Origin of the sequence: Burkholderia savannae, assembly GCF_001524445.2 — a bacterium.
GTDB lineage: Bacteria > Pseudomonadota > Gammaproteobacteria > Burkholderiales > Burkholderiaceae > Burkholderia > Burkholderia savannae.
Genome location: NZ_CP013417.1, coordinates 1,661,605 through 1,716,806, shown reverse-complemented (window position 1 = coordinate 1,716,806; position 55,202 = coordinate 1,661,605). Strand labels below are relative to the sequence as shown.

Here is a 55,202-nt window from a genome sequence, read left to right as displayed (position 1 = left end):
CCGTTCGCGGCGCCGCCTCAACCTAGCAGGTGAATCATGGGTCTACTCGACATCGTTGGCGGTCTGATCGGCGGCCAAGGCGGCAATCAGAACGCACTCGTCAGCGCCGCGCTGGAGTTCATCAACAACCAGCCGGGCGGCCTGAACGGCCTCATCGAAAAGTTCAACGCGGGCGGCGCGGGCAACATCATCGGCTCGTGGATCGGCAACGGCGAAAACCAGCCGATCTCGCCCGAGACGCTGCAGAACGTGCTCGGCTCGGATGCGGTCGGCGCGATCGCGCAGAAGGTCGGCATCGATCCGCAGCAAGCGTCCGGCATCCTCGCGCAGGTGCTGCCGCACGTCGTCAACGGCGCGACGCCGAACGGCGAAGTGCCGGCGAACGGCCAGCTCGACACGTCGAACGTGCTCGGCACGCTGTCGCAGCTCGCGGGCCTGTTCGGCAACAAGCAGGCGTAAGCGCCGAAGCACCGCATCGCGCGCGCGGCGGACCGCCCGCGCGATGCATTCGGCCGAGGCGGCCGCCGGAAACCGGCACGAACGCGCCGCCGATAAAAAACACCCCGCTTGCGCGGGGTGTTTTCTTGGGCGAGCCGAACAGCGGCGAGCCGATCCAAGCGCCGGCACGCCGGGCCGCCGGGCCAAGACGCGGCGATCAATGCACGACGCGCTCGAACACGAACTTGCCGTCGTGCACGTCGACCGGAATCACGTCCTTCGGACCGAAACGGCCCGCGAGGATGAGCTTCGCAACCGGGTTCTCGATCTCCTGCTGGATCGCGCGCTTGAGCGGCCGCGCGCCGAACAGCGGATCGTAGCCGACCTTGCCGATCTGCTCGAGCGCCGCATCCGACACGTCGAGCGCCATGTCGAGCTTCGCGAGCCGGTCGTGCAGCCGCGCGAGCTGGATCTTCGCGATCGACTGGATATTGCTGCGGTCGAGCGCATGGAACACGACGACGTCGTCGATCCGGTTCAGGAACTCGGGGCGGAAATGCTGCTTGACCTCGCTCCACACCGCGTCCTTGATCTCTTCCTGCGACGAGCCCGACATCGACTGGATCAGCTGCGAGCCGAGGTTCGACGTCATCACGATCACCGTGTTCTTGAAGTCGACGGTGCGCCCCTGCCCGTCCGTCATCCGGCCGTCGTCGAGCACCTGCAGCAGCACGTTGAACACGTCCGGATGCGCCTTCTCGATCTCGTCGAGCAGGATCACGCTGTACGGCTTGCGGCGCACCGCCTCGGTCAGATAGCCGCCTTCCTCGTAACCGACGTAGCCGGGCGGCGCGCCGATCAGCCGAGCGACGCTGTGCTTCTCCATGAACTCGCTCATGTCGATGCGGATCAGATGCTCCTCGGTATCGAACAGGAAGCCGGCGAGCGCCTTGCACAGCTCGGTCTTGCCGACGCCCGTCGGGCCGAGGAACAGGAACGAGCCGTACGGACGGTTCGGATCGGCGAGGCCCGCGCGCGAGCGCCGGATCGCGTCGGCAACCGCGTCGATCGCCTCGTTCTGGCCGACCACGCGCTCGTGCAGCTTCTCCTCGATGTGCAAGAGCTTCTCGCGCTCGCCCTGCATCATCCGCGACACGGGAATGCCCGTCGCGCGCGACACGACTTCGGCGATTTCCTCCGCGCCGACCTGCGTGCGCAACAGGCGCGGGCGTGTCGGATTGTGCTGCTCGGTTTCCTCCGCCTGCGTGACCTGCTTGAGGCGCGCCTCGAGCTGCGGCAGCTTGCCGTACTGGAGCTCGGCGACCTTCTCGAGCTTGCCATCGCGCTGCAGCCGAGTGATGTCGGCGCGCACCTTGTCGATCTCTTCCTTCAACTGCGCGCTGCCCTGCACGGCCGCTTTCTCGGCCGTCCAGATCTCCTCGAGATCCGCGTACTCGCGCCCGAGCCGCTCGATCTCCTCTTCGATCAGCTGCAAACGCTTCTGCGACGCTTCGTCCTGCTCCTTCTTCACCGCTTCGCGCTCGATCTTCAGCTGGATCAGACGACGGTCGAGCTTGTCCATTTCTTCGGGCTTCGAATCGATTTCCATCTTGATCTTCGACGCGGCCTCGTCGATCAGGTCGATCGCCTTGTCGGGCAAGAAGCGGTCGGTGATGTAGCGATGCGACAGCTCCGCCGCCGCGACGATCGCAGGATCGGTGATCTCGACGCCGTGGTGCAGCTCGTACTTCTCCTGCAGGCCGCGCAGGATCGCGATCGTCGCCTCGACGCTCGGCTCGTCGACGAGCACCTTCTGGAAGCGGCGCTCGAGCGCGGCGTCCTTCTCGATGTACTTGCGATATTCGTCGAGCGTCGTCGCGCCGATGCAGTGCAGCTCGCCGCGCGACAGCGCCGGCTTCAGCATGTTGCCCGCGTCCATCGCGCCTTCGGCCTTGCCCGCGCCGACCATCGTGTGGATCTCGTCGATGAACACGATCGTGCGGCCCTCGTCCTTCGCGATGTCGTTGAGCACGGCCTTCAGGCGCTCCTCGAACTCGCCGCGGTACTTCGCGCCGGCGAGCAGCGCCGCCATGTCGAGCGACAGCACGCGCTTGTTCTTCAGCGTCTCGGGCACCTCGCCGTTGACGATGCGCTGCGCGAGCCCCTCGACGATCGCGGTCTTGCCGACGCCCGGCTCGCCGATCAGCACCGGGTTGTTCTTCGTGCGGCGCTGCAGGATCTGGATCGAGCGGCGAATCTCGTCGTCGCGGCCGATCACGGGATCGAGCTTGCCCGAACGCGCGCGCTCGGTCAGGTCGACCGTGTATTTCTTCAGCGCCTCGCGCTGGCTTTCCGCGTCCGCGCTGTGCACTTGCGAGCCGCCGCGCACCCCGGCGATCGCGGATTCGAGCGCGCGGCGCGTGAGCCCATGCTGGCGCGCGAGACGGCCCGCGTCGCCCTTGTCGTCGGCGACGGCGAGCAGGAACATCTCGCTCGCGATGAACGTGTCGTTGAGCTTCTGCGCTTCCTTGTCCGCCTGGTTCAACAGGCCCGCGAGCTCGCGCCCGACCTGGATGTCGCCGCCCGTGCCCGTCACTTGCGGCAGGCGCGAGATCGCTTCGCTGAGCGCGCCTTGCAGCGCCTGGATGTGCACGCCCGCGCGCGACAGCAGCGAGCGTGCGGAGCCGTCCTGCTGCGCGATCAGCGCGGCGAGCACGTGAACGGGTTCGATGTATTGGTTGTCACGCCCGGCGGCAAGACTTTGCGCGTCCGCGAGCGCCTCTTGGAATTTGGTGGTGAGCTTGTCGATTCTCATGAATGAGACCTCCAATATGCGAATGGCAACCAGATGAGGATGGTTATCCGCCTTTCAAGCCGGCTTTTCATTGAGGCACAGCAAAGGCTCGCGTCACGCATGCGCGTGGCGGCACTGGAGGACGGGCGCGGCGAATGGAGCAGCCGCGCACGCGAAAGAAGCGTCGGGAAAGCGCCCCTGCAGGGGGGCGTCGTGCGGGGGCCACCGTCAGCCGACGGCGGTCGCGCTCGCGCGAGCCTCGGCCGCGGGCACGATCCGCACCGGCGTCAGGCCGAGCAGCATCGCGAGCTGCGACGCCGGCTGCGACAGCTCGCCGATCGTGTGCTTGTCGAGCTCCGCGAAGAATGCGTCGCGGGCGGCCACGAACACGCCCTTCAGTCGGCACGCCGACTGGATCACGCAGCTGCGGTGCGATTCGGACTCGTCCGCGAAGCAGCCGACGAGCGCGAAATCGTTTTCGGTCTTGCGCACGACCTCGCCGACCGTGAGCGCGGCGGACTGGGCGTTCAAGCGCAAGCCGCCGTTGCGGCCGCGTACCGTTTCGATCCAACCGAGCTCGCCGAGCTGCTGCACCACTTTCATCAAATGGTTCTTGGAGATGCCGTAGGCATCCGAGATCTCTTGGATCGTCGACAAGCCCTCGCCTCGGACTGCGAGGAACAACATGACGCGCAAAGAGTAGTCGGTGTAATCGGTTAGTCTCATTACGAAATGGATGTTGTGTCAGTGCGACCGGCGCTCGCGCAGGCATCGCGCGTCTGCCATTGCCGATCAGACGGCCGCGTCATAAGATGCGTTCCGTCAGCACTTTTATTGAGAGGGTGGCCGTTTATTATTGTGCGACAAAATCGCACCCGCGTGCTGCCGTATTGCCCGGCCCTTTTTTTGATGACCCAAGCTTCCACCGCCTCGCCCGCCGCCGCGACGCCCGTTCGCGACGCCGAACCGACCCCGGAAAACATCCGCGCGCTCGTCGACGCGTTCTACGAGCGCGTGCGCGACGACGCGCTCCTCGGCCCCGTGTTCGAGAGCAGGCTCGCCGGCCGCTGGGACGAGCACCTGCCGAAAATGGGCGAATTCTGGTCGAGCCTCGTGATCGGAACGAAAAGCTACCGCGGCAACGTGCAAGCCGCGCACCAGCCGCTCGACGGCCTCGAACCCGCTCATTTCAGCCGCTGGCTCGCGCTTTTCCTGAAGACCGTCGAGGCGCGCTACGAGCCCGCCGCGGCCGTGCGCTTCATGGAGCCCGCGCTGCGGATCGCGCAGAGCCTGCAATTGAGCCGCTTCGGCTGGGATTACCGGATTCCTGCCGAGCAGCAGGCGATTCTCGACCTGATCGCGCCGAAGCGGCCGGGCAACGACGACGCGCATGCGCAGCGGCCGCGCGGCGAGCCGTTTCCGGCGAAGATCATCGGCCGAACGACGCGCGACGACGCGTGAGCGCGTGCCGGCAGCACGGCCCCGGCCGCGCCTGAAAGCGCCGCGCGGCACGCCGAACAACAACCGTGAAAATTCGTCGAGTGCGGACGTTTGGATATCGAAATCGACGCAATCGCGAATAATCTGTTTTAAACGCCCGTGACGTACGGCATCTCGCCGATGAAAATTGGCGATCGACCATTCTCGTTCGCCGAGCCGCCCCGAACCGGGCGCTGGAAAACGCGCGCTCCGGATCGCCGCGCCCGACATCGCGTGCGGCTGCCGCCGAAGTCGCTCCCGACGACGCCGCGCCTACGTCGACCGCTTCGCGTTCCCCGATTCGACGCCCCAGCGCGCGAGCGCCGCATCGTCGGCGCTGCGCGCATCGACCCAGCGCTCGCCCGCGGGCGTCGCCTCCTTCTTCCAGAACGGCGCCTGCGTCTTCAGGTAGTCCATCACGAACTCGCACGACTGGAACGCGTCGCCGCGATGCGCACAGGCGGTCGCGACGAATACGATCTGATCGAGCGGTTGAAGCCTGCCGACCCGGTGGACGATCGCGACGTCGATGCCGGGCCAGCGCGCGATCGCGTCGTCGGCGATCGCCGCGAGCGCCTTCTCGGTCATCCCCGGATAGTGCTCGAGCTCGAGCGTGTCGACCGGATCGCCGTCGTTCAGGTCGCGCACCGTGCCGACGAAGCACGCGACCGCGCCCACCTTCGGATTACGCGCGCGCAGCGCCGCGATTTCCGCGCTGACGTCGAAGTCGTCCGTCTGCACCCGTACCGTCGCCATCGCCGCCTCCTCAGCCGCCCGTGACGGGCGGAAAGAACGCGACCTCGCAGCCGTCGGTGATCCGTGTGCCGGCATCCGTCATCGTGTGGTTGCACGCCATGCGCAGCGCGCGGCCCTCGGCGAGCGTCTGCGCCCATGCGCCGCCGCGCGTGCGTAGCCAGGCGCGCACGTCGCCCACCGTCGCGACGCCGTCAGGCACCGTCACCGTCTCGCTCGCAACGCCGAGCGCTTCGCGCACGCTCGCAAAAAATTTCAGTTCGATCTTCATCGTCACTACGCCGCCCGGCTTCAGCCGAGCATTTCGGAAAAAGGAATGAAACGCACCGTCTCGCCCGCGCTGATCGCGTGATTCGGCGGATTGTCGATCAAGCCGTCGCCCCACACCGTCGACGTCAGCACGGCCGAGCTCTGGTTCGGGAACAGGTCGAGGCCGCCCGCCGCGTTCACGCGCGCGCGCAGGAATTCGTTGCGGCGGTCGGCCTTGTTCTGCGTGAAATCGGCGCGCAGCGACACCGCGCGCGGCGCGACCTGCGTCGCGCCCGCGACGCGCAGCAGGAACGGCCGCACGAACAGCAGGAACGTGACGAAGCTCGACACCGGGTTGCCAGGCAGGCCGATGAAATACGCTTCGTCGCCGCTCGCGCCGCTTGCATCGATTGCTCCGCTCGCGTCGTTCGCGTCGTTCGTGCCGCTCGCCGCCGCGCCGCCGCCGGCGCGATGTCGCCGGATCGCGCCGAACGCGAGCGGCTTGCCCGGCTTCATCGCGATCTGCCACAGCGCGAGCCGCCCCTCCGCCTCGACCGCGGGCTTCACGTGATCCTCGTCGCCCACGGACACGCCGCCGCTCGTCACGATCACGTCGTGCCCGCGCGCCGCTTCGCGCAGCGCCGCGCGCGTCGCGTCGAGCCGGTCCGGCACGATGCCGTAGTCGGTCACGTCGCAGCCGAGCCGCTCGAGGAGCCCGCGCAGCGTGAAGCGGTTCGAGTTGTAGATCGCGCCCGGCTTGAGCGGCTCGCCCGGCATCGTCAGCTCGTCGCCCGTGAAGAACACCGCGACCTTCACGCGGCGCGTGACCGCGAGCGACGCGCAACCGACCGACGCGGCAAGCCCCATCGCCTGCGGCGTCATCCGCGCGCCGGCGGGCAGGATCACCGAGCCGCGACGGATGTCCGCGCCCCGCGCGGTGACCCATTCGCCCGCAGTCGGCGTGTGCAGGATGTCGACCTGATCGCCCGCGGCCTCCGTCTGCTCCTGCATCACGACCGCGTCGGCGCCCGCCGGCACGGACGCGCCCGTGAAAATGCGCGCCGCCGTGCCCGGCGCGAGCGGCTCGGCCGGATGGCCCGCGGGGATGCGCTGCGACACGGCGAGCCGCCGCTCGCCGCGCGTCAAATCGGCGATGCGCACCGCGTAGCCGTCCATCGCGCTCGTGTTCATCGGCGGCACGTCGAGCGGCGACACGACGTCGGCCGCGAGCACGCGGTTGAGCGCATCGAGCGTCGCGACGGTCTCGGTTCCGGCGAGCGGACGCGCGGCCGCGAGAAGCGTCGCGAGCGCGTCGGCCGTGGACAGCATCGGCGCGCGCGGCGTCTGGGTGTTGGGCTGGGACATCGTCGATTGAAATATTGACCGGATGGCGACATTGTAGCGACGCCTCCGCGTGAATGTGGGCGCGCGATCGCAGCGATTCGATCGCGCGCAGCGAATCGCGCGCGGCTCGCCGGCCAGATCTTCGGAAACGGCGGGCGCGTGGAGTGGATAGCGCGGCGATCCGGTTGTCGCGCGATTACCGGGCAATGGCCGGTGCAATGGCCGGTGCGATCGCCCGTACGATCTTGCCGGCGCGAACGGCGAGGTCCGTCGCTCGTCGCCATCGCCCCTCCGCCTAATCGGCACGCCGTGCGGTGCGCGCCAGCGATGAGCGCCCGAAAAGGAAACAGCCCGACCGGGGTAATCCGGTCGGGCTGTTTCGGTCAGGCTGATCATGTCGCCCAAGCCGCAACGCAATGTCATCCGACATTGATCCGACGAATGTTGATCCGACGAATGCGTGTCGCGGTCTTGACGGCATGCGCCCAATGCCGATCGACCGGCTTCCGGCAAATGCCGTGCAGCGCAGCGTCGCGCGTCACGGCGTCGCGCCCGCAACCGTTGCGACGCGCATCCGGCTCGCCGCGCGCGCGCCGCCCGCATCGCGGCATCGCGGCCGGGCCGACGTGCGGCACCGCACCTCGCCCGGCGAGCGACGCCGGCATCGCACGAGCCGCGCGCCGCCGTGCCCGCAACCGCTAACGTTGCCCGAACGTCACGCGCCCGTGTGCGCGGCGATGAAGTCCTTCACCTGCTGCGCGTTCGCATCGACGACCTCGAAGCGCTGCGGCAGCGCCTCGAGCCCGTCGAACGCGGCCGGGCGCGACGGCTCCTGCCCGAGCGCCTCGCGAATCGTCTCGCCGAACTTGATCGGCTGCGCGGTCTCGAGCACGACCATCGGCACGCCCGGCTGCAGGTGCTCGCGCGCGACCTTCAGGCCGTCGGCCGTGTGCGTGTCGATCGTCGTGCCGTAGCGCTCGAACACGTCGCGGATCGTCGCGATCCGGTCCGCGTGCGTACTGCGGCCCGACACGAAGCCGAACTCCGCGACGCGCGCGAAATCGCCGCTCGCGACAAGATCGAAGCCGCCCTTTTGCTCGACGTCGCGAAACAGCTGAACGACGCGCGCCGGATCGCGGCCGAGCAGGTCGAACACGAAGCGCTCGAAGTTCGACGCCTTCGAGATGTCCATGCTCGGGCTGCTCGTGTGATACGTGTCCTGAGCGCTGCGCACGCGGTACGCGCCGGTGCGGAAGAACTCGTCGAGCACGTCGTTCTCGTTGGTCGCGACGACGAGCTTCTCGATCGGCAGCCCCATCATCCGCGCGATATGGCCCGCGCAGACGTTGCCGAAGTTGCCGGACGGCACCGTGAACGACACGCGCTCGTCGTTGGACTTCGTCGCCGCGAAGTAGCCCTTGAAGTAGTAGACGACCTGCGCGACGACGCGCGCCCAGTTGATCGAATTGACCGTGCCGATCTTGTGCCGCGCCTTGAACGCGTGATCGTTCGACACGGCCTTCACGATGTCCTGGCAGTCGTCGAACACGCCCTTCACCGCGAGGTTGAGGATGTTCGGGTCCTGCAGGCTGTACATCTGCGCGGTCTGGAACGCGCTCATCTTCCGGTGCGGCGACAGCATGAACACGCGCACGCCCGCTTTGCCGCGCATCGCGTATTCGGCCGCGCTGCCCGTGTCGCCCGACGTCGCGCCGAGGATATTGAGCGTCTCGCCGTGCCTGGCGAGCGTGTACTCGAACAGGTTGCCGAGCAACTGCATCGCCATGTCCTTGAACGCGAGCGTCGGGCCGTTCGACAGCTCGAGCAGCGCGAGCGGCGTGCCGTTCTCGGTGCCGAGCGTCGTGAGCGGCGTGATGTCGGCTGCGTTCTCGCCGTGGCGCGTGTGGCGGTAGACGTCGGCCGTGTACGTGCGGCGCGCGAGCGCGCGCAGATCGTCGGCGGGGATGTCGTCGCAGAATTTCGACAGGATCTCGAACGCGAGATCCGCATACGGCAGCGCGCGCCAGCGCGCGAGCTCGTCCGCGCTCACCCGCGGGTATTCGCTCGGCAGATAGAGCCCGCCGTCCTTCGCGAGGCCGCCGAGCAGGATGTCGGAGAACGTGTGGCGCTCGCCGATCCCGGCGCCGCGCGTGGAGATGTAATTCATGTCGTCCTCAGTTGAGCGCTTCCATGCGCAGCTTCGTCACCTTCGAGACGACCGTCGCGAGCGATTCGATGCGGGCGATCGCCGCGTTGACGTTCTTCTCGATCGTCTCGTGCGTGATCAGGATGATGTCGGTTTCGCCGTTCGCGTCGTCGACCTGCTCCGACTCCTTCTGCAAGAGCGCATCGATCGAGATGCCCGAATCGGCGAGGATGCGCGTGATGTCCGCGAGCACGCCCATCTGGTCGGCGACGCGCAGGCGCAGGTAGTAGCCGCTCGTCACTTCCTCGATCGGCAGGATCGGCGTGTTCGACAGGCTGTCCGGCTGGAACGCGAGATGCGGCACGCGATGCTCGGGGTCGGCCGTGTGCAGGCGCGTGACGTCGACGAGATCGGCGACGACGGCCGACGCCGTCGGCTCCGCGCCCGCGCCCTTGCCGTAGTAGAGCGTCGTGCCGACCGCGTCGCCGTGCACGACGACCGCGTTCATCGCGCCCTCGACGTTCGCGAGCAGGCGCTTCTCGGGAATCAGCGTCGGGTGCACGCGCAGCTCGATGCCGCGCTCGGTGCGGCGCGTGATGCCGAGCAGCTTGATCCGGTAGCCGAGCTCCTCGGCGTACTTGATATCGGTCGCGGCGAGCTTGCTGATCCCTTCGACGTACGCGCGGTCGAACTGCACCGGCACGCCGAACGCGATCGCGCTCATGATCGTCGCCTTGTGCGCGGCGTCGACGCCTTCGATGTCGAAGGTCGGATCGGCCTCCGCGTAGCCGAGCTCCTGCGCGGCCTTCAGCGCGGTCGCGAAATCGAGGCCGCGGTCGCGCATCTCCGACAGGATGTAGTTCGTCGTGCCGTTGATGATGCCGGCGATGTACTGGATGCGGTTCGCGGTCAGGCCCTCGCGCAGCGCCTTGATGATCGGGATGCCGCCCGCGACGGCCGCCTCGAACGCGACCATCACGCCCTTCTCGCGCGCGGCCTCGAAGATTTCGGTGCCGTGCACCGCGAGAAGCGCCTTGTTGGCCGTCACGACGTGCTTGCCGTTCGCGATCGCGCGCAGCACGAGCTCGCGCGCGAGGCCCGTGCCGCCGATCATCTCGGCGACGATCGCGATCGACGGATCGTCGACGACCGCGTTGAAATCATCGCCGATCGACACGCCGTTCGCGTCGCCGTCGAGCGCGGCGAGCGCCTTCGCGGGATTGCGCACCGCGACGCGCGCGATCTCGATGCCGCGCCCGGCGCGCCGCTTGATTTCCTCCTGGTTGCGGCGCAGCACCTTGAAGGTGCCGCCGCCCACCGTGCCGAAGCCCAACAGGCCTACTTTGATCGGTTCCATGCTGCGTGTGATCTATTGAGTGAAAAGGGGGGGAGCGCCCGGTCAGACCGAGTGGCGCTTCCGATAACCATCGAGGAAGCGCGCGATCCGCTCGATCGAATCGGTCAGATCGTCGATGTTCGGCAGGAACACGACGCGGAAGTGATCCGGCGTCGGCCAGTTGAAGCCCGTGCCCTGCACGAGCAGCACGCGTTCCTTCAGCAGCAGCTCGAGGATGAACTGCTGGTCGTTGTCGATCGGATAGAGCTTCGGATCGAGGCGCGGAAACATGTAGAGCGCCGCCTCCGGCTTCACGCACGACACGCCCGGGATCGACGTCAGCATGTCGTACGCGAGCTCGCGCTGCTTGTAGAGGCGCCCGCTCGGCACGATCAGCTCGTTGATGCTCTGATAGCCGCCGAGCGCGGTCTGGATCGCGTACTGGCCGGGCACGTTCGCGCACAGGCGCATCGACGACAGGATGCCGAGCCCTTCGAGATAGTCGTTCGCGCGGCGGCGGTTCTCGGCCGTGAGGCCCGCGACCGACATCCAGCCCGCGCGATAGCCGCACGACCGGTAGCTCTTCGAGAGGCTGTTGAACGTGACCGTGATCACGTCCTCGGCGAGCGACGCGAGCGCCGTGTGCGACTTGCCGTCGTAGACGATCTTGTCGTAGACCTCGTCGGCGAAGATGATGAGCCCGTGCTCGCGCGCGATCGCGATCAGCTCGAGCAGCAACTCGTCCGAATAGAGCGCGCCCGTCGGGTTGTTCGGGTTGATCACGACGAGCGCCTTCGTGTTCGGCGTGATCTTGCGGCGAATGTCGTCGGGATCGGGCATCCAGCGGTTCGACTCGTCGCAGACGTAGTGCACGGGCGTGCCGCCCGACAAGCTCACGGCGGCCGTCCACAGCGGATAATCGGGCGCGGGCAGCAGCACCTCGTCGCCGTCGTTCAGGAGCGCCTGCGTCGCCATCACGATCAGCTCGGACGCGCCGTTGCCGATGTAGATGTCGTCGAGCCCGACGCCCTTCACGCCCTTTTGCTGCGTGTAGTGCATGACCGCCTTGCGCGCGGCGAACACGCCCTTCGAGTCCGAATAGCCGGACGACGTCGGCAGGTTGCGGATCATGTCCTGGATGATCTCGTCCGGCGCGTCGAAGCCGAACGGGGCCAGATTGCCGATGTTCAGCTTGATGATGCGATGCCCCTCGTCCTCAAGGCGCTTCGCGTGCTCGAGGACGGGGCCGCGGATGTCGTAGCAGACGTTGAGCAGCTTGTTCGACTTTTGAATCGGTTTCACGGCGGACACGTTCCTGGGTAATGCCTGCGGGCCTGGGGGGCGGGGATCAAAACTGGAGAGCGGCCGGTAGCGCGCTGTCTAGGAATGGCTTGATGCGGCTGCCGGGCGCGGCTTGTGGCGGCGCGCGACATAATCGCCGCCCGGCGGCGGCTAAAAAGTTATAATTTAGCGGATTTTGGCCGACTTTCGCAATGCACCAACCCGGCCGCGGCCCCCGCGCGACAACGTCCGCCACGGCGGCCGCGCGCATCGCGGCAGACGGCCCGCCCCGTTCGGGGCCGGATCGCAGCGTCCGCGCAGCGTTTGTTCCGGCCCTTTTCGACACCGCGGAAGACCGATTTGAAATTACACCAGGACCCGAGCAACGCGCTCAACACCGTCACCGGCTATGGCCCCGATTACGTCGACATCAATCTGCAGCGCCACGAAACGAGCGTGATCGTGCTGCCGGGCGCGCCCGTCATCGAATGGCCCGTCGCGTCGTTCGACGCGCTCACGCCGGAGCTGTTCGCGGTGCTGCTCGAGCCGCAGCCCGAAGTCGTGATCTTCGGCAGCGGCGCGAAGCTGCGCTTCCCGCACCCGCGCCTGACCGCGCAGCTCACCGCGCAGCGGATCGGGGTCGAAACGATGGATTTCCAGGCCGCCTGCCGCACGTACAACATCCTGATGGCCGAAGGCCGGAAGGTTGCCGCGGCGCTGCTGATCGAACGTTAAGCGAGCGTTAAGCCGCATCGCGCTAAAACTTCCGGCGGCGCTTGGCCCCCCGCTTGCATCCGGTTTCGCGCCGCGCCCCGCCCGCCGCGGACGCTCAGCCGCAGTCCGCCCGATCGAATCTTACACACTCAATACGAAACCATGAACGATATGCCGACGAGGCTACCGCTCAATCGCGCCGCGCCCATGACGCTCAACCGCGCCGCGCTCCTCCTTCTCGTCGCGGCGCTCGCCGTGATCTGGTTCGCGCCGCTCGGCCTGCGCCATCTGATTCCGAGCGACGAAGGCCGCTATGCGGAAATGGCCCGCGAGATGTTCGCCACGGGCGACTGGATCACGCCGCGCTACAACGGCTACAAGTACTTCGAGAAGCCCCCGCTGCAAACGTGGCTCAACGCGCTCACGTTCGTGTGGTTCGGCGTCGGCGAATGGCAGGCGCGCTTCTACACGGCGCTCGCGAGCTTCGCCGGCGTGCTTTTCGTCGGCTTCACCGGCGCGCGCGTGTTCAACCCGCGCGCGGGCTTGTTCGCCGCGCTCGTGCTCGCGAGCTCGCCGTACTGGAACCTGATGGGCCACTTCAACGCGCTCGACATGGGGCTGTCGCTGTGGATGACGGTCACGCTGTGCTCGCTCCTCCTCGCGCAGCGGCCCGGCATCGGCAAGCGCGCCGAGCGCGGCTGGATGTGGCTCTGCTGGGCGTCGATGGCGCTCGCCGTGCTGTCGAAGGGCTTGATCGGCCTGATCCTGCCGGGCGCCGCGCTCGTCCTCTATACGCTCGCCTCGCGCGACTGGGCGCTCTGGAAGCGCCTCTACATCGTGAGCGGCCTCGTCATCTTCTTCGCGGTCGCGACGCCGTGGTTCGTGCTCGTGCAGTCGCGCAACCCGGAATTCCTCAACTTCTTCTTCATCGTCCAGCAGTTCCGCCGCTACCTGACGCCCGAGCAGAACCGCCCCGGCCCGCTCTACTACTTCGTGCCGGTGCTCATCGTCGGCTTCCTGCCGTGGCTGTCCGTCAGCGTGCAGAGCGTGCGCCACGCGCTGCGCATCCCGCGCCAGCCGAACGGCTTCGCGCCGATGCTCGTGCTCTGCGTCTGGAGCGCGTTCATCTTTCTGTTCTTCAGCGCGTCGCATTCGAAGCTGATCTCGTACGTGCTGCCTGTGGCGCCCGCGCTCGCGCTGATGATCGGCACGTATCTGCCGCTCGTGTCGGGCGAGCGGTTCCGCCGCCATCTGTTCGGATATCTGGTGTTCCTCGTCGCCGCCGCGTTCGGCGCGCTCTTCCTCGCGCGTCTCGGCGACGCGCGCACGCCGAACGCGCAATACCTCGAGTTCCAGAAATGGGTGTACGCGGCGCTCGGCGTCGCGTTCACGCTCACGCTCGTCGCCGTGTGGCTGAACCGCCGCAGCCGTGCGGGCATCGCCGCGGCGGCCGTCGCGTTCGGCGCCGGCTGGCTGCTCCTCGGCACGATCGGCGGCACGGGCCACGACGCGTTCGGCCGCTACAGCTCGGGCGCGCTCCTCGCGCCCGCGATCCGCGCGGAGCTCGCGAAGCTGCCGCCCGACACGCCGTTCTATTCGGTCGAGGCGCTCGACCACACGCTGCCGTTCTACGTCGGCCACACGACGATCATGGTCGAGCGCAAGGACGAGCTGGCGTTCGGCATCTCGGTCGAACCGAACAAGTGGGTGCCGACCGTCGCCGAATGGGAGCAGCGTTGGCGCGCCGATCGCTACGCGCTCGCGCTGATGTCGCCCGAGCGCTACAGGCAACTGTCGGAGGCGGGCCTGCCGATGCGCGTCGTCGCGCGCGACAACCGGCGCGTCGTCGTCGAAAAGCCGCAACCCTGATCTCGAGGACGCGAATCGATGAATCCCGTTTCCCTCTTTTGCATCGTCACGGGCGTGATGCTGAACGCCTGCGCGCAGCTGCTGCTGAAGGCCGGCGTGCGCGCCGTTGGACACTTCGAATTCACCCGTGCGAACATTGTGCCGATCGGCTTCAAGATCGCGACCCAATTGCCGATCGTCGGCGGCCTCGGCTGCTACGTGCTCTCCGTGGTGGTGTGGATCGTCGGGCTGTCGCGGGTCGACGTGTCGGTCGCGTATCCGATGCTCTCGCTCGGCTACGTCGTCAACGCGTTCGCCGCGTGGTATCTGTTCGGCGAGGTGCTGTCGGTGCAGCGCCTCGTGGGCATCGGCATCATCCTGATCGGCGTGTTCGTGCTCGCGCGCAGCTGACTCGCCCGCACGCGGCTGATGCGCATGATGCACATCGGGCGCACCGACAAAAAGTGACGCACCCGTTTCGCCAGCCGGTGTTAAATGCGCGTGTCGGGCGGCGCCCGAATCCTTTCACACGACAACGAGCGAAGCTTACATGAGCCAGACTTCCGTTCCTTTCCTGCCGTTCGTCAAACCCGAGATCGACGAGGAAACCATCCAGGGCGTTTCCGACGTGCTGCGCTCCGGCTGGATCACGACCGGCCCGCAGTGCCAGCGCTTCGAGGCCGCGCTGTCCGAATTCTGCGGCGGGCGCCCGGTGCGCGTGTTCAACTCGGGCACGGCGACGCTCGAGATCGGCCTGCGGATCGCGGGCGTAGGCCCCGGCGACGAAGTGATCACGACGCCCGCGTCATGGGTCGCGACGAGCAACGTGATCCTCGAGACGGGCGCGACGCCCGTGTTCGTCGACATCGATCCCGCGACGCGCAACCTCGATCTCGACCTCGTCGAAAAGGCGATCACGCCGCGCACGAAGGCGATCATCCCGGTGTATCTCGCGGGCCTGCCCGTCGACATGGACCGCCTCTACGCGATCGCGCGCGCGCACGCGCTGCGCGTGATCGAGGACGCCGCGCAGGCGCTCGGCTCGACCTGGCGCGGCCAGCGCATCGGCGCGATCGGCGACATCGTGTCGTTCAGCTTCCATCCGAACAAGAACATCACGTCGATCGAAGGCGGCGCGCTCGTGCTCAACGACGAAGCCGAGGCGACGCTCGCGCAGAAGTACCGGCTGCAGGGGATCACGCGCACGGGCCTGGACGGCATGGACTGCGACGTGCTCGGCGGCAAGTACAATCTGACCGACGTCGCCGCGCGCGTCGGCTGGGGCCAGCTCGCGCACCTCGAACGCTTCAACGCGACGCGGCGCACGCTCGCGCGCCGCTACTTCGACGCGTTCGCGGGGGGCGCTGCGCTCGCGCTCGGCGTCGGGCTGCCCGTCGCGGACTTCGAGAACGGCAACTGGCACATGTTCCAGATCACGCTGCCGCTCGAGAAGCTGTCGATCTCGCGCGGCGAGTTCATGGAGCAGTTGAAGCAGCGCGGCATCGGCTCGGGCGTCCACTACCCGGCCATTCATCTTTTCACGCTGTACCGCGCGCGCGGCTTTACGGAGGGCATGTTCCCCCACGCGGAGCGCTTCGGCGCGTCGACCGTCACGCTGCCGCTCTTCACGCAGATGAGCGCAGAGGACGTGCAACGGGTCGTCGACGCCGTCAACCAGATTTGCGAACAATACGGAAAATAAGCGGACATGAGTCACCCTGAAACACGCGCGACGAATCCTGAAGTTTCGATCGTCATCCCCGTGTACAACGAGGAAGCCGGGCTCGCTGCGCTCTTCGCGCGGCTCTACCCGGCGCTCGACGCGCTCGGCACGTCGTACGAAGTGATCCTCGTCAACGACGGCAGCCGCGACCGCTCGGCTGCCCTCCTCGCCGACCAGTTCCGCGTGCGTCCGGACACGACGCGCGTCGTGCTCCTGAACGGCAACTACGGCCAGCACATGGCGATCCTCGCCGGCTTCGAGCAGTCGCGCGGCGACATCGTCATCACGCTCGACGCCGACTTGCAGAACCCGCCCGAGGAAATCGGCAAGCTGATCGCGAAGATGCGCGAGGGCTACGACTACGTCGGCTCGATCCGGCTGCAGCGCCAGGACAGCCTGTTCCGCCGCAAGGCGTCGGCCGCGATGAACCGGCTGCGCGAGCGCATCACGCGCATCAAGATGACCGACCAGGGCTGCATGCTGCGCGCATACGGCCGCCACATCATCGACACGATCAACCGCTGCGGCGAGGTGAACACGTTCATCCCCGCGCTCGCGTACACGTTCGCGCAGAACCCGACCGAGATCGAGGTCGCGCATGAAGAGCGCTTCGCGGGCGAATCGAAATACTCGCTGTACAGCCTCATCCGCCTGAACTTCGATCTCGTAACGGGCTTCTCCGTCGTGCCGCTGCAATGGCTGTCGTTCATCGGCGTGATCCTGTCGCTCGGCTCGGCCGGGCTCTTCGTGCTGCTCGTCGTGCGGCGCTTCATCGTCGGCGCGGAAGTGCAAGGCGTGTTCACGCTCTTCGCGATTACGTTCTTCCTGCTCGGCGTGATCATTTTCGCGCTCGGCCTGCTCGGCGAATACATCGGACGAATCTATCAGCAGGTCCGCGCGCGGCCGCGCTACCTGATCCACACCGTGCTCGAGGCGCGCGACGGCAAGCCCGGCGTCACGCTCGCCGCCGAGCGCCGCGAGGCCGCGCGATGAAACCGCGCGCCGTCGTCTTCGCGTATCACAACGTCGGCGTGCGCTGCCTGCAGGTGCTGCTCGCGCGCGGCGTCGACGTCGCGCTCGTCGTCACGCACGAAGACAATCCGACCGAGAACATCTGGTTCGGCAGCGTCGCGTCGGTCGCGGCCGAGCACGGCATCGCGTGCATCACGCCCGCCGATCCGACGAGCGCCGACGTGCGCGCGGCGGTTGCGAGCGCGAAGCCCGAGTTCATCTTCTCGTTCTATTACCGGCACATGCTGCCCGTCGATCTGCTCGCGCTCGCCGCGCGCGGCGCGTACAACATGCACGGGTCGCTGCTGCCGAAGTACCGCGGCCGCGTGCCGACGAACTGGGCGGTGCTCAACGGCGAGACCGAAACCGGCGCGACGCTGCACGAGATGGCCGCGAAACCCGACGCGGGCGCGATCGTCGGCCAGACCGCCGTGCCGATCCTGCCCGACGACACCGCCGCGCAAGTGTTCGACAAGGTCACGGTCGCGGCCGAGCAGACGCTCTGGCGCGTGCTGCCCGCGCTGATCGCGGGCGAAGCGCCGCACCTGCCGAACGATCTGTCGCAAGGCAGCTACTACGGCGGACGCAAGCCCGAGGACGGCCGCATCGATTGGTCGCAGCCGGCCGCGAACGTGTACAACCTGATCCGCGCGGTCGCGCCGCCGTATCCGGGCGCGTTCACCGATCTCGACGGCGCGCGCTTCGTGATCGCGCGCGCGCGGCGCTCGGCGCCCGGCTCGGCCGCCGCGCGCGCGGCCGTCGATTTGCCGCCGGGCCTGCACGTAAGCGATAATGCGCTGTTCGGCGTTTGCGGCGACAGCCGCGCTGTCTCCATTCTCGAACTGCGCCGGCAGCACGACGGCGGCGAGACCGCGGTTTCCCCGGCGGAATTCGCGCAGTTCACTCATTCTTCCCGTCATTCATGAAAGCTAAAAAAGTCCTGATCCTGGGTGTAAACGGCTTCATCGGCCATCACCTGTCGAAGCGCATTCTTGAAACCACCGATTGGGAAGTGTTCGGCATGGACATGCAGACCGATCGGCTCGGCGATCTCGTCAAGCACGAGCGGATGCATTTCTTCGAAGGCGACATCACGATCAACAAGGAGTGGGTCGAGTATCACGTGAAGAAGTGCGACGTGATCCTGCCGCTCGTCGCGATCGCGACGCCCGCCACCTACGTGAAGCAGCCGCTGCGCGTGTTCGAGCTCGACTTCGAGGCGAACCTGCCGATCGTGCGTTCGGCCGTGAAGTACGGCAAGCACCTCGTGTTTCCGTCGACCTCCGAGGTGTACGGCATGTGCGCGGACGAGCAGTTCGACCCGGACGCGTCCGCCCTCACCTACGGCCCGATCAACAAGCCGCGCTGGATCTACGCATGCTCGAAGCAGCTGATGGACCGCGTGATCTGGGGCTACGGGATGGAAGGCCTGAACTTCACGCTGTTCCGCCCGTTCAACTGGATCGGCCCGGGCCTCGACTCGATCTACACGCCGAAGGAAGGCAGCTCGCGCGTCGTCACGCAGTTCCTCGGCCATATCGTGCGCGGCGAGAACATCAGCCTCGTCGACGGCGGCTCGCAGAAGCGCGCGTTCACGTATGTCGACGACGGCATCAGCGCGCTGATGAAGATCATCGAGAATCCGAACGGCGTCGCCACGGGCAAGATCTACAACATCGGGAATCCGAACAATAACTTCTCGGTGCGCGAACTGGCGAACAAGATGCTCGAGCTCGCGGCGGAATTCCCCGAGTACGCGGATTCGGCCAAGCGCGTGAAGCTCGTCGAGACGACGTCGGGCGCGTACTACGGCAACGGTTATCAAGATGTGCAGAATCGCGTGCCGAAGATCGAGAACACGATGCAGGAACTCGGCTGGGCGCCGCAGTTCACGTTCGACGACGCGCTGCGCCACATCTTCGAGGCGTACCGCGGCCACGTCGCCGACGCGCGCGCGCTCGTCGAGCAGCAGGGCTGAAGAGGGGCACCGCCGCTTGGCTCGCATCGTCCTCAAGATCGACGTCGACACGCTGCGCGGCACGCGCGAAGGCGTGCCGAATCTCGCGCGCATCTTCGATCGCTTCGCCGCGCGCGCGACGTTCCTCTTCAGTCTCGGCCCCGACCACACCGGCTGGGCGATGCGCCGCGTGCTGCGGCCGGGCTTTCTGAAGAAGGTGTCGCGCACGTCGGTCGTCGAGCATTACGGCGTCAAGCAGTTGCTGTACGGCGTGCTGCTGCCCGGCCCCGACATCGGCCGCCGCGCGACGGCCGACATGCGCGCGATCCACGAAGCCGGCTTCGAATGCGGAATCCACACGTGGGATCACGTGTACTGGCAGGACAACGTTCGCCAGCGTCCGCGCGACTGGACCGTACGCGAGATGAACAAGAGCCGCGAGCGCTTCGTCGAGATCTTCGGCGCGCCGCCCGTCACGCACGGCGCGGCGGGCTGGCAAATGAACGACGCGGCGTTCGAGCAGATCGACGCGTGGGGCATGCGCTACGCGTCGGACGGGCGCGGCCACTCGCCGTATCTGCCCGTCGTCGAAGGCAGGACGCTCGCGCACGTGCAGCTGCCGACGACGCTGCCGACGCTCGACGAGATCCTCGGCGTCGACGGCATCGACACCGGCAACGTCGCCGCGCACCTGCTCAAGCACACCGAGCGTAATCCGCACGACCAGGTATTCACGCTGCACGCGGAGCTCGAAGGGCAGAAGCTCGCGCCCGTGTTCGAGCAACTGCTCGCGGGCTGGCGCGCGCAAGGCCACACGTTCGCGACGATGGGCGATTACTACGCGACGCTGGACCGCGCCGCGCTGCCATCGTACCCTGTCGCGTGGGGCGAAATTCCCGGCCGCTCCGGCGAACTGATCGTCCAGCCCGACTGAACGAGACGCCGCTCGCCGGCTTCTCGTCTCGCCTCATCACGCGCGGCCCGCCGTCCGCGCTCGTTCATAACAACAGGAGAAACACGTGTCCGTCGAAGTCGACCGTCAAGTTCCCGATTTCACAGCGCCTGCCACGGGCGGCGAGTTTTCGCTGTCGGGCGTCAAGGGCAAGAAGCTCGTGCTGTACTTCTATCCGAAGGACAACACCCCCGGCTGCACCACCGAGGGCCTGCAGTTCCGCGACCTGTATCCGAAGTTCAAGAAGGCCGGTGCGGAAATCGTCGGCGTGTCGCGCGACAGCCTGCGCTCGCACGAGAACTTCAAGGCGAAGCTCGAACTGCCGTTCCCGCTGATTTCGGACCCCGACGAAACGCTCTGCACGCTGTTCGGCGTCATGAAATTGAAGAAAATGTATGGCAAGGAAGTACGTGGAATCGAGCGCTCGACGTTCGTCATTGACGGCGAAGGCGTGCTGCGTCACGCATGGCGCGGCGTGAAGGTGCCGGGCCACGTCGACGAGGTGCTGAGTGCTGTACAAGCGCTTTGAGGCGCGCTATATTGGGCCGCAATGAATGCCTGTCCGACCCATTTTTCTCGTAGCTGCGCCGGTGGTCGAAACGATGCGTCCACGCATCTGACGCGCAGCACGACGGTTAGAGCCGAGCCGCTTGCCCCTGTTCGGGGGAGCGGCTTTTTTTATGGTTTTCGGGTCGGCCGATCCGCGCCGGCCGTCCAACGCGTCAAGGAGACGATCGAAATCTAGGCGAACCGGCGATTCGAACCCCATGTGCGCCACTGCGCGCAAACTGCACGCGCGAAGCGTCGCAGGATGCGAACGGCGGCGCACGCCTGCGACACGATTCCTCCCGAGGGACACCATGCCTTTGCCTACTCCCCCCAGCAAGCTCGGCAGCCTGCTGCCGCCCGACGAATACAAGGCGAAAGCGCGGCCTGCGAAAGCCGCGAAGCAATCCGCCTCCGGGGGCCCCGCTCACGCGGTCGCGGCCGAATACGGCCCGGCGAACGTAGCCGATCCGATGGTCGTTGCCGCCAACACCGCTGCGCCGCTGCGCGCGGTCGCGCCGGCCGAAGCCGCGAGCGCCGCCGCGCCGCGCGCGCGCAAGACGAAGCAGACGGCCGCGCTGCTGCAGCCGGTGCCCGCGGCCCCCGCCGCGCCGGCGGCACGCTCGCCGAAGGCCGACGCGGCGAGGCCCGCGGCGACCGCGGCCGCCGCGCCGAGCGCGACGGCGAAAGCGCGCGGACGCAAGGCCGCCGAAACCGAGATGCAAAAGCTCTTCGTGCTCGACACGAACGTGCTGATGCACGATCCGAGCAGCCTCTTCCGCTTCGAGGAGCACGACGTCTATCTGCCGATGATGACGCTCGAGGAACTCGACAATCACAAGAAGGGCATGTCGGAAGTCGCGCGCAACGCACGCCAGGTGAGCCGCACGCTCGACGCGCTCGTCGCCGACGCGGGCCCGATCTCGGCCGGCATTGCGCTCGCGCGCCTCGGCAGCCGCGAGGCGCTCGGGCGCCTCTACTTCCAGACGACGCTCACGAGCATCGAGCCCGTCGAGGGCCTGCCGCAAGGCAAGGCCGACAACCAGATCCTCGGCGTCGTGCGAGCGCTGCAGCGCGAGCGGCCGGATCGTCAGGTCGTGCTGGTGTCGAAAGACATCAACATGCGCATCAAGGCGCACGCGCTCGGCCTGCCCGCCGAAGACTACTTCAACGACCAAGTCCTCGAAGACAAGGATCTCCTCTACACCGGCGTGCGCGAACTGGCGCAAGACTTCTGGACGAAGCACGCGAAGGGCATGGAGAGCTGGCAGGATACGAAGACGGGCACCACGTATTACCGCGTGACGGGCCCGCTCGTCGCGTCGATGCTCGTCAACGAGTTCGTCTATCTCGAGCCGCAGAACGGCGAGCCCGCGTTTCACGCGCTCGTGCGCGAACTGAACGGCAAGACGGCGCTCTTGCAGACGCTGCGCGACTACAGCCACCACAAGAACAACGTGTGGGGCATCACCGCGCGCAACCGCGAGCAGAATTTCGCGCTGAACCTGCTGATGAACCCCGAGATCGACTTCGTCACGCTGCTCGGCCAGGCCGGCACCGGCAAGACGCTCGTCGCGCTCGCGGCGGGCTTGGCGCAGGTGCTCGACGACAAGCGCTACAACGAGATCATCGTCACGCGGGCGACCGTGCCCGTCGGCGAGGACATCGGCTTTCTGCCCGGCACCGAGGAAGAGAAGATGCAGCCGTGGATGGGCGCATTCGACGACAACCTCGAGGTGCTGCAGAAGACCGACGACGCGGCCGGCGAATGGGGCCGCGCGGCGACGCAGGAGCTGATCCGTTCGCGCCTGAAGGTGAAGAGCATGAACTTCATGCGCGGCCGCACGTTCGTCGACAAGTACGTGATCATCGACGAGGCGCAGAACCTGACGCCGAAGCAGATGAAGACGCTCGTCACCCGCGCGGGCCCGGGCACGAAGATCATCTGCCTCGGCAACATCGCGCAGATCGACACGCCGTACCTGACGGAAGGCAGCTCGGGCCTCACGTACGTCGTCGACCGCTTCAAGGGCTGGGGGCACAGCGGCCACGTGACGCTCGCGCGCGGCGAGCGCTCGCGGCTTGCCGACTACGCGTCCGACATCCTGTAACCGCACGCCGACCACCGCGCCGAGCGGCGCTCGGCACGAAGCGGCGCCTGATTCGTCAGGCGCCGCTTTTTCATTTCGGGGGTCGAATCATCTGCGAGCGAACGTCCGTCTCGAACAACATTTACACGCGCAACTTCAAGTGATTTCTCAAGAATTCTTGCGAAAGCCCCGCCGGACGCACTACTATCGCGATTAACCGTTGTCATACGATTGGCGAGCGCAGCGCGCTCGCCCGCCTCTCATGTTGCGTCTTTCGCTGTCCGTTCTCGTGATCTCGCTGCTCGCGGCCTGCTCGAGCGCGCCGCAAAAATCGGCGCGCTCGTCGTCCGGCATGGCGATCACCACACCGCGCGCGTACGCGCCGCCGCGCGGCTTCCCGAATTTCGTCGACCACAGCGTCGGCCGCGAGGAAATCTCGATCCAGGCGATGAGCCTCGTCGGCGTCCCGTACCGCTGGGGCGGCAACACGCCCGACAGCGGCTTCGACTGCAGCGGCCTCGTGCGCTACGTCGTCGACCGCGCGGCGAGCGTCAACCTGCCCCGCACGACGGCCGACATGAGCTCGGCCGGCGAATCGATCGAGCCGGACGGCATCGCGCCCGGCGATCTGATCTTCTTCAACACGTCGGGCCGGCCGCATTCGCACGTCGGCATCTACGTCGGCAAGCTGCGCTTCGTGAACGCGCCGTCGACGGGCGGCACCGTGCGGCTCGATTACTTGACGAATCCGTATTGGGCGAAACGCTTCGACGGCATCCGGCGCGTCGCCGAGCCGAAAGCCAAGCCGGCGCCGTTCGATGCGCCGACCTACCAGGCGAGCCGGCAGCCGGACGCCGCGCCGCGTGCGGCAGCGGAGGCTCAGCCGGCCTATGCGGCCTACGCAGCCGCGCAACCGGCCGCGCGGGCAGCGGCGCCGAGCGCGTCGCCCGCTTACGCGGCGAACGCGGCCGCGCAGCCCTCGGCGCGCAACGCCTCTTCCGGCGCCGCGCCCATCTATGCGGCGACGGCGAATGCATCCTCGCAGAACGCCGCGCCCGCAACCGCAACCGCAACCGCAACCGCGCCCGCGCCCGCCGCATCGGGCTTCTTGCCGGCGCGCACAGCGCCTGCCGCAACCGCATCCGCCGATCCGTACGAGCCGCCGCCGCCCGCGATATCCGCCGCGCAGCGGCAGGCGCAGGCCGCGGGCGCGACATCGCCCGCGATCGCCTCGGCCGACGCGGGCGCAGCGCCGGTATCCGCCGCGCCGCCGCCCGCGGCCGGCGGCGCGGCGACCGTCGCCGGCACGCCGCCGCCCGATCCGATCGACGCCGCCGCGGACGCGTTCGAGCCGCCGCCGCCAACCGCGCGCGCGGCGGCCCGCCAGGCGCAGCTCGCCGCTCCCGGCAACGTGCAGATCCTGCGCGCGTCGACGGCGCCCGGCGCCGCAAGCGTCGCGCCGGCCGGCACGAGCGACGATCCGATCGCGCGCTTCGCGAACGGCGGCTACTGAGACAAGCCGCTCCTGGCCAACCGGGCGGCCGCGCCCGCCCGCCCATGCGAGCGTCCGAATCGAATTCGAAATCCCCCGCGCGCAGTCGATCACCGCGGGCGCGAGCCGCTGTTCGGCGTCGGCGAGCGTCGAGCGGCGCGACGATGTGCACCGACGCGACCGGCCGCCGCTCGCCGTCGAGCACGGGCGCCGCGATCGCGCCCACGTCGGTGATCGTGTATTGCGTGTGCGCGACCGCGCGCGCTCGCCTCGAGCAGCGCATGCGCGCCGCCCTCGGGCAACGCGCTCAGCGCGCGCTGCCGTTCGCCGCGACGCCCGTCAGGCCGATTCCGCTGCATGCGCTGCAGCGCCTGTACATCAGCGCGGGCGTCGCGCGGTACGCGCTGCTCGATGCGCTGTCGTAACGGCGTCGATCGCGCGGCCCGCTCGCGAAACGCGCGCCAAAGACAATGCGCCGCAGCCTTCCGGCATGCGGCGCATTGTCGTTCTCGGCGAATCTCGGGAAATCTCGACGAAGCTCGGCGAATTTCGTCGACAATCCGCGCGGCCGGCGGGGTCAGGACGTCAGAACACGCGGTGCCCGATCCACCACCCGGCCGCCGCGATCAGCGCCGACGCGGGAATGGTCAGCACCCACGCCCATACGATGTTGCCGGCGACGCCCCAGCGCACGGCCGACAGCTTGCGCGTCGCGCCGACGCCGACGATCGCGCCCGTGATCGTGTGCGTGGTCGATACCGGAATGCCCATCCACGACGCGACGAACAGCGTCACCGCGCCGCCCGTCTCCGCGCAGAAGCCGCCGACCGGCTTGAGCTTCGTGATCTTCTGGCCCATCGTGCGGACGATCCGCCAGCCGCCGAACAGCGTGCCGAGGCCCATCGACAGGTAGCACGCGCCGATCACCCACACGGGCGGCGCATCGGCCGCGACCGATGCGTAGCCGGACGCGATCAGCAGCATCCAGATGATGCCGATCGTCTTCTGCGCGTCGTTGCCGCCGTGGCCGAGGCTGTAGAGGCTCGCGGACAACAGCTGCAGCCGCCTGAAGCGCCGGTCGACCTTGCTCGGCGCGGTCCTGAAGTACAGCCACGACACGCCGAGCATGAACAGCGAGCCGAGGAGGAAGCCCAAGAGCGGCGAGATGAAGATGAACGCGACGGTTTTCATCAGCCCGTCGACGTTGAGCGATCCCCAGCCCGACTTCGACACCGCGGCGCCGACGAGCCCGCCGATCAGCGCGTGCGACGAGCTCGACGGAATCCCGTAGTACCACGTAATGACGTTCCAGCCGATCGCGCCGAAGAGCGCGCCGAACACGACGTAGTGATCGACGATGCTCGCGTCGATCGTGCCCTTGCCGACGGTCTGCGCGACCTTCAGATGAAAGATGAAATACGCGATGACGTTGAATGCCGCCGCGAACACCACGGCCTGCTGGGGCTTGAGCACCCCGGTCGACACGACGGTCGCGATCGAGTTCGCGGCGTCGTGGAAGCCGTTCATGAAATCGAACACGAGTGCGACGAGCACGAGCGCCGCGACGGCCCACAAGGCGAGTTGTATCGAATGCATCGTGGTCCGCTCAGGCGTTTTCCAGCACGATGCCTTCGATGATGTTCGCGACATCCTCGCACTTGTCGGTGATCTCCTCGAGCAGCTCGTAGATCGCCTTCAGCTTGATGAGCGTCTTGACATCGTCCTCCTCGCGGAAGAGCTTCGACATCGCCGCGCGCAGCACGCGGTCCGCCTCCGACTCCCAGCGGTCGATCTCCTCGCACGCCTTCAGGATCTGGTTCGATTGCTTCATGTCCGACAGCAGCGCGACGGCCGCCTGCACGTGCTGCGCCGACTGCGTGACGATGTGCGCGAGCTGGCTCGCCTCCGACGTGACCGAGCGCACGTCGTACAGCGACACGGCGGTCGCGACGTCCTCCATCAGGTCGAGGATGTCGTCCATCGTCGTGATCAGCTTGTGGATTTCGTCGCGGTCGAGCGGCGTGATGAACGTCTTGTGCAGCAGATCGATCGCTTCGTGCGTCAGCTTGTCGGCCGCCTTCTCGGCCGATTGCACGTTCTGCTTGTGAATCTCGGCGTCCGCGAGATTGTCGATCAGAAGTTCGAGCTCGCGTCCGCCAGAGACGATGTAATTCGCGTGCGCGTTGAAGATTTCGAAGAACTTGCCCTCGGTGGGCATGAATCGACCGAACATGGGATTCCTGAAAAATGGTCAAACGGCGGTCACAAAAACCGGCGACATTGTACTGTTTAACAGTTGCCAGCCAAGCGCCCGAATGCGACGGCGGCGACGAGATACAACGTTTTGCGAAATAGGGGTTTACATCCGGCGCTACTCGCCGTAGAAGTTTTGCGCCCCTGCAAAATTGTCGAATTTCGTGTATTGACCCAGGAACGTGAGCCGAACAGGGCCGATCGGGCCGTTACGCTGCTTACCGATGATGATCTCGGCGGTGCCCTTGTCGGGGCTGTCCGGGTTGTACACTTCGTCGCGGTAGATGAACAGGATCACGTCCGCGTCCTGCTCGATTGCGCCCGATTCCCGCAAGTCCGACATCACCGGCCGCTTGTTCGGCCGCTGCTCGAGGCCGCGATTGAGCTGCGACAGCGCGATCACCGGCACGTCGAGCTCTTTCGCGAGGCTCTTCAGCGAACGGGAGATTTCCGAGATTTCGGTCGCGCGGTTCTCGCCCTGCGACGAGCCCGTCATCAGCTGCAGGTAGTCGACGATGATGAGCCCGAGCTTGCCGCACTGGCGCGCGAGACGCCGCGCGCGCGAGCGCAGCTCCATCGGATTCAGGCCGCCCGACTCGTCGATGAAGAGCTGCGCCTCGCTCATCTTCTGCACCGCGTGCGTGAGCTTCGGCCAATCCTCGTCGGTCAGGCGCCCGGTCCGCATCCGGTGCTGGTCGAGCCGGCCGACCGAGCCGAGCATCCGCATCACGAGCTGCGTGCCCGGCATTTCCATCGAGAACACCGCGACGGGCAAACCGTACTCGACGGCGACGTATTCGCCGATGTTCATCGAAAACGCCGTCTTACCCATCGACGGGCGGCCGGCGACGATGATCAGCTCGCCGCCGTGCATGCCGGACGTCATCCGGTCCAGATCGACGAAGCCCGTCGGCGTGCCCGTCACGTCGCTCGGATTCGCCGTGTGATAAAGGGTGTCGATCCGCTCGACGACCTGCGTGAGAAGCGGCCCGATCTCGAGGAAGCCCTGCGTGCCGCGCGCGCCGTCCTCGGCGATCGAGAACACCTTCGATTCGGCCTCGTCGAGCAGCTGGCGGACTTCCTTGCCCTGCGGATTGAACGCGTCGGCCGAGATTTCGTCGGCGACCGACACGAGCCGGCGCAGCACCGCGCGATCGCGGACGATTTCGGCGTAGCGGCGGATGTTCGCGGCGCTCGGCGTGTTCTGCGCGAGCGCGTTCAGGTACGCGAGCCCGCCCACGTCCTCCGCCTTGCCCGACGTCGTGAGCGCCTCGTAGACGGTGACGACGTCGGCCGGGCGCGTCGCCGCGATGAGCCGGCCGATGTGCTCGAAGATGATGCGGTGGTCGTACCGGTAGAAATCGCCCTGCGACAGGAAGTCGGCGATCCGGTCCCAGGCGCCGTTGTCGAGCAGCAGGCCGCCCAGCACGGACTGCTCGGCCTCGATCGAGTGAGGCGGGACTTTCAGCGATTCGATTTGGGGGTCTTTCGGCGCATTCATGGCTTCGGATTATCGCGAAATGGGCGCGGCTTCGCCAGCCGGCGTCGAAGACGCCGAGAAACAGACGCCGAGAAACGAAAAAAGGCAGGAACCGGTTGCCCGGGCCCCTGCCCTTCATGTCGGGCGACGTGCGCCGCCCGCATAGACTGCATGTCGTGCTTACGCGTGGTCGCCGATCACGTTGATCGTGACGTCGACGACGACGTCGGTGTGCAGCGCGACTTGCACGCCGTGCTCGCCGATCATCTTCAGCGGGCCTTCCGGCATGCGCACTTGCGCCTTCTCGACGTCGTAGCCTGCCTTCTTCAGCAGTTCGGCGACGTCGCCGTTCGTCACCGAGCCGAACAGACGGCCGTCGACGCCCGACTTCTGCGTGATCTGGAACGACTGACCGCCCAGCTTTTCGCCGACCGCTTGCGCGGCGGCCAGCTTCTCGGCGGCGACCTTTTCGAGTTCCGCGCGGCGGACTTCGAATTCAGCGATCGCGTCCTTCGTCGCGCGGCGCGCCTTGCGGTTCGGGATCAGGAAGTTGCGAGCGTAACCGTCCTTGACCTTGACGATATCGCCGAGGTTGCCCAGATTGGCGACTTTTTCCAACAGAATGATTTGCATTCGAATTCTCCTTATTGCGTCGCCTGATTACGCCTTGTGCTGATCGGTGTACGGCAGCAGCGCGAGGAAACGCGCGCGCTTGATCGCCGTGTCGAGCTGGCGCTGATAGTGGGCCTTCGTGCCCGTCAGGCGCGCCGGCGTGATCTTGCCGTTCTCGCCGATGAAGTCCTTCAGCGTTTCCGTGTCCTTGTAGTCGATCTGCTCGACGCCGGCTGCCGTGAAGCGGCAGAACTTCTTACGCTTGAAGAGCGGGTTTTGCTGCTGACGACGCTTGTCGAATTTCTTACCAGTGGGGCGGGCCATGTTCAGTCCTTTCCAATGTCCTGCAATGCTGTGATGTGAAACACCAGGGTTCTCGCGTTGCGGCTCTTCTTCGCCAGGAAGCCGGTGAAGAGCGTCTCGACGCCCATCTCGCAGCCTTCCAGCTTGCCGCTCGCCTCGCCTGCCGCCACGGCCGGGATCGTCAATTCGACCTGCCGGGCGATGCCTGCTTCGACGACTTCGGCGCGATGCTGCAACGTGGCGCTTGCGATCGGAACGCCGGCGGGGGTGTACCGCACCGGTTCACGCTCGACGACGCTCGCCGTCAATTGCAGCCTGTTCACGAAAGCGCCGCGCTCCTTTCCCTGATGGCTTGATGCGTTAAGCCTGCGCTTCGGTCGGCTGAGCGGCAGCCGCCTTCTTGGCTTCTTCGCGCTGAACTTCCTTCATCATCGGCGACGGGCCGGTTTCGGCCTTCTTCATCTTGACGATGAGGTGGCGCAGCACGGCGTCGTTGAACTTGAACGCGTGTTCGAGTTCGTCGAGCGTCGTCTGGTCGCACTCGATGTTCATGCAGACGTAGTGAGCCTTCGCGAGTTTCTCGATCATGTAGGCCAGTTGGCGGCGGCCCCAGTCTTCGACGCGGTGGATCTGACCGCCGTGCGACGTGATCGTGGTCTTGTAACGCTCGATCATCGCGGGCACTTGCTCGCTCTGATCGGGGTGCACGATGAAGACGATTTCGTAATGACGCATACACACTCCTTGTGGATAGAAGCCACCCGGGCGTCTGAACCGGTGTGGCAAGTGAGAAGCCGGAGAGTTTAACCCGGATATGGGTCGCATGCAAGGTTCATGCATGCGCCGCCGCGCGATTCGGCCGTGTTTTCAACGACTTGAGCGGCCAAGCGGCTCGGCGCGCGCACAGCGTCGATGCGCCGACGCAACGGCCGGTGCGGGAGCAGCCGTCGCGGTGATGGGGTCGCATCTCCTCAGGCGCCGTCACTCGGTTCGCGGCGCGGCGACGCGCGCGCTCAGCGCCATCCTGAACGCCGCGAGCGCGGACGGCTCCGCGTCGCTCACCGCCCACCACGTCATGCCGGCCGCGTTCCAGCGGTCGAGCGCGTAACCCTGCGACTCGGTCGCGTACGGCGCCGCCCCGCCCTCGCCCGACGGCCGCACGTAGACGTCGATCACGTGCTGCCGGTAGCGGTAGACGAGCACCGCGACGCGGCGCTGCCCGACATAGTCGAGCCGGCCGCCCGCGAGCGCGAAACCGCTCGCGCTCAGGTCGACGACGGGCGGCGCGTAGTCGAGGCGGCCGTTGAACCACGGCTTGACCGTATGGCGGTCAGTCGAGATCACGTCGATGTCCCGCGACGACAGGCCGGCCCGCACGTGGCTCGCGACGATTTCGTCGACGGTGCGCTCCGTCGCCGCGCGACGCGCGTCGAGCGCGAGGCCGGCCGCCGCGGCAAGCGCGATCGCCAATGCGACGCCCCAGCCGAGGCCGGGCAGCGTCGCGGCGCGCGGCCGCGGCCGGCCGATCGCCGGGCCGGCGGGCATGCCGTGCGGGCCCGGTCGCGCGAACCAGCGATGCGCGCCCGGGCCGCGCGGGCTGCCGCCGGGCGTCGGCAGGTCCGCGACAGGCGCCTCCGCTGCCGGCGCGCGTGCAACGGGCGCCTGCGCCATCGGCAATCCCGCGACGATGCGCTCGCGCAGCGCGTCCGACGCGCGATGATATTGCGCCTGCCGCACGATCCGGCGAAGCGCGACGAGCCGATCGCGCTCGAGACGGCACGCCCCGCAGCCGCCCACGTGCTGCTCGAGCCGCCACGCATCGGATGCGCAAAGCTCGCGATCGACGTCCGCGCCGAGCAGCGCACGCGTTTCGTTACAGTCCATCGATGGCCTCCGATGCCGTTCCGGACGTCGGCGCACCGCCCTCGCCATTACCCTCGCCATTACCCTCGCCATTACCCTCGCCATTCGCCGCGCGATCGCCCGGGCGCGCCTGCGCGCCGACCGCGCGCGGCGCGGACGCATCGCCGCGCGCGCCGCCGCCGAGCGTCGCCGCCAGCCGCCGCCGCGCCCGCGCGAGCCGCGACATCACGGTGCCGATCGGCACGTCCGCGATCGCCGCGATCTCGCGATAGCTCAGATCCTCCATTTCGCGCAGCACGAGCACCTCGCGATACTCGGGCGGCAGTTTCGCGAGCGCGGCGTTCACGCGGTGCGCGTCCTCGCTGCGCACGAGGAGCGCGAGCGGATCTTCGGCCGCGGGATGCCAATCGTCCGGCGAACCGGCGGCGTCGAGCCCGTCGAGCGCGGCGACTTCGTGCGCGTTCACCCGCCGCCGCCATTCGGTGTACCAGGCGTGGCGCACGATCATCAGCAGCCACGGCCGCGCGTTGTCGCCGCGGCACGAATCGAGAAAGCGCAACGCGCGCATGCACGCCTCCTGCACGACGTCCTCCGCGTCGCTCGCGTTGCCGCACAGCCAGCGCGCGAGGTTGTACGCGGCGTCCAGATGCGGCAGCGCGAGCGCGCGAAACCGCTCGCTACGCGCCGCCGCGTCGCCCACATCGTCCGCGTCGCCCGCGTCGCGCTTGTCGCTCGCATCGCGCTCGTCGACCATCCGGCCGAATTGACCCACGTCGCCTCCCCGGGATGCGCGGCCCGCCCGCCGGCCGCTCGCGTCCGGCGCACGCCGCCGACGACGACGGCACGCACGCGGCTCTAGCATCGTTACCGCCCACCGATCCAGTTTATTCCCGCGATTCGCGCCCGGAGACGAAAAATAATCCGGGAATATTCGTGGCGCGGCCGCGGTATCGCATGCACCACACCCTCATCTGCGAAGGAGCCGCCATGCCGAATCCCACCCTGTCCCTGAAGCGGCGCGATTTCCTGCGCCTCGCCGCCTGCGGAGGCGGCGTCGCGTTCGCGTCCGCGCTGCCCGGCTGGAGCCTCGCCGCGAACGCCGGCGCCGATTTCTTCTTCGTCCAGCTCTCCGATGCGCACTGGGGCTTCACCGGCCCCGCGATCAACCCGGACGCGCGCGGCACGCTGCCGAAGGCGATCGAAGCCGTCAACGCGCTGCCCGTCGCGCCCGACTTCGTGATGTTCACGGGCGACCTCACTCACACGACCGACGACCCAGCCGAGCGCCGCGAGCGGATGCGGCAGTTCCAAGCGATCGTCGCGCAGCTCAAGGTGAAACCGCTCCACCTGATGCCGGGCGAGCACGACGCGAGCCTCGACGGCGGCGCCGCGTACCGCGAGATCTTCGGCGACACGCATTACGCGTTCGATCACAAGGGCGTGCATTTCGTCGTCGTCGACAACGTGTCGGACCCCGCCGGCCGCGTCGGCGACGCGCAGATCGAATGGCTCGCGCAGGATCTCGCGCGGCAGCCGAAAGACGCGCGCATCGTCGTGTTCACGCACCGGCCGCTCTTCGACCTCGCGCCGCAATGGGACTGGGCGACGCGCGACGGCGCGAAGGTCGTCGACGTGCTGATGCCCTATCCGAACGTCACCGTGTTCTACGGGCACATCCATCAGGAGCATCACGCGATGACGGGCCACATCGCGCACCACGCGGCGCGCTCGCTGATGTTCCCGCTGCCCGCGGCCGGCTCGCAGGACAAGCGCCTGCCGGTGCCGTGGGATGCCGCCGCGCCGTATCGCGGGCTCGGCTGGCGCGAAGTGCGCGTCGGCGACGCGACGCACACGCCCGTGCTGACCGAAATGCCCGTCGTCGCGCAACAACCGCAACCGACCGTCTGAGGAGACTGCGATGCGCCATTTTTTCTTCGATCCGCGTGCGCTTCGCGGCCGGGCACGGGCAACGGCGCCGGTCGCGGCGCGCCGCCGCTGGCTCGTCGCCGCGGGCGGCGCGGCGCTTGCCGCGCTCGCGGGCGTCGACGCGTCGCGCTTGCGCGCCGCCGAGCCGCGCGTGATCAAGGTTCACGCGCGGCGCTTCGTGTTCACGCCGGACCGGATCGCGCTTGCGCCGCACGAATCGGTCGTGTTCGAGCTGACCGCGCAGGACACCGTGATGGGCTTCTCGATTCCGCAATACGGCGTGCGTGCGGACGTGCCGCCGGGCGCGGTCGTGCATCTTGCCGCGCAGGCGGGCGGCCCGGGCACGGTCCAGTTCCTGTGCGACATCTTCTGCGGCTCCGGGCACGAGACGATGAACGGCGTGCTCGTCGTCGGGTAGCGCGAAGGTTGGCCGATTGATCGGCCGGCGGACTGGCGGACTGGCGGACTGGCGGACTGGCGGACTGGCGGACTGGCGGACTGGCGAACTGGCGGACTGGCGGACTGGCGGACTGGCGGACTGGCGGACTGGCGGACTGGCGGACTGGCGCCGCGCGCGAAAGAACGCGCGCGGCGCCGCGGCGCTCAGACGGCGCCTTCCCAGTACCCGGGTCGCGCATACGCGGCGCGCAGATAGTCGATGAAATAGCGGACCCGCGCCGGCACGTAGCGTTGCTGCGGATAGACGGCGAGGATGTCGTAGTCGGGCAGCGCGAATTCGTCGAGCACCGTTTCGAGCTCGCCGCGCGCGAGCTGCTGCGCGATCTCCCACGTCGAGCGCCAGCCGAGCCCGAGCCCTTCCGACACCCAGCGGTGCAGCAGCTCGCCGTCGTTGCAGTCGAGCGCGCCCGACACGCGCATCGTCACGAGCTTGCCGTTGCGCCGGAAGTACCAGCCGCGGTTCTGCCCGCCCTGCAGATTGAACGCGAGACAGTTGTGGCCCGCGAGATCGTCGAGCGTTTTCGGCCGGCCGTGCCGGCGCAGGTACTCGGGCGTCCCGCACACGACGCGCCGGTTCGACGCGAGCTTCACCGCGACGAAGTTCGGATCGACCGCGCCGCCGATCCGGATCGACAGGTCGTAGCCCTCGCGCACGAGATCGACGACGCGATCGGTCAGATTGAACGACATCTGCAAGTCGGGCTTGTCCGCGATGAACCCGGGCGCGAGCGGCGCGACGTGCTTGCGCCCGAACGCAGCGGGCGCCGACACGATCAGGTGCCCGCTCACCGCGCGGCGCCCGGCCGCCATCTCGTTTTCCGCCTGCGCCCATTCGGTGAGGAGCCCGCGGCAACGCTCGAGGAACGCGGCGCCGTCCTCGCTGACGACGAGCCGCCGCGTCGACCGGTACATCAGCTTCACGCCGAGGCGCTTCTCGAGCGCGTCGATGCGCCGCCCGAGCACGACGGGCGACACCCCTTCCTCGAGCGCGGCCGCCGCGAGGCTGCCCGCGTCGGCGACCCGCACGAAGGTCTCGATCTGCTTGAACCGGTCCATCCGCCGTCTCCTCACCGCCCCGCGCGGCCGCCCGCGCCCGGCATTCGATACTTTTAGTTTCGAAATAAGCGACTCGAGCGAATCTTATCAAACCTTTCCGGTGTCCCTAAAGTGTCTTCGACACCAGCGATACCCGCGATTCGCATCGAACTAGGAGACATTTCATGGCCAGGATGAGAGCCGTCGACGCCGCCGTGCTCGTGCTCGAGAAGGAAGGCGTGCAGACCGCGTTCGGCGTGCCGGGCGCCGCGATCAACCCGCTGTATTCGGCGCTGCGCCGCTCGGGCGCGATCGGGCACGTGCTCGCGCGGCACGTCGAAGGCGCGTCGCACATGGCGGAAGGCTACACGCGCGCCGCCCCCGGCAACATCGGCGTGTGCATCGGCACGTCGGGCCCCGCCGGCACCGACATGATCACGGGCCTCTATTGCGCATCGGCCGATTCGATCCCGATCCTCGCGATCACCGGCCAGGCGCCGCGCGCGCGGCTCTACAAGGAAGACTTCCAGGCGGTCGACATCGAATCGATCGCGAAGCCCGTCACGAAATGGGCGGTCACGGTGCGCGAGCCGGCGCTCGTGCCGCGCGTGTTCCAGCAGGCGTTCCATCTGATGCGCTCGGGCCGCCCGGGCCCCGTGCTGATCGATCTGCCGATCGACGTGCAGCTCGCCGAGATCGAGTTCGACATCGCCACCTACGAGCCCTTGCCCATCTACAAGCCGCGCGCGACGCGCGCGCAGATCGAGGCCGCGCTCGCGATGCTCGACGAAGCCGAGCGCCCGCTCATCGTGTCGGGCGGCGGCGTGATCAACGCGGCGGCCGAGCATCTGCTCGTCGAATTCGCGGAAACGCTCGGTGTGCCGGTGATCCCGACGCTGATGTCGTGGGGCGCGATCGCCGACGACCATCCGCTGATGGCGGGCATGGTCGGCCTGCAGACCTCGCACCGCTACGGCAACGCGACGCTGCTCGCGTCCGACTTCGTGCTCGGCATCGGCAACCGCTGGGCGAACCGCCACACGGGCAGCATCGACGTCTACACGAAGGGCCGCAAGTTCGTGCACGTCGACATCGAGCCGACGCAGATCGGCCGCGTGTTCGGCCCCGATCTCGGCATCGTGTCGGATGCGAAGGCGGCGCTCGAGCTGTTCGTCGACGTGGCGCGCGAATGGAAGGCCGCGGGCAAGCTGAAGGATCGCGGCGCGTGGGCCGCCGACTGCCGGCAACGCAAGCGCACGCTGCAGCGCAAGACGCATTTCGACGACGTGCCCGTGAAGCCGCAGCGCGTGTACGAAGAGATGAACAAGGCGTTCGGCCGCGACACGTGCTACGTGAGCACGATCGGGCTGTCGCAGATCGCGGCCGCGCAGTTCCTGCACGTGTACAAGGCGCGCAACTGGATCAACTGCGGCCAGGCGGGCCCGCTCGGCTGGACGATTCCCGCCGCGCTCGGCGTGCGCGCGGCCGATCCGCAGCGCCCGATCGTCGCGCTGTCGGGCGACTACGACTTCCAGTTCATGATCGAGGAGCTCGCGGTCGGCGCGCAGTTCAAGCTGCCGTACGTGCACGTCGTCGTGAACAACTCGTATCTCGGCCTCATTCGCCAGGCGCAGCGCGCGTTCGACATGGACTACTGCGTGCAGCTCGCGTTCGACAACATCAACGCGCCCGAGGTGAACGGCTATGGCGTCGATCACGTCGCCGTGGCCGAGGGGCTCGGCTGCAAGGCGCTGCGCGTGTTCAAGCCCGAGGAGATCGCGCCCGCGCTCGAGCGCGCGCGGCAGTTGACGGCCGAGTTCAGCGTGCCCGTCGTCGTCGAGGTGATGCTCGAGCGCGTGACGAACATTTCGATGGGCGCCGAGATCGACGCGATCAACGAGTTCGAGGATCTCGCGGAGAAGGCCGAGCATGCGCCGACCGCGATCTCGCTGCTCGACTGATGCGCATCGCGCTCGCCGCTTTACTTGTATGCCTGCTCGATTGGATTGGTCAGCATCGCTGATCAGTTCAGCTCGACCGATTCGACTTGCTCAACTGACCGACCAGCGAGACCACGAACATGCCGAAATTCGCAGCCAATCTGACGATGCTGTTCAACGAGGTGCCGTTTCTCGACCGTTTCGAGGCGGCGGCCGACGCGGGCTTTTCCGCCGTCGAGTTCCTGTTTCCTTATCCGTACGCAAAGGAGGAGCTTGCCGAGCGGCTCGAAGCGAACCGCCTGCGCCTCGTGCTGCACAACCTGCCCGCGGGCGACTGGGATCGGGGCGAGCGCGGAATCGCGTGCCTGCCCGATCGCGTCGGCGAATTCCAGGACGGCGTCGGCCGCGCGATCGACTATGCGCGCGCGCTGAAGGTGCCGCAGCTCAATTGCCTCGTCGGCATCGCGCCGGCGAGCGCAAAGCGCGACGCGACGCTCGCGACGATCGTCGAGAACCTGCGCTTCGCCGCCACCGAACTGAAGAAGGCCGGCATGCGCCTGCTCGTCGAGCCCTGCAATTCGTACGACCTCCCGGGCTTCGCGCTCAACCGCTGCGCCGAAACGCTCGACGTGATCCGCGCGGCCGGCGCCGACAACCTCTTCCTGCAATACGACATCTATCACATGCAGCGGATGGAGGGCGAGCTCGCGGCGACGATCGAAAAGCATCTCGGATCGATCGCGCACATCCAGCTCGCGGACAACCCGGGCCGTCACGAGCCCGGCACGGGCGAAATCAACTATTCGTTTCTGTTCGATCGGCTCGACGCGCTCGGCTACGACGGCTACGTCGGCTGCGAATACAAGCCGCGCACGACGACGGCGGAGGGCCTCGGCTGGCTGCAGCAGATCGCGCGCGTCGATGCGAAGCGCGCCGGCACCGGCATGTGATCCGGTGCGCACGCGAACGCATCCGCTCATCCGCTCATTAGGCATCCACATTAGGCATCCACGATTCACAGGACTCACGGGAGACATCGCAATGGCAACGATCGGCTTCATCGGCCTCGGCATCATGGGCGCGCACATGGCGCGCAACCTGCTCAAGGGCGGCCACCGCCTCGTCGTGAACGGCACGTATCCGGTGCCCGCCGATCTGCGCGAGCACGCGCAGGTCGCAGCGAATTCGACGGCCGTCGCGCAAGCGTCCGAGATCGTGATCTCGATGGTGCCCGACACGCCCGACGTGCGAAACGCGCTGTTCGCCGACGACGGCGTCGCGAAGGGGCTCGCGGCCGGCAAGCTCGTGATCGACATGAGCTCGATCTCGCCGCTCGACACGCGCGAGTTCGCCAAGGAGATCAACGCGCTCGGCTGCGACTATCTCGACGCGCCCGTGTCGGGCGGAGAAGTCGGCGCGCGCGACGCGACGCTCACGATCATGGTGGGCGGCCCGCAGCGCGCGTTCGAGCGCGCGAAGCCCCTCTTCGACCTGATGGGCAGGAACGTCTCGCTCATCGGCGACAACGGCGCGGGCCAGACCTGCAAGGTCGCGAATCAGATCATCGTCGCGCTGAACCTCGAGGCGGTCGCCGAGGCGCTCCTCTTCGCCGCGCGCTCGGGCGCCGATCCGGAGCGCGTGCGGCGCGCGCTGATGGGCGGTTTCGCGTCGTCGCGGATTCTCGAGCTGCACGGCGAGCGGATGACGAAGCGCACGTTCGAGCCGGGCTTCCGCATCGACCTGCATCGCAAGGACCTGAATCTCGCGCTCGACGGCGCGCGCCGGATGAACATCGCGCTGCCGCACACGGCGAGCGCGCAGCAGCTCTTCAGCGTATGCGCGGCCAACGGCGGCGGCGCATGGGATCACTCGGCGATCGTGCGCGCGCTCGAGATCATGTCGAACTTCGAGATCGGCGAGCCGCAAAGCGACAAGAAAGTCGCGTGAACGAATGCGACGGCGCGGCGCGGCGAATCGCGTCGGTGCGATGAAGCGGCTGCAAATCGGCGGCGCATCGGCGCATCGGCGAAGAGGAAAAGCGCAGCGCCGATGCGCGACGGCGCGAGCGCCGTAAGCGCAGATGCCCGCCGTTCGGCTCGCACGCGCGCCGCTCGAATCGGGCATCGGTCAACACACCGTTCGCGCGAGCGAACGCAGCGCCGCGATGTCGCCCGTGTCCTGCGCGACGGCGTCGCTTAACACGACAACGAGTCGTCCGCGTGACGCTCGATGCAATCGAACGCGATGCGCGCGCGGCGCATCGTCGATGGGGCGCCTCGCCGCGTGCGCGTTGCACGCGGCGAGGCAAACAAAGCCGCTTTCGGCTGAGAGCGGCAGGTGGGTCCGCAGCGGCACCCGGCGCCGACGGGGAAGCCTTGGTCGGTCAGACGTCGTCGTCGGGTGTCCGTCTGTCGGATTCGTCACAGCACGTATTACATTTCTTTACGTTCGCCGAAGCGATTTTTCATGCAATTTGCAACGCGAACGCCTACACTTTCGCGACGCCTTTCGAGAAGCGCCGCACCGCTTTCGCGCTTCTCGCGACTTCACGGCGCATCTTTTTTCAATCACCTGAAGGAGTGTTGCGATGGGTCTTCTTTCGTTCATCAAGGAAGCGGGTGAAAAGCTGCTCGGCAAGAGCGACGAGCAAGCCGCGAGCGATCCGGCCGCAGCCAATCAGACGGCCGGCGATGCGATCAAGAACTACATCTCCGCACAGGGCCTCGACACGTCGAACCTGACGGTCGCGTTCGACGGCGCGTCGCGCACCGTCACGCTGTCGGGCAGCGTCGCGGACCTCGATACGAAGGCGAAGGTCAAGGTGGCGGCGGGCAACGTGCAAGGCGTCGCGGGCGTGAACGACGACGACCTGCAACCGGACGATCCGCAAGTGCAGTACCACGACGTCGTCTCCGGCGACAATCTCTGGAAGATCGCCGAGAAGTACTACGGCGACGGCTCGAAGAACGACGCGATCTTCCAGGCGAACCGCCCGATGCTCTCGAGCCCCGACAGGATCTATCCGGGCCAGAAGCTCGTGATTCCGCCGCAGTCCTGAACGACGCGCGCAGCGGCGCATCATGTGAAAAAAGCGGACCCACGGGTCCGCTTTTCTTTTATGCGCCGACGCCGCCTGCGGCTCGATTCGACGCGATGCATTCGGACGCGAAGCGGCCCGCGCGCCGCGCCGCACGCGAGATGCGCGCCGGCCCGCCTATCCGCCTATCAATACGTATCGAACACCCGCTGCAATTCGCGCACGTCGGCGACGCCCGCCGCGAGCGCGAGCATCAACAGCACGCGCGCCTTGTACGGATTGAGCGAGCCCGCGCTCACGAAGCCGAGCGCGTCGTCGTTCGCCGCGCCGTTGCGCATCACGTGCCCCGAGCCGACGCGCGACGCGCGCACGATCGCAACGCCCTTCGCCGCCGCGTCGGCCAGCGCCGTCTGCAGCGTCGCGTGGATCGAGCCGTTGCCCGTGCCCGCGACGACGAGCCCACGCGCGCCCGCGGCAACGCACGCGTCGACCATCGCGCGCGACGCGCCCGCGTAGCTCGCGACGACGTCGACCTGCGGCCACGCGGCGCCGATCGCGAAGCGCGAGTCGAGCGTATGCGGGCGCGTCGCGCGCCGCGCGAATTCGATGCGGCCGTCCTGCACCCAGCCGAGCGCGCCGAGCTCCGGCGAATGGAACGCGTCGACCGCGTAGGTGCTCGTCTTCACGACGTCGCGCGCGCCGTGTATCCGGTTGTTGAACGCGACGAGCACGCCCTGCCCGCACGCCGCCTCGCTGCCTGCGACGGCCACCGCGTTCAGCAGGTTGAGCGGGCCGTCCGACGACAGCGCGGTCGCGGGCCGCATCGCCGCTGTCATCACGACGGGCTTCGCGGTCTTCACGGTCAGATGCAGCAGGTAGGCGGTTTCTTCGAGCGTGTCGGTGCCGTGCGTGATCACGATGCCGTCGATCGCGTCGCTCGCGGCGAGCGCGTCGATCCGCTCGACGAGCGTCGTCCACAGCGCGGGCGACAGATCCTTGCTGTCGATGCTCGCGACCTGCTCGGCTGCGATCGTCGCGATCTGCGCGAGCGCGGGCACGGCGGCGAGGAGCCGGTCGACGCCGAGCGCGCCCGCCTGATAGCCGGCCGTCTGCGCGGCGTCGGGCGCGGCGCCCGCGATCGTGCCGCCCGTCGCGAGAACGGCGATGCGTGGCAGCGCGCGCGGCGTCGCGCTCGAAACGTTGGGGGGGCTGGAAGATGTCGGTGCGTTCATGGCCGCGATTGTAACGGCAGCCGGCCTCCGCCCGGCAAGCGCGGAGTTTTCCCGAGTGCGCGCACGCGCGGCGCGAACCGGACGCGCCGGCCTCGCGCCGCCCGACGCGCGCCGTTCGCACTCCCGCACGATGCGCGCGCGACGCGCGAGATCGCGCGCGCCGCGCCTTCTCGCGTTATCTCGAAATAGACAAAATCGCCGGCGCCGCCCGACTGCGCCGCCCGGAAAAAGCGCGCGGCGCACGCACGCGAAGGCCGTCCGAAACGCTTGCGGCACCGGCGTTTGCAGCCTTGCGAAAGCATTTCGGCCACGGCCGGCGAGCGCGCTGCGCGCCCGATCCGTTGCGCGGCCGTCACGCGAAAATTAACGCACCGCTCGTTTTCCCCGAGTATTTTGTCGTTTCGGCGCCAATTTGCCATAATGCAAACCGCGATCCGCGCAGCCGCGCGATTCATCGCTTATCGAACAAGATGCAACTCACCCACCGGGAGTGTCCAATGAAGATCCGATCGCTGATGGCCGCGCTGCTCGTCGGCGGCGTGCTGGCAACGCCTGCATTCGCCGCAAACAGCCAGCAGGACAAGATGAAGGCATGCAATGCGCAGGCCGCCGGCAAGACGGGCGACGAGCGCAAGGCGTTCATGAAGGACTGTCTGTCGGCGAAGCCGGCGAAGAAGATGTCGCAGCAGGAAAAGATGAAGGCCTGCAACACGCAAGCCGCCGGCAAGACGGGCGACGATCGCAAGGCGTTCATGAAGGGCTGCCTGTCGGCGAAGCCCGCCGCCTGACGCTTCCGGCGAATCGGCACGATGCCGCGCACCGTTTCGACGGGCGCGGCATTTTCTTTTGCGACGCACGCATTCGCGCGCGGCCGACTGCGGCGTTTCGCCGCGTTTTCTTCTATGATGGCTGCAGCGCGGCCCTCCCCACCAAAACGAAGCGCCATCGGGCCGCCCTCATGACAGATGCGCGCCGCGCATCAAACGGAGGCACGGGATGGCATGGAGACAAAGCCGCTGGTTTCGGCGCTGGCTGATCGTGATCGTGTTCTGGGCGGTGCCTGTCGCGATCGTCGCCGTGCGCGAGATCCGCGAGGAAATGGCGTACAACCACGCCGACCTCGAGCTGGCGCTCACGACCTGGGAGCTCACCGGCGCGCAACGCGCGGCGGGCGCGGCGGCGGTCTGCCGCGGCGAGCCGGACGAGGCGCGCGCGGCAGGCTGCCCCGCCGACGTGCTCGCGGCGAACGCGCGCCGTCAGCAGGAGGCGCGCGACGAATTCGCGGTGCGCAAGCGCACGCTCGCGGGCTATCTGTGGCATGCGTTCGTCGGTTACTGGATCGTTCCCGCCGCGTTCCTGTTTGCATGCGGCGTCGTGATCGGGCTCGTGCGCCGCGCGCTGCGGCGCCCGCCGATCAAGCCGCCCGTTTCGCATCACTGACGTTCGCGCGCCGCGCGGCATCGGCATCGCCCGCCGAAGCAAACCTTGGCCCACGACAACCCGCGCACGCACGCGCCGCCGCACAATGAAACGCGTCGATTTGACGGTCTTTCACCTTACAGCGGTAAGGCAAAGCATTTCGCTGTGTTATAAAGTCCGGCGTGAACCCGTTCGCGGGAATCACGCTGATCTACACTTGATGGAGAAAAACGATGCAGAAACGCAATCTCGTGTTGAAAGCCGCCGCCGCGCTCGTCGTGGGCAGCCTGGCGCTCGCCGGTTGCACGACGACGCCGGACAAGCCCGCCAACGCAGCGACCAACGCGTCGAAGCGTCAAGCCATCGATGCGAGCACGGACGCCACGCTGTCGCGTCTATACTCGACGGTGCCCGGCTCGCGTGAGCTCGTCGCGAAGTCGCGCGGCGTGCTCGTGTTCCCGGACGTGATCCAGGCCGGCCTCATCATCGGCGGCCAGACGGGCAACGGCTCGCTGCGCGTGGGCGGCGCGACGGTCGGCTACTACAACACCTCGTCGCTGTCGGTCGGCCTGCAGGCGGGCGCGCAATCGAAGGCGATCGTGTTCCTGTTCATGACGCAGGACGCGCTCGACAAATTCCGCAACTCCGACGGCTGGGCGGCCGGCGCCGACGCGTCGGTCGCGCTCGTGAAGATGGGCGCGAACGGCGCGATCGACACGACCACGGCGACCGCGCCCGTCGAAGTGATCGTGCTGACGAACGCCGGGCTGATGGGCGACGTGTCGATCAGCGGCACGAAGGTCACGAAGCTGAAGATCTGACGCCCGCGCACGCGGCCGCCGCATCGATGGCAAGCGGCGGCCGACACGGAAACGGCGATGCGCTTTTACCGCGCATCGCCGTTTTTTCATGCGTCGCCGCAACGCGCGGCGCGGCGCCGGGGCACACGGGGCGACGGCGGGCCGAGACGCACCCTGCCGCGCCGCCCGCCTCGTTCGTTCAAGACGCCGAATCGATCACCTTGAAGCGCGAGCGCTTCTGCGCGCGAATCAGCGATTGATAGACGTCGACGTATTGCTGCGCCATCCGGCGCGACGTGAAGCGCTCCTCGAAGCGCGCGCGCACCCGGTTGCGCGGCAGCGTGTACAGCCGGTTCACGGCCGCGACGGCGCTGATCTCGTCCTCGACGATGAAGCCCGACACGCCCTCGTCGATCACCTCCGGCACCGCGCCGCGGTTGAACGCGATGACGGGCGTGCCGCACGCCATCGCCTCGATCATCACGAGGCCGAACGGCTCGGGCCAGTCGATCGGAAACAGCAGCGCATGCGCGCCCGACAGGAACGCCGCCTTCTCGTGATCGGCGATCTCGCCGATGAACTCGACGTGCGGCAGCGCGAAGAGCGGCTTGATCTCGCGCTCGAAATACTCTTCGTCCGCCGCGTCGATCTTCGCCGCGATGCGAATGCGCATCCCGCAGCGCTGCGCGATCCGGATCGCCGTGTCGACGCGCTTTTCCGGCGAGATCCGGCCGAGGAACGCGAGATACGACTGCTCGACGGGCTGCGGCGTGTAGAGCGTCTCGGGCAACCCGTGATGGACCGTCGTCAGCCACTTCGCCTGCGGCATCGGCTGGCGCTGCGCGTTCGAGATCGAGATCACGGGCGCGGTGTCGAACGTGTCGAACACCGGCTGCTGCTCCGGCAGATCGAGGCGGCCGTGCAGCGTCGTCACGAACGGCGTCTCCTGCCGCTTGAAGACCGAGAACGAGTAGTAATCCATGTGGAAATGGAGCACGTCGAAATCCCGCGCGCGGCGCGCGACGGTCTCCATCAGCAGCATGTGCGGCGCGATCCGGTCGCGGATCGACGAATCGAGCCGCAGCGCGCGCGGCCACACCGCGTCGAGCTTCGCGCGCGTGATCGAATCGCCGCTCGCGAACAGCGTCACGTCATGCCCCAGGTCGACGAGCGCCTCGGTGATGTACGACACGACGCGCTCGGTTCCGCCGTACAGCTTCGGCGGCACCGATTCGGTCAACGGAGCGATCTGCGCAATTCTCATGGGTACGATCTCCAGTGGCGGCCGGCCCGCGAGCCGGCGTCGGGCGACGCCCGCAGACCGCCATTATTAGCGATCGGCGCGCATCCCAGCGGGCCGATTGCATTTTTTGGGGCTTGTTACAGGCGAGATACATTCAGCCCAGCCGCATCTTTGCAGCCGCGGCGGACGTTGTCCAGAAACCTGGCCCTCTTTGTCCGATTCCGATGCGCCGTGCCGCCGCAGCGGCGTTCCGCGGCGCTCGCCGCCCCGCCGCCGCTGCCTGCCGCCCTCACCGCGCCGCCTTCATCGCGCCGGCCATTTCCATGCCGGCAAGTCGAGCGCGTCCGAATCGACGATCCGCGTCGCGCCCAGCGCCTTCTCGAGCACGATCGAATGGCTGCCCGGCTCGCGTTCGAGCGATGCGACGAGGCGCGCCGCATGCGACACGACGATCACCTGCGAGCGCCCCGCCGCCTGCGCGATCAGCCGGCCGAGCGCGGGCAGCAGGTCGGGATGCAGGCTCGTCTCCGGCTCGTTCAGCACGAGCAGCGCGGGCGGGCGCGGCGTGAGGAGCGCCGCGACGAGCAGCAGGTAGCGCAGCGTGCCGTCCGACAACTCGGCCGCGCGCAGCGGCCGCAGCAGCCCCGGCTGCCGCATCAGCACCTCGAAGCGGCCGCGCCTGCCCGGATTGTCGATCTCGAGCCGCGCGCCGGGAAACGCGTCGTCGAGCGCCGCGTCGAGCGCGGCGGCGTCGCCGATCTCGTAGATCGTCTGCAGCGCGGCCGCGAGATCGCCGCCGTCGTCGGACAGCACCGGCGTATGCGTGCCGACCTGCGCGAGCCGCGCGGGCGCGAGCGCGTCGGTGCGGAAATGATCGTAGAAGCGCCACGAGCGAATCCGCTCGCGCATCGCGATCATCTCGGGCGCGCCGCGCGGGTCGGCGAACTCGGTCATCATGCTGTCGAAACTCGCGACGGGCTGCGCAACGGTCCGCCAATCGCCCGCTTCATCGCGCGTGCGCAACTGCGCGCCGCGCCGATCGACGAGCAGCGTCGACGGCCGCGGCATCGGCCCGCTCCAGATGCACTCGCGCTTGATGACCGGATCGAGCCCGAACTCGGTTTCGCCGTTGAGCGGCGGCAGCCCGAGATCGATCGCGTAGCCGAAGTCTTCGCACGCGAAGCCGAGTTTCAGGCTCACCGGCTCGCTGCGCACCGTGCCCGTCACCGGCACCTCGCCCGCGAGCATGCCGCGCGAGAAGCGCTCGGGGCCCGCCCATAGCGTCGACGGCAGCCCGCCCTCGCGCGCGAGCGACGGAATCACCCGGCCCTGCGCGGTATCCGCGAGCAGGCGCAGCGCGCGATAGAGGCTCGATTTGCCGCTGCCGTTCGGCCCGGTGATCACGTTGAGCGCCGTGAGCGGCACGATGAGATCGCGCAACGACCGGTAATTGGCGATGGCGAGGGCGGTGAGCGGCGGCATCGAAAAATCGGCGGATCGCATCGGCGAATTGTTGAACCGTTGAATCGTTGATGGAGGAGGCGAACGGCGATCGATGCGCGCGGCGGCCTCATGTCGGCCTCATGTCGGCCTCATGTCTGCCTTATGTCGGCCCCACGTCGGCCCCACTTGGCCAGCGCGCCGCGCGGACCGCTCGCGCGATGTCCGCGTCGTGCGCCCGCGCATCCCGCGCGGCGCATGCCCGCAACGCGGCGTGCCGCACCGCCCGGCGCGCTCAATGCGGCGCGCGCGGCACGCCGGTCTCGGCCGTCGTCGGGTCCGCCGCGGTGAACGCCGCCGTGCTCGCGGCCGGCTCCTGCACGCGCCCGCCCGGATGCGGCTCGCGCGCGCCGGCGTCGGGCGCCGTCCATTCGTTGCGCTCGCGCGGCAGGCAGTGCGGATAGTGCGCGTTGATGAACGCGATGAGCCCCTCGCGCACGCGGCAGCGCAAATCCCACGCAAGCGACGAATCGCGCGCGCTGACGAGCGCGCGCAACTGCATCGAGCGCTCGGTCGCGTCGGTCACCTGCAGCACCTGCACGCGGCCGTCCCATTCGGGCGCGGCGGCGACGATCCGCGCGAGCTCCGCGCGCAGCGGCTCGAGCGGCAGCCGATAGTCGACGTACAGGAACACCGTGCCGATCAGCTCGGCGCTGCTGCGCGTCCAGTTCTGAAAGGGATTTTCGATGAACCACTGCAGCGGCACGACGAGCCGCCGCTGATCCCACAGGCGCACCGACACATAGGTGCCCGTGATCTCCTCGATGCGCCCCCACTCGCCCTGAATGATGACGACGTCGTCGAGCCGGATCGGCTGCGACAGCGCGATCTGCAGCCCGGCGATCAGGTTGCCGAGCACCGGGCGCGCGGCGATGCCGGCGACGAGGCCCGCGACGCCCGCCGACGCGAGAAGACTCGCGCCGACCTGCCGCACGTTCGGAAACGTCATCAGCGCGGCGCCCGCCCCGACGATCACGATCAGCACCATCACGGTTCGCGCGAGCACGCGGGTCTGCGTGTGGATGCGGCGCGCCTCGAGGTTGTCGGGCGTGTCGATCGGATGCGCGCGGATGATCGCGTCGCCGACCGCGGCGGCGAGCCGCATCAGCAGCCAAGTCAGCGCCACGATCGTGCCGACCGCCGCGATCGTGCGCAGCCCGCCCGCATGCGGCAGCGATTCGTCGACCTGCAGCCACAGGAACTCGAGCGCGAGGAACGACAGCAGGACGAGCGACGGCCGGTCGGCGTACGACACGATCTCGCTCATGACCGGATAAGGCCGGGCGATCGGCACGACGATGCGCGCGCCGATCCGGTGAATGCCCGCGATCGCGAGCACGACGAGCGCCGACACGGCCAGCGTGCCGAGCCAGCTATGAAGCGGCGCATCGGCGATGCGCCACAGGTCGTCGATCGTCAACATGCGCGCCGTGTCTCCGTCAGGTTCGCGGGGAACGCGTCCCCGCGCCGGGGCGGCGGCCGGCCCGGATCAATAGCCGCGGCAGGGAAACGCCTTGCCGAGCCCGAGCGACACCGCCGTGCTCGCGTTGTAGTCGGCGAGCTTGGGGTTCTCCGCGATGTACTTGCGCACCGCGTCGGTCATCTGCTGCGACTTGATGTCGGGCGGCAGACAGAAGTACTGGCCGACGCGCGGCCCCGTGGTGCCGCCGATCGCGTCGATCGTGTTGTAGACGCCGTCCGCCGCGCCCTCGATGTACGCCGCGCACGACGCCCGCGACTTGACGTCGGTCTTCGCGCACAGCTTGTCGAGGTCGCCGGCCGTGAAGGCGGCCGCCGTCAGCGGCACGGCGAACGCGGCGGCGCAAAACATAGCCCGCAACATGAATCTTCCTTATGTCAGGAGGCGAAACCGCCGATACTTCGAAAGGCGCGGCAGCCCGCCGCGCCGAAAGTCACTATTTTGCACTCTTTTGCGCATTCGGCGCTGGCGCGTCGCCGATGCGCACCGTGCGCTTCGACAGAATCCCGGTTGCGTCCGGCGCGTTGTAGTGCTTCGCGAAGTCGAGCGCGGTGACGCCGAGCTGGTTCTTCAGCGCGGGATCGGCGCCCTGGTCGAGCAGCAGCGTGACGGTCGAGCCGTGGTTGCCGCGCGCCGCCATCATCAGCGGCGTCGTGCCGTTCGGCGACGCGGCGTCGATGTACGCGGACTTGTCGAGCAGATACTTGACGACCTCGTCGTTGCCGTTCGTCGCCGCGTAGTGCAGCGGCGACCAGCCCTTCTTGCTCACTTCGGCGCCCTTGTCGACGAGCAGCTTGACGAGCGGCAGATCGCCGTTCAGCGCGGCGAGCATCAGCGCGTTCTCGCCCGCCTTGTCTTCCTTGTCGAGCTCGACGTTCGGCGCGGCGGCGAGCGCCGCCGCGACCTGATCGGACTTCTCGCGCGCGGCGATCACGAGGAGCGGATCGCCGTTCGGCGCGATCGTGTTCGGGTCGAGGCCGTTCTTCAGCTGCTTCGAGATGTCCTTGATGTCGTCGAACTTGACGGCCTTCACGATCCCGTCGAGCGACTCCGCGTGCGCGGGCGCCGCCGCGAACACGCCGAGCCCGCCCGCGACCGCGAGCGTGCGCAGCACGGCGCTCATCGTGCGTTGTTTCGACAAGTGTTTGATCGACTTCATTTTTTTCAGCTCCTACCCCTGGTTGACTGGGCTGGCGTCGCCCGCGCGGGCGATCTTGAACAGCCGGAAAAAGTTCTGCGACGTCGCGACGCCGAGCGCCTCGTCGGTCATCCCGCGTTGCGCCGCGATAAAGCGTCCGACATGGCTGACGTACGCAGGTTCATTCGGCTTGCCGCGATACGGCACCGGCGCAAGATACGGCGAATCGGTCTCGATCAGCAGCCGGTCGAGCGGCACGCGCCGCGCGACGTCCTGCACGTCGGTCGCGTTCTTGAACGTGACGATGCCGGAAAGCGAGATGTGGAAGTTCTGCGCGAGCGCGGCCTCGGCGACGGGCCACGGCTCGGTGAAGCAGTGCATCACGCCGCCCGGCACGCTCGCGCGCTCCTCGGCCATGACCCGCAGCGTATCCTCCGACGACGCACGCGTGTGGACGATGAGCGGCTTGCCCGTCGCGTGCGCCGCGCGAATGTGCGTGCGAAAGCGCGCGCGCTGCCACTCCATGTCGGCGATCGAGCGGCCTTCGAGGCGGTAATAGTCGAGGCCCGTCTCGCCGATCGCCACCACCTTCGGATGCGCGGCGAGCTCGACGAGCTCGGCCACCGTCGGCTCCTTCGCGTCCTCGTGGTCGGGATGCACGCCGACCGACGCGAAAACGTTGTCGTGATCGCGCGCGATCGAGAGCACGGACGGCAGCGTCTCGAGATCGACCGATACGCAAAGCGCGTGCGTGACGCCGTGCTCGCGCATGTTGTCCAGCACTTGCGGCAGACGGTCGGCGAGACCTTCGAAATTGATGTGACAGTGTGAATCGACGAACATGTTGAATTCTTCCTTGCTGCGCGACGCGCAGCGCGCGACGGCGCCGGCGAAGCGGGCGCGCCGGCTGCGCCGCGCGCTTACGCTTCGACGAGCCGCTTGCCGACGATCACGAGATCGCGCTCGACGCCGTCGAGCACCGCGACGCGCGGCAGCGTGCCCCAGGTCGCGAAGCCGTAGCGCGCGAAGAGCCGCAGGCTCGGCTCGTTGTGGCCGAAGATGAAGCCGAGCGCCGTGTGGATGCCGAGCGCCGGCGCCTTCGCGAGCGCCGCCTCGAGCAGCCGGCTGCCGAGCCGGTTGCCGCGCGCGGCCTCGTCGAGATAGATGCTGATCTCCGCCGTATGGCCGTATGCCGGACGCCCGTAGAAATCGGAGAAACTCAGCCACGCGATCACCTGCCCCGCGCCCTCGACGACCCACAGCGGCCGCACGTGCGGATTGTGCGCGTCGAACCACGCGCGGCGGCTTTCGATCGTCACGGGCTCGGTGTCGGCCGTCACCCGGCGCGACGCGATCGTCGAATTGTAGATCGCGACGATCGCGGGCAGGTCGTCCGGCGTGGCGTCGCGATAGGCAAGCTCGGTCATGGAAGGCAATCCGATAGATGAAACGGTTGGCAGGCTACGCGAACAGCTCGCGGTAGCCGAGAAACAGCTCTTCGAACACGAGGCGCGCGCTGAGCGGATGGTTCTCCACCGCGCGCTGCCGCGTAACCGTCTTCAGGAAGCGCGCGAACGCGTTCGAATCGACGGCGGCCGCGCAGCGCGCGAGCGCCGCGCGCTGCGCGGGAAAATAGCGCGGCGCGCCCGCCGCGCGCTCGGCGAGCAAGTCGTACAGCCAGCGCTGCAGCCAGCCGAGCACGACGGGCACGGGCAGCTTCTGCAGCGTCTCGCCGCACGCGAACGGATCGCACGCGGCGCCCGCCGCGAGCTGCGCGAGCGTCCAGTCGCGCAGCGGCCGGTTCTCGTCGTTCGCGAGCGCGAGCGCGGCGAGCGGCGCGCCGCCCGCTTCGGCGAGCAGCGCGCCCGCGTCGGCGACGTCCTGCGCCGCGAGCCAGGCCGCCGCCGAGTCGAGCGCGGGCACCGCCATCGGCCACTGGCGGCAACGGCTCACGATCGTCGGCAAAAGCCGGTCGATGCGCGCGGACGCGAGCAGGAACACGACGCCCGGCGGCGGCTCCTCGAGCGTCTTCAACAGCGCGTTCGCGGCCGCGACGTTGAGCGCCTCGGCCGGATACAGCACGACGACGCGCGCGCCGCCGCGATGCGACGCGATTGCGCAAAAGTCGACGAGCGCGCGCACCTGCTCGATCTTGATTTCCTTGCTCGGCGTCTTGGTCTTCTTGCCGCCTTCGTCGGCGTCGGCGGCCTTCGGCTCGTCGGCCGCGCCCGGCAGCTCGGCCGCGAGCGCCTCCGGCACGACGATCCGGTAATCGGGGTGGTTGCCCTGCTCGAACCACGAACACGCGGCGCACGCGCCGCACGGCTCGCCGTTCTCATGCGGCGCCTCGCACAGGAAGCCCTTCGCGAGATGCCGCGTGAACGCGAGCTTGCCGATCCCCGCCTGGCCGTACAGCAAAAGTGCGTGCGGCCAATGCGCGCGCAGCGCCTGCAGGCGGTTCCAGTCGTCGGTCTGCCACGGATAGATCATCGTTCGCGTCGTCCTTTCGTCACAGCGCGGCGAGCACGCCGTCGAGCTTCTTGCGGATCTGCGGGATCGGCTCGCTCGAATCGACGATCACGAAGCGATGCGGCGCCTCCTGCGCGCGGCGCAGATACTCGGCGCGCGTGCGCGCGAAGAACGCGTCCGATTCGCTTTCGAACTTGTCCGGCATCCGCACCGCGCCGCGGCGCGCGCTCGCGACTTGCGGCGGCACGTCGAACAGCACCGTCAGATCCGGCTGGAAACCGCCCTGCACCCAGCGCTCGAGCGCCTCGAGCTTGTCGCGCGGCAGCCCGCGCCCGCCGCCCTGATACGCGAACGTCGCGTCGGTGAAGCGGTCCGACACGACCCAGTCGCCGCGCGCGAGCGCGGGCTCGATCACGAGCGCGAGATGCTCGCGCCGGCCGGCGAACATCAGCAGCGCCTCGGTCTCGAGATCCATCGGCTGGTTCAGGAGAATCTCCCGCAGCGTCTCGCCGAGCTGCGTGCCGCCCGGCTCGCGCGTGACGACCACGTGCCGGCCGGCCGGCCCGAGCCTTTCCTGAAGCCGGTCGCAGAACCACTGCAGATGCGTGGTCTTGCCCGCGCCGTCGATCCCTTCGAACGTGATGAATTTGCCACGCGCCATTCATTGACCTCGTATGTATTTGTCCACGGCCTTGTTGTGATCCCCTAGCGTGTCCGAAAAAACGCTCGTGCCGTCGCCCTTCGCGACGAAATAGAGCGCGGACGTCGCCGCCGGGTTCACCGCGGCATAGAGCGCCGCCTCGCCCGGCAGCGCGATCGGCGTCGGGGGCAGCCCGCGGCGCGTGTAGGTATTGTACGGAGTGTCCGTCTGCAGATCGCGCTTGCGCAGCCGCCCGGCGTACGCATCGCCCATTCCGTAGATCACCGACGGATCGGTCTGCAGCGGCATCCCGGCCCGCAGGCGGTTCGCGAACACGCCCGAGACGAACGCGCGATCGGCCGCGCGCCCCGTCTCCTTCTCGACGAGCGACGCGATCGTCAGCGCTTCGTAAGGCGTCTGGAACGGCAGGCCGGGCCGGCGCGCCGTCCACGCGTCGGCCAGGCGCGTCTGCATCAGCTTGTACGCGCGGCGATAGACGTTCAGGTCGCTCGCGCCCCTGTCGAACAGGTAGGTGTCCGGAAAGAACAGGCCCTCGCCGCTGCCGCGCGCCACGGCCTCGTCGGACGCGCCGATCGCGCGCAACAGTTCCGCGTCGCTCATCCCGGCGCTCGCGTGCGCGAGCGCCGCGTTCGCGTCGAGCTCCGCGCGCATCCGCCGGAACGTCCAGCCCTCGATCACCGTGACGACGTACTCGTTGACGTCGCCGCGCGCAACCTTCTGCAGCACCTCGTAAGGGGTCACGCCCGTCTTGAATTCGTAGTTGCCCGACTTGAGCCGGCTCGACAGGAACAGCGCGCGCGTCATCGCGACGAAGAGCCTCGGCTCGACGGGCACGCCGCCGTGCGCAAGCTGCTGCGCGACGCTGCGCACGCTGCTGCGGGGATTGATCGTGACGTCGAGGGTCGGCGTGGCGAGCGCGAGCGGCCGAGTGGCCCAGTAATAGGCGCCGCCCGCGCAAGCGGCGCCCAGCAATACGACGGCGAGCGCCGCGAACGCGGCGCACTTCTTCAGTAGGGACATGCGGAACGTGAATCAGGTAAGACCCATATAATACTTGCTCGCCTCTGCCAAAGTCAGGATTGACTGTTCCCTCATTCCATGAGCACACCGATCGCCTCCCCGGCCGCGCAGGCCGCCGTCCCCGCCGCGCTGCCGGCGCCGCCCCGTCCGCGCCCCGACGATTTCGCCGCCGTGCTCGAGCGCGGCGCGTTCACGGTGCTCGAACAGTTCGGCATCGTCGATGTGACGGGCGCCGACGCCGCGACGTTCCTGCACGGCCAGCTGACCAACGACATCGAGCATCTCGATGCGGCGAGCGCGCGCCTGGCCGGCTACTGCTCGCCGAAGGGGCGCCTGCTCGCGTCGCTCCTCGCATGGCGCGCGGGTCACGACGTGCGCCTTCTCGTGTCGAAGGACGTGCAGCCCGCCGTGCAGAAGCGCCTGTCGATGTTCGTGCTGCGCGCGAAGGCGAAGCTCGCCGACGCGAGCGGCGCGCTCGTCGCGGTCGGCTTCGCGGGCGACGTGCGCGCCGCGCTGTCGGGCGTCTTCGACGCGCTGCCGGACGGCGTCCACACGAAGGTCGACGCGCCCGCCGGCGCGCTGATCCGCCTGCCCGACGCGGCCGGCCGCGCGCGCTATCTGTGGATCGCCGCGCGCGCCGAGCTCGACGCGCGCCTGCCCACGCTCGAAGCCGCGCTGCCGCGCGTGTCGGCCGCCGTCTGGGACTGGCTCGACGTACGCGCGGGCGAGCCGCGCATCACGCAGCCCGCCGCCGAGCAGTTCGTCCCGCAGATGGTCAACTTCGACGTGATCGGCGGCGTGAACTTCCGCAAGGGCTGCTATCCGGGCCAGGAAGTCGTCGCCCGCAGCCAGTATCGCGGCACGATCAAGCGCCGCACCGCGCTCGCGCACCTCGCCGTGGGCACCGACGCCGCGCATGCGGGCGTCGAGCTCTATCATTCGGACGACCCCGGCCAGCCGTGCGGGATGATCGTGAACGCGGCGGCGGCGCCCGAGGGCGGCGTCGACGCGCTCGTCGAGATCAAGCTCGCCGCGCTCGAGAGCGGCTCGGTCCACCTGGCATCCGCGAGCGGTCCGACGCTCGCGTTCCTGCCGCTTCCCTACGCGCTGCCCGCCGAAGCCTGACGGCCGCGCGCCGCCGGACGGCATGCGCCGCGGCGCGCCGCCCGGCCTCACCCAGCGAGGATATCGCCCGATGTGCCTGATCGTATTCGATTGGCAGCCCGACGCCGCGCAAGGCCCGGTGCTGACGCTCGCCGCGAACCGCGACGAATTCTTCCGCCGCACGAGCGCGCCGCTCAGCTGGTGGAGCGACGCGCCGCACGTGCTCGCGGGCCGCGATCTCGAGGGCGGCGGCACATGGCTCGGCGTCGCGCGCGACGGCCGCTTCGCCGCGCTCACCAATTACCGCGCGCCGTTCGACATCCGCGCCGGCGCGCCGACGCGCGGCAAGCTCGTGTCCGAGTTCCTGACGGGCAAGAACATGGCGCCGCTCGACTATCTCGCGAACGTCGCCGAGAAGGCCGTGTTCTACAACGGCTTCACGCTGCTCGCGGGCGACGTCAAGCGCGGCGAGCTCGCATGGTACTGCAATCGTCCGGCCGACGCGCAGCCGGCCCCCGGCGCACCCGCGCTCGTCGCGCCCGGCGTGCACGGGCTGTCGAACGCGCGGCTCGATACGCCCTGGCCGAAGCTCGTCAACAAGCGCAGCGAGCTCGGCGCACTGCTGACCCGGGACGGGGCGGCGCCGCTCGACGCGCTGATCGAGATGATGCGCGACGCGCGCGAAGCGGCCGACGACGCGCTGCCGCACACCGGCATTCCGATCGAGCGCGAGCGCGCGCTGTCCGCCGCGTTCATCGAGACACCCGAATACGGATCGCGCGGCACGACCGCGCTGCGCGTCGGGCGCGATGTCGAGGGACGGCTGAAGTTCGACGTCAAGGAGCGCTGCGACGACGACGGCTCGCACCGGATTGTGCGGCCGGGCACGTTCGAGCGCGCGTTCACGTTCGACGCGGACGGCGGGGGCGCCGCGGCGCGGTAACGGTTTCGGCTGCGGGTCCAGGGTCCAGGTTCGGAGCCGGCATCGACGGCGGGCTGGCGGCCAGCTCCACCGTGCTCTTTTTTTCGAGCGCCGGCTTCATGCTCCGGACTCCACTTCGGGCTTCGGATTTCGAGCTTCCGAGCTTCCGGCTCATAGTTCGCGAAGTCGCGCGTCCGACCACATCGAAAATTGGGAGCGCCTGCGCCGAGCGACAAAGGCCGCCGAACCGAAATCGGCGATCGCGACGGCGCCACGCCCCGTCGCGGCGCCTCCCCGCGCTCCAATCCGTTCATCCATTACAGCCGCTCAGACCGATCGCAATCGCGCTCCGCCCCTCGTTACACGCTTCGCATGCACCCGCCCGTCCGGCGCACTCGCCCGATGCCGCATCGCCGCTCACGGCTCGCGCGCCATCTCGACATGCGGCACGCCCGCCTCGACGAACGGCTCGCCGACGATCCGAAAACCGAGCCTCAAATAGAACGCGATCGCACGTTGCTGCGCATAGAGCCGCACGAGCGCGTCGCCGCGCGCCCGCGCTTCGGCGAGGAGCGCATCCAGGAGCCGCGAGCCGACGCCGCGCCCGCGCGCGTCGGCGAGCACCGACACCCGACCGATCGCGCCCGTCGGCAGCAGCCGCCCCGTCGCGACCGCGCGTCGTGCGCCCGCCGCTCGGTCGACCAGATACGCAACCGCGTGATGCGCATGCGGATCGTCGTCGTCGAGGTCGAGCTCGGCCGGAATGCGCTGCTCGCGCACGAACACCGCGTCGCGAATTCGTGATGCGTCGCAGCCGAGGTGCGACCAGTCGCCGGTTTCGATCTCGATGCTGTCCATGTGCCGCATCCTCGTTAGCCCATTCGGATCGGACGCCGCATGCCGCTTGCCGCGTGCGCGCCGCGCTTGTCCGGTCGTTTCATGTCGCCCGGACCGCTCCCGAGAGCGGCCGGACCCGCATCGATATCGTCTGACGAACATGATCCCGCGGCAATCGCCCGATCAGCCGACGCCGCAGCGAAGCCGGCGACACGAGCGTCAGCAGCCGCAGCGCTGCGCCGCCGCGTCATGCATGCACGATCGGCAACGCGCGCCCCGGTTCGCGAATCCTACGCCCGACCGAACCGACCGTCCC

55 protein-coding genes and 3 pseudogenes are annotated in these 55,202 nt (G+C 68.2%); 25 read left to right on the top strand and 33 right to left on the bottom strand.

Annotation, left to right across the window (positions count from 1 at the left end; all coding sequences use genetic code 11):
• Nucleotides 1-36: 36 nt before the first annotated feature.
• Nucleotides 37-459, top strand: a complete 423-nt coding sequence (locus WS78_RS08690; RefSeq protein WP_038744537.1) for a YidB family protein — start codon at nucleotides 37-39, stop codon at nucleotides 457-459.
• Nucleotides 460-655: 196 nt separating this feature from the next.
• On the opposite strand, the gene clpB is transcribed toward WS78_RS08690, so the two are convergent.
• Nucleotides 656-3,253 (bottom strand): ATP-dependent chaperone ClpB, encoded by a 2,598-nt coding sequence (clpB, locus tag WS78_RS08685; protein WP_038744539.1) that lies wholly within the window; start codon nucleotides 3,251-3,253, stop codon nucleotides 656-658.
• A 207-nt stretch (nucleotides 3,254-3,460) separates the two neighbouring features.
• Entirely contained in the window at nucleotides 3,461-3,958 is a 498-nt protein-coding gene (locus WS78_RS08680) for an Rrf2 family transcriptional regulator (RefSeq protein WP_038744541.1), read from the bottom strand.
• Nucleotides 3,959-4,141: 183 nt separating this feature from the next.
• Between WS78_RS08680 and WS78_RS08675 the strand changes: the two genes are divergently transcribed.
• Nucleotides 4,142-4,693: a group III truncated hemoglobin gene (locus tag WS78_RS08675; protein WP_038744683.1), complete on the top strand. Its 552-nt coding sequence runs from the start codon at nucleotides 4,142-4,144 to the stop codon at nucleotides 4,691-4,693.
• Nucleotides 4,694-4,984: 291 nt separating this feature from the next.
• Here the strand turns inward: WS78_RS08675 and moaE are convergent, their stop codons facing one another.
• From moaE to WS78_RS08640, 6 genes are all read right to left on the bottom strand, one after another.
• On the bottom strand, nucleotides 4,985-5,467 hold the full coding sequence (moaE, locus tag WS78_RS08670) for a molybdopterin synthase catalytic subunit MoaE (RefSeq protein ID WP_059580802.1): 483 nt from the start codon (nucleotides 5,465-5,467) through the stop codon (nucleotides 4,985-4,987).
• Nucleotides 5,468-5,477: 10 nt separating this feature from the next.
• Nucleotides 5,478-5,735 carry a molybdopterin converting factor subunit 1 gene (moaD, locus tag WS78_RS08665; RefSeq protein WP_038744685.1) on the bottom strand — a complete coding sequence of 86 codons (258 nt, stop codon included), beginning with the start codon at nucleotides 5,733-5,735 and terminating at the stop codon, nucleotides 5,478-5,480.
• 20 nt (nucleotides 5,736-5,755) lie between these two features.
• Nucleotides 5,756-7,042 (bottom strand): molybdopterin molybdotransferase MoeA, encoded by a 1,287-nt coding sequence (locus WS78_RS08660; RefSeq protein ID WP_059580902.1) that lies wholly within the window; start codon nucleotides 7,040-7,042, stop codon nucleotides 5,756-5,758.
• Between the two features lie 730 nt (nucleotides 7,043-7,772).
• A complete protein-coding gene (thrC, locus tag WS78_RS08650) occupies nucleotides 7,773-9,224 on the bottom strand; it encodes a threonine synthase (RefSeq protein WP_059580797.1) in 1,452 nt (483 codons plus the stop codon).
• 7 nt (nucleotides 9,225-9,231) lie between these two features.
• On the bottom strand, nucleotides 9,232-10,560 hold the full coding sequence (locus tag WS78_RS08645) for a homoserine dehydrogenase (protein WP_038744547.1): 1,329 nt from the start codon (nucleotides 10,558-10,560) through the stop codon (nucleotides 9,232-9,234).
• A 42-nt stretch (nucleotides 10,561-10,602) separates the two neighbouring features.
• Nucleotides 10,603-11,841: a pyridoxal phosphate-dependent aminotransferase gene (locus WS78_RS08640; RefSeq protein ID WP_038744687.1), complete on the bottom strand. Its 1,239-nt coding sequence runs from the start codon at nucleotides 11,839-11,841 to the stop codon at nucleotides 10,603-10,605.
• Nucleotides 11,842-12,180: 339 nt separating this feature from the next.
• Between WS78_RS08640 and WS78_RS08635 the strand changes: the two genes are divergently transcribed.
• From WS78_RS08635 to WS78_RS08595, 9 genes are all read left to right on the top strand, one after another.
• Nucleotides 12,181-12,555, top strand: coding sequence for an Mth938-like domain-containing protein (locus WS78_RS08635; RefSeq protein WP_038744548.1), 375 nt, complete (start codon nucleotides 12,181-12,183; stop codon nucleotides 12,553-12,555).
• Nucleotides 12,556-12,696: 141 nt separating this feature from the next.
• Complete coding sequence (locus WS78_RS08630) at nucleotides 12,697-14,403, top strand: glycosyltransferase family 39 protein (protein WP_059580795.1); 1,707 nt, start codon at nucleotides 12,697-12,699, stop codon at nucleotides 14,401-14,403.
• 18 nt (nucleotides 14,404-14,421) lie between these two features.
• The gene (locus tag WS78_RS08625) at nucleotides 14,422-14,793 is read left to right on the top strand and encodes an SMR family transporter (RefSeq protein ID WP_038744551.1); all 372 of its coding nucleotides are present in this window, start codon (nucleotides 14,422-14,424) and stop codon (nucleotides 14,791-14,793) included.
• A 139-nt stretch (nucleotides 14,794-14,932) separates the two neighbouring features.
• Nucleotides 14,933-16,084: a DegT/DnrJ/EryC1/StrS family aminotransferase gene (locus WS78_RS08620; protein WP_038744552.1), complete on the top strand. Its 1,152-nt coding sequence runs from the start codon at nucleotides 14,933-14,935 to the stop codon at nucleotides 16,082-16,084.
• A gap of 6 nt (nucleotides 16,085-16,090) precedes the next feature.
• Nucleotides 16,091-17,098: a glycosyltransferase gene (locus WS78_RS08615; protein ID WP_038744553.1), complete on the top strand. Its 1,008-nt coding sequence runs from the start codon at nucleotides 16,091-16,093 to the stop codon at nucleotides 17,096-17,098.
• Nucleotides 17,095-18,042, top strand: coding sequence for a formyltransferase (locus tag WS78_RS08610; RefSeq protein WP_038744554.1), 948 nt, complete (start codon nucleotides 17,095-17,097; stop codon nucleotides 18,040-18,042). Before WS78_RS08615 ends, WS78_RS08610 begins: the two co-directional genes overlap by 4 nt.
• Nucleotides 18,039-19,094, top strand: coding sequence for a bifunctional UDP-4-keto-pentose/UDP-xylose synthase (locus WS78_RS08605; protein WP_052145008.1), 1,056 nt, complete (start codon nucleotides 18,039-18,041; stop codon nucleotides 19,092-19,094). The genes WS78_RS08610 and WS78_RS08605 overlap by 4 nt, the downstream gene beginning before the upstream one ends.
• A 16-nt stretch (nucleotides 19,095-19,110) precedes the next feature.
• Complete coding sequence (locus WS78_RS08600; protein WP_038744556.1) at nucleotides 19,111-20,007, top strand: polysaccharide deacetylase family protein; 897 nt, start codon at nucleotides 19,111-19,113, stop codon at nucleotides 20,005-20,007.
• An 85-nt stretch (nucleotides 20,008-20,092) separates the two neighbouring features.
• Nucleotides 20,093-20,554, top strand: a complete 462-nt coding sequence (locus WS78_RS08595) for a peroxiredoxin (RefSeq protein WP_038744558.1) — start codon at nucleotides 20,093-20,095, stop codon at nucleotides 20,552-20,554.
• Between the two features lie 193 nt (nucleotides 20,555-20,747).
• Here the strand turns inward: WS78_RS08595 and WS78_RS08590 are convergent, their stop codons facing one another.
• Nucleotides 20,748-21,002 carry a hypothetical protein gene (locus WS78_RS08590; protein WP_100185270.1) on the bottom strand — a complete coding sequence of 85 codons (255 nt, stop codon included), beginning with the start codon at nucleotides 21,000-21,002 and terminating at the stop codon, nucleotides 20,748-20,750.
• Between WS78_RS08590 and WS78_RS08585 the strand changes: the two genes are divergently transcribed.
• Together WS78_RS08585 and WS78_RS08580 are read left to right on the top strand one after the other, a co-directional pair.
• Entirely contained in the window at nucleotides 20,886-22,682 is a 1,797-nt protein-coding gene (locus WS78_RS08585; RefSeq protein WP_038744560.1) for a PhoH family protein, read from the top strand. The two genes, WS78_RS08590 and WS78_RS08585, sit on opposite strands and share 117 nt — an antisense overlap.
• A 241-nt stretch (nucleotides 22,683-22,923) precedes the next feature.
• Nucleotides 22,924-24,174, top strand: coding sequence for a C40 family peptidase (locus tag WS78_RS08580; protein ID WP_059580787.1), 1,251 nt, complete (start codon nucleotides 22,924-22,926; stop codon nucleotides 24,172-24,174).
• Between the two features lie 48 nt (nucleotides 24,175-24,222).
• Here the strand turns inward: WS78_RS08580 and WS78_RS37515 are convergent.
• Nucleotides 24,223-24,464: pseudogene (locus WS78_RS37515) on the bottom strand (IclR family transcriptional regulator domain-containing protein); the annotation flags it as partial.
• Between WS78_RS37515 and WS78_RS08570 the strand changes: the two are divergent.
• Nucleotides 24,459-24,578 (top strand): annotated as a pseudogene (locus WS78_RS08570) (FAD-dependent oxidoreductase); the annotation flags it as partial. The pseudogenes WS78_RS37515 and WS78_RS08570 overlap by 6 nt on opposite strands.
• A gap of 160 nt (nucleotides 24,579-24,738) precedes the next feature.
• On the opposite strand, the gene WS78_RS08565 reads toward WS78_RS08570, so the two are convergent.
• The 10 genes and pseudogenes from WS78_RS08565 to WS78_RS08520 form a co-directional block, all read right to left on the bottom strand.
• Complete coding sequence (locus tag WS78_RS08565; protein WP_038744565.1) at nucleotides 24,739-25,749, bottom strand: inorganic phosphate transporter; 1,011 nt, start codon at nucleotides 25,747-25,749, stop codon at nucleotides 24,739-24,741.
• 10 nt (nucleotides 25,750-25,759) lie between these two features.
• Nucleotides 25,760-26,386: a DUF47 domain-containing protein gene (locus WS78_RS08560; RefSeq protein ID WP_038744567.1), complete on the bottom strand. Its 627-nt coding sequence runs from the start codon at nucleotides 26,384-26,386 to the stop codon at nucleotides 25,760-25,762.
• A gap of 138 nt (nucleotides 26,387-26,524) precedes the next feature.
• Nucleotides 26,525-27,907 carry a replicative DNA helicase gene (locus WS78_RS08555; RefSeq protein ID WP_038744568.1) on the bottom strand — a complete coding sequence of 461 codons (1,383 nt, stop codon included), beginning with the start codon at nucleotides 27,905-27,907 and terminating at the stop codon, nucleotides 26,525-26,527.
• Between the two features lie 9 nt (nucleotides 27,908-27,916).
• Nucleotides 27,917-28,059: pseudogene (locus WS78_RS38180) on the bottom strand (DNA helicase).
• A gap of 7 nt (nucleotides 28,060-28,066) precedes the next feature.
• Nucleotides 28,067-28,519: a 50S ribosomal protein L9 gene (gene rplI, locus WS78_RS08545; RefSeq protein ID WP_038744570.1), complete on the bottom strand. Its 453-nt coding sequence runs from the start codon at nucleotides 28,517-28,519 to the stop codon at nucleotides 28,067-28,069.
• 27 nt (nucleotides 28,520-28,546) lie between these two features.
• Nucleotides 28,547-28,822 (bottom strand): 30S ribosomal protein S18, encoded by a 276-nt coding sequence (gene rpsR, locus WS78_RS08540; RefSeq protein WP_004193360.1) that lies wholly within the window; start codon nucleotides 28,820-28,822, stop codon nucleotides 28,547-28,549.
• Between the two features lie 2 nt (nucleotides 28,823-28,824).
• Nucleotides 28,825-29,124, bottom strand: a complete 300-nt coding sequence (gene priB, locus WS78_RS08535) for a primosomal replication protein N (protein ID WP_038744571.1) — start codon at nucleotides 29,122-29,124, stop codon at nucleotides 28,825-28,827.
• Between the two features lie 37 nt (nucleotides 29,125-29,161).
• Nucleotides 29,162-29,536, bottom strand: coding sequence for a 30S ribosomal protein S6 (gene rpsF, locus WS78_RS08530; protein WP_006402295.1), 375 nt, complete (start codon nucleotides 29,534-29,536; stop codon nucleotides 29,162-29,164).
• 246 nt (nucleotides 29,537-29,782) lie between these two features.
• Complete coding sequence (locus WS78_RS08525; RefSeq protein WP_038744572.1) at nucleotides 29,783-30,685, bottom strand: anti-sigma factor family protein; 903 nt, start codon at nucleotides 30,683-30,685, stop codon at nucleotides 29,783-29,785.
• Nucleotides 30,675-31,436 carry an RNA polymerase sigma factor gene (locus tag WS78_RS08520; RefSeq protein WP_059580780.1) on the bottom strand — a complete coding sequence of 254 codons (762 nt, stop codon included), beginning with the start codon at nucleotides 31,434-31,436 and terminating at the stop codon, nucleotides 30,675-30,677. The genes WS78_RS08525 and WS78_RS08520 overlap by 11 nt, the downstream gene beginning before the upstream one ends.
• Nucleotides 31,437-31,651: 215 nt before the next feature.
• On the opposite strand from WS78_RS08520, the gene WS78_RS08515 reads away from it, so the two are divergent.
• Nucleotides 31,652-32,572: a metallophosphoesterase family protein gene (locus tag WS78_RS08515; RefSeq protein ID WP_059580776.1), complete on the top strand. Its 921-nt coding sequence runs from the start codon at nucleotides 31,652-31,654 to the stop codon at nucleotides 32,570-32,572.
• Between the two features lie 10 nt (nucleotides 32,573-32,582).
• Nucleotides 32,583-33,008 (top strand): cupredoxin domain-containing protein, encoded by a 426-nt coding sequence (locus WS78_RS08510; protein ID WP_038744576.1) that lies wholly within the window; start codon nucleotides 32,583-32,585, stop codon nucleotides 33,006-33,008.
• Between the two features lie 185 nt (nucleotides 33,009-33,193).
• On the opposite strand, the gene WS78_RS08505 is transcribed toward WS78_RS08510, so the two are convergent.
• Entirely contained in the window at nucleotides 33,194-34,105 is a 912-nt protein-coding gene (locus WS78_RS08505; protein ID WP_038744577.1) for a LysR family transcriptional regulator, read from the bottom strand.
• Nucleotides 34,106-34,269: 164 nt separating this feature from the next.
• Between WS78_RS08505 and gcl the strand changes: the two genes are divergently transcribed.
• The 4 genes from gcl to lysM all read left to right on the top strand — a co-directional run bounded on the left by gcl (nucleotide 34,270) and on the right by lysM (nucleotide 39,082).
• The gene (gcl, locus tag WS78_RS08500) at nucleotides 34,270-36,045 is read left to right on the top strand and encodes a glyoxylate carboligase (RefSeq protein ID WP_059580770.1); all 1,776 of its coding nucleotides are present in this window, start codon (nucleotides 34,270-34,272) and stop codon (nucleotides 36,043-36,045) included.
• Between the two features lie 119 nt (nucleotides 36,046-36,164).
• A complete protein-coding gene (gene hyi, locus WS78_RS08495) occupies nucleotides 36,165-36,974 on the top strand; it encodes a hydroxypyruvate isomerase (protein WP_059580767.1) in 810 nt (269 codons plus the stop codon).
• 91 nt (nucleotides 36,975-37,065) lie between these two features.
• On the top strand, nucleotides 37,066-37,971 hold the full coding sequence (locus WS78_RS08490; RefSeq protein ID WP_059580763.1) for a 2-hydroxy-3-oxopropionate reductase: 906 nt from the start codon (nucleotides 37,066-37,068) through the stop codon (nucleotides 37,969-37,971).
• 640 nt (nucleotides 37,972-38,611) lie between these two features.
• Complete coding sequence (lysM, locus tag WS78_RS08480; protein WP_038744583.1) at nucleotides 38,612-39,082, top strand: peptidoglycan-binding protein LysM; 471 nt, start codon at nucleotides 38,612-38,614, stop codon at nucleotides 39,080-39,082.
• 167 nt (nucleotides 39,083-39,249) lie between these two features.
• Here lysM and WS78_RS08475 read toward each other — a convergent pair whose 3' ends face one another.
• Nucleotides 39,250-40,293, bottom strand: coding sequence for an asparaginase (locus WS78_RS08475; RefSeq protein ID WP_059580760.1), 1,044 nt, complete (start codon nucleotides 40,291-40,293; stop codon nucleotides 39,250-39,252).
• Nucleotides 40,294-40,790: 497 nt separating this feature from the next.
• Between WS78_RS08475 and WS78_RS08465 the strand changes: the two genes are divergently transcribed.
• From WS78_RS08465 to WS78_RS08455, 3 genes are all read left to right on the top strand, one after another.
• On the top strand, nucleotides 40,791-41,081 hold the full coding sequence (locus tag WS78_RS08465) for a PsiF family protein (RefSeq protein ID WP_038744586.1): 291 nt from the start codon (nucleotides 40,791-40,793) through the stop codon (nucleotides 41,079-41,081).
• 208 nt (nucleotides 41,082-41,289) lie between these two features.
• Complete coding sequence (locus tag WS78_RS08460) at nucleotides 41,290-41,733, top strand: hypothetical protein (protein ID WP_059580751.1); 444 nt, start codon at nucleotides 41,290-41,292, stop codon at nucleotides 41,731-41,733.
• Nucleotides 41,734-41,945: 212 nt separating this feature from the next.
• Nucleotides 41,946-42,533 (top strand): BPSL1445 family SYLF domain-containing lipoprotein, encoded by a 588-nt coding sequence (locus WS78_RS08455; protein ID WP_038744590.1) that lies wholly within the window; start codon nucleotides 41,946-41,948, stop codon nucleotides 42,531-42,533.
• Between the two features lie 178 nt (nucleotides 42,534-42,711).
• Here WS78_RS08455 and WS78_RS08450 read toward each other — a convergent pair whose 3' ends face one another.
• The 10 genes from WS78_RS08450 to mltG all read right to left on the bottom strand — a co-directional run bounded on the left by WS78_RS08450 (nucleotide 42,712) and on the right by mltG (nucleotide 52,023).
• Nucleotides 42,712-43,776, bottom strand: coding sequence for a glycosyltransferase family 4 protein (locus WS78_RS08450; RefSeq protein WP_038744591.1), 1,065 nt, complete (start codon nucleotides 43,774-43,776; stop codon nucleotides 42,712-42,714).
• 282 nt (nucleotides 43,777-44,058) lie between these two features.
• Complete coding sequence (locus tag WS78_RS08445) at nucleotides 44,059-45,237, bottom strand: AAA family ATPase (RefSeq protein WP_059580897.1); 1,179 nt, start codon at nucleotides 45,235-45,237, stop codon at nucleotides 44,059-44,061.
• Nucleotides 45,238-45,490: 253 nt separating this feature from the next.
• Nucleotides 45,491-46,678: a mechanosensitive ion channel family protein gene (locus WS78_RS08440; RefSeq protein ID WP_038744592.1), complete on the bottom strand. Its 1,188-nt coding sequence runs from the start codon at nucleotides 46,676-46,678 to the stop codon at nucleotides 45,491-45,493.
• A gap of 66 nt (nucleotides 46,679-46,744) precedes the next feature.
• A complete protein-coding gene (locus tag WS78_RS08435; protein ID WP_038744594.1) occupies nucleotides 46,745-47,098 on the bottom strand; it encodes a Rap1a/Tai family immunity protein in 354 nt (117 codons plus the stop codon).
• Between the two features lie 73 nt (nucleotides 47,099-47,171).
• Nucleotides 47,172-47,894 (bottom strand): ankyrin repeat domain-containing protein, encoded by a 723-nt coding sequence (locus tag WS78_RS08430; RefSeq protein WP_038744596.1) that lies wholly within the window; start codon nucleotides 47,892-47,894, stop codon nucleotides 47,172-47,174.
• A gap of 12 nt (nucleotides 47,895-47,906) precedes the next feature.
• Nucleotides 47,907-48,716 (bottom strand): TatD family hydrolase, encoded by an 810-nt coding sequence (locus tag WS78_RS08425; RefSeq protein WP_059580747.1) that lies wholly within the window; start codon nucleotides 48,714-48,716, stop codon nucleotides 47,907-47,909.
• A 77-nt stretch (nucleotides 48,717-48,793) separates the two neighbouring features.
• On the bottom strand, nucleotides 48,794-49,300 hold the full coding sequence (locus tag WS78_RS08420; protein WP_038744599.1) for a GNAT family N-acetyltransferase: 507 nt from the start codon (nucleotides 49,298-49,300) through the stop codon (nucleotides 48,794-48,796).
• Nucleotides 49,301-49,334: 34 nt separating this feature from the next.
• Nucleotides 49,335-50,363 carry a DNA polymerase III subunit delta' gene (locus WS78_RS08415; RefSeq protein WP_038744600.1) on the bottom strand — a complete coding sequence of 343 codons (1,029 nt, stop codon included), beginning with the start codon at nucleotides 50,361-50,363 and terminating at the stop codon, nucleotides 49,335-49,337.
• A gap of 19 nt (nucleotides 50,364-50,382) precedes the next feature.
• Nucleotides 50,383-51,003: a dTMP kinase gene (tmk, locus tag WS78_RS08410; RefSeq protein WP_038744601.1), complete on the bottom strand. Its 621-nt coding sequence runs from the start codon at nucleotides 51,001-51,003 to the stop codon at nucleotides 50,383-50,385.
• Nucleotides 51,004-52,023, bottom strand: coding sequence for an endolytic transglycosylase MltG (mltG, locus tag WS78_RS08405; RefSeq protein WP_038744603.1), 1,020 nt, complete (start codon nucleotides 52,021-52,023; stop codon nucleotides 51,004-51,006). It lies immediately after the preceding gene.
• Between the two features lie 78 nt (nucleotides 52,024-52,101).
• On the opposite strand from mltG, the gene ygfZ reads away from it, so the two are divergent.
• Entirely contained in the window at nucleotides 52,102-53,148 is a 1,047-nt protein-coding gene (gene ygfZ, locus WS78_RS08400) for a CAF17-like 4Fe-4S cluster assembly/insertion protein YgfZ (protein WP_038744604.1), read from the top strand.
• A gap of 70 nt (nucleotides 53,149-53,218) precedes the next feature.
• Entirely contained in the window at nucleotides 53,219-54,070 is an 852-nt protein-coding gene (locus WS78_RS08395; protein ID WP_059580744.1) for an NRDE family protein, read from the top strand.
• 396 nt (nucleotides 54,071-54,466) lie between these two features.
• On the opposite strand, the gene WS78_RS08390 is transcribed toward WS78_RS08395, so the two are convergent.
• Nucleotides 54,467-54,907, bottom strand: coding sequence for a GNAT family N-acetyltransferase (locus WS78_RS08390; RefSeq protein ID WP_038744606.1), 441 nt, complete (start codon nucleotides 54,905-54,907; stop codon nucleotides 54,467-54,469).
• Nucleotides 54,908-55,202 lie beyond the last annotated feature (295 nt).

What these genes read in the sequence shown, in the direction of transcription:
- WS78_RS08525 (WP_038744572.1), bottom strand. Translation starts at nt 30,685, where the DNA reads ATGGACTGTAACGAAACGCGTGCGCTGCTCGGCGCGGACGTCGATCGC.
- WS78_RS08675 (WP_038744683.1), top strand. Translation starts at nt 4,142, where the DNA reads ATGACCCAAGCTTCCACCGCCTCGCCCGCCGCCGCGACGCCCGTTCGC.
- WS78_RS08555 (WP_038744568.1), bottom strand. Translation starts at nt 27,907, where the DNA reads ATGAATGCGCCGAAAGACCCCCAAATCGAATCGCTGAAAGTCCCGCCT.
- WS78_RS08390 (WP_038744606.1), bottom strand. Translation starts at nt 54,907, where the DNA reads ATGGACAGCATCGAGATCGAAACCGGCGACTGGTCGCACCTCGGCTGC.
- WS78_RS08510 (WP_038744576.1), top strand. Translation starts at nt 32,583, where the DNA reads ATGCGCCATTTTTTCTTCGATCCGCGTGCGCTTCGCGGCCGGGCACGG.
- thrC (WP_059580797.1), bottom strand. Translation starts at nt 9,224, where the DNA reads ATGAATTACATCTCCACGCGCGGCGCCGGGATCGGCGAGCGCCACACG.
- WS78_RS08580 (WP_059580787.1), top strand. Translation starts at nt 22,924, where the DNA reads ATGTTGCGTCTTTCGCTGTCCGTTCTCGTGATCTCGCTGCTCGCGGCC.
- WS78_RS08490 (WP_059580763.1), top strand. Translation starts at nt 37,066, where the DNA reads ATGGCAACGATCGGCTTCATCGGCCTCGGCATCATGGGCGCGCACATG.
- mltG (WP_038744603.1), bottom strand. Translation starts at nt 52,023, where the DNA reads ATGTCCCTACTGAAGAAGTGCGCCGCGTTCGCGGCGCTCGCCGTCGTA.
- WS78_RS08560 (WP_038744567.1), bottom strand. Translation starts at nt 26,386, where the DNA reads ATGTTCGGTCGATTCATGCCCACCGAGGGCAAGTTCTTCGAAATCTTC.
- gcl (WP_059580770.1), top strand. Translation starts at nt 34,270, where the DNA reads ATGGCCAGGATGAGAGCCGTCGACGCCGCCGTGCTCGTGCTCGAGAAG.
- hyi (WP_059580767.1), top strand. Translation starts at nt 36,165, where the DNA reads ATGCCGAAATTCGCAGCCAATCTGACGATGCTGTTCAACGAGGTGCCG.
- WS78_RS08585 (WP_038744560.1), top strand. Translation starts at nt 20,886, where the DNA reads ATGCCTTTGCCTACTCCCCCCAGCAAGCTCGGCAGCCTGCTGCCGCCC.
- WS78_RS08645 (WP_038744547.1), bottom strand. Translation starts at nt 10,560, where the DNA reads ATGGAACCGATCAAAGTAGGCCTGTTGGGCTTCGGCACGGTGGGCGGC.
- WS78_RS08565 (WP_038744565.1), bottom strand. Translation starts at nt 25,749, where the DNA reads ATGCATTCGATACAACTCGCCTTGTGGGCCGTCGCGGCGCTCGTGCTC.
- rplI (WP_038744570.1), bottom strand. Translation starts at nt 28,519, where the DNA reads ATGCAAATCATTCTGTTGGAAAAAGTCGCCAATCTGGGCAACCTCGGC.
- WS78_RS08455 (WP_038744590.1), top strand. Translation starts at nt 41,946, where the DNA reads ATGCAGAAACGCAATCTCGTGTTGAAAGCCGCCGCCGCGCTCGTCGTG.
- WS78_RS08430 (WP_038744596.1), bottom strand. Translation starts at nt 47,894, where the DNA reads ATGAAGTCGATCAAACACTTGTCGAAACAACGCACGATGAGCGCCGTG.
- rpsR (WP_004193360.1), bottom strand. Translation starts at nt 28,822, where the DNA reads ATGGCCCGCCCCACTGGTAAGAAATTCGACAAGCGTCGTCAGCAGCAA.
- ygfZ (WP_038744604.1), top strand. Translation starts at nt 52,102, where the DNA reads ATGAGCACACCGATCGCCTCCCCGGCCGCGCAGGCCGCCGTCCCCGCC.
- WS78_RS08690 (WP_038744537.1), top strand. Translation starts at nt 37, where the DNA reads ATGGGTCTACTCGACATCGTTGGCGGTCTGATCGGCGGCCAAGGCGGC.
- WS78_RS08450 (WP_038744591.1), bottom strand. Translation starts at nt 43,776, where the DNA reads ATGAGAATTGCGCAGATCGCTCCGTTGACCGAATCGGTGCCGCCGAAG.
- WS78_RS08625 (WP_038744551.1), top strand. Translation starts at nt 14,422, where the DNA reads ATGAATCCCGTTTCCCTCTTTTGCATCGTCACGGGCGTGATGCTGAAC.
- lysM (WP_038744583.1), top strand. Translation starts at nt 38,612, where the DNA reads ATGGGTCTTCTTTCGTTCATCAAGGAAGCGGGTGAAAAGCTGCTCGGC.
- WS78_RS08615 (WP_038744553.1), top strand. Translation starts at nt 16,091, where the DNA reads ATGAGTCACCCTGAAACACGCGCGACGAATCCTGAAGTTTCGATCGTC.
- WS78_RS08660 (WP_059580902.1), bottom strand. Translation starts at nt 7,042, where the DNA reads ATGCTGTCCACGGCCGACGCGCTCGCGACGCTTCTCGCGGCCGCGCGT.
- WS78_RS08460 (WP_059580751.1), top strand. Translation starts at nt 41,290, where the DNA reads ATGGCATGGAGACAAAGCCGCTGGTTTCGGCGCTGGCTGATCGTGATC.
- moaE (WP_059580802.1), bottom strand. Translation starts at nt 5,467, where the DNA reads ATGGCGACGGTACGGGTGCAGACGGACGACTTCGACGTCAGCGCGGAA.
- WS78_RS08505 (WP_038744577.1), bottom strand. Translation starts at nt 34,105, where the DNA reads ATGGACCGGTTCAAGCAGATCGAGACCTTCGTGCGGGTCGCCGACGCG.
- WS78_RS08605 (WP_052145008.1), top strand. Translation starts at nt 18,039, where the DNA reads ATGAAAGCTAAAAAAGTCCTGATCCTGGGTGTAAACGGCTTCATCGGC.
- WS78_RS08445 (WP_059580897.1), bottom strand. Translation starts at nt 45,237, where the DNA reads ATGCCGCCGCTCACCGCCCTCGCCATCGCCAATTACCGGTCGTTGCGC.
- WS78_RS08620 (WP_038744552.1), top strand. Translation starts at nt 14,933, where the DNA reads ATGAGCCAGACTTCCGTTCCTTTCCTGCCGTTCGTCAAACCCGAGATC.
- rpsF (WP_006402295.1), bottom strand. Translation starts at nt 29,536, where the DNA reads ATGCGTCATTACGAAATCGTCTTCATCGTGCACCCCGATCAGAGCGAG.
- WS78_RS08465 (WP_038744586.1), top strand. Translation starts at nt 40,791, where the DNA reads ATGAAGATCCGATCGCTGATGGCCGCGCTGCTCGTCGGCGGCGTGCTG.
- WS78_RS08435 (WP_038744594.1), bottom strand. Translation starts at nt 47,098, where the DNA reads ATGTTGCGGGCTATGTTTTGCGCCGCCGCGTTCGCCGTGCCGCTGACG.
- moaD (WP_038744685.1), bottom strand. Translation starts at nt 5,735, where the DNA reads ATGAAGATCGAACTGAAATTTTTTGCGAGCGTGCGCGAAGCGCTCGGC.
- WS78_RS08415 (WP_038744600.1), bottom strand. Translation starts at nt 50,363, where the DNA reads ATGATCTATCCGTGGCAGACCGACGACTGGAACCGCCTGCAGGCGCTG.
- WS78_RS08395 (WP_059580744.1), top strand. Translation starts at nt 53,219, where the DNA reads ATGTGCCTGATCGTATTCGATTGGCAGCCCGACGCCGCGCAAGGCCCG.
- clpB (WP_038744539.1), bottom strand. Translation starts at nt 3,253, where the DNA reads ATGAGAATCGACAAGCTCACCACCAAATTCCAAGAGGCGCTCGCGGAC.
- WS78_RS08610 (WP_038744554.1), top strand. Translation starts at nt 17,095, where the DNA reads ATGAAACCGCGCGCCGTCGTCTTCGCGTATCACAACGTCGGCGTGCGC.
- WS78_RS08680 (WP_038744541.1), bottom strand. Translation starts at nt 3,958, where the DNA reads ATGAGACTAACCGATTACACCGACTACTCTTTGCGCGTCATGTTGTTC.
- tmk (WP_038744601.1), bottom strand. Translation starts at nt 51,003, where the DNA reads ATGGCGCGTGGCAAATTCATCACGTTCGAAGGGATCGACGGCGCGGGC.
- WS78_RS08440 (WP_038744592.1), bottom strand. Translation starts at nt 46,678, where the DNA reads ATGTTGACGATCGACGACCTGTGGCGCATCGCCGATGCGCCGCTTCAT.
- WS78_RS08515 (WP_059580776.1), top strand. Translation starts at nt 31,652, where the DNA reads ATGCCGAATCCCACCCTGTCCCTGAAGCGGCGCGATTTCCTGCGCCTC.
- WS78_RS08420 (WP_038744599.1), bottom strand. Translation starts at nt 49,300, where the DNA reads ATGACCGAGCTTGCCTATCGCGACGCCACGCCGGACGACCTGCCCGCG.
- WS78_RS08425 (WP_059580747.1), bottom strand. Translation starts at nt 48,716, where the DNA reads ATGTTCGTCGATTCACACTGTCACATCAATTTCGAAGGTCTCGCCGAC.
- WS78_RS08630 (WP_059580795.1), top strand. Translation starts at nt 12,697, where the DNA reads ATGAACGATATGCCGACGAGGCTACCGCTCAATCGCGCCGCGCCCATG.
- WS78_RS08475 (WP_059580760.1), bottom strand. Translation starts at nt 40,293, where the DNA reads ATGAACGCACCGACATCTTCCAGCCCCCCCAACGTTTCGAGCGCGACG.